Below are 55,076 nucleotides of genomic sequence, written 5' to 3'. Positions count from 1 at the left end.
TGCTCAATCTCGCCCCCGCACGGGCGACGGCTGGGCTCATTCTCGCCACCCATGCGCTCTGGTGGCAATGGGACGCGGTCGCACGCGAGGCGCGGCAACACCGCTCGCCCAATGCCGGCTGGCCCGAGGCGGCGATGGCGCGTGCCTTGGGCGTGGCGCTGTCCGGCCCACGATCCTATCACGGCACGCGGCAAGAGTTTCCCTATGTCAATGCAACCGGGCGCCGCGACATCGGCGCGACCGAGATCGAAGCCGCCTGCCGCGCGCTCTGGCGGACATGGGGGGCTGCCTTGGCCTTGGTGGCGGTGTTGACGCTGCTGGTCTGACAGCTCAGCCGATCAGCATCTTGAGCCCTTGGGTGACATCTGAGCGAACAGCCAGACGCAGGCTGGGCTCATCCCCCGCCTTGAGTGCCGCGATGATCAGCCGATGATAGTGCGGCGGGTCCTTGCGCCGCAGACGGCCATAGAGCGCGCGCATCGTGGGGCCAAGCTGGAGCCAGACAGTCTCGGCCATGGCCAGCATCGCGGGGGCCTGCGCGCGCAGATAGAGCGTGCGGTGGAATTCGAGGTTGCGTCGGATATAAGCCACCGCGTCCTGACGAGCGATATCCTCGGCCACACGGGCATTGATGCTCTGGAGCCGGTCAATCAAGGCAATATGCGCACGTGGCAAGGCGCGGCTGGCCAGTTCCACCTCGATGAGTGCACGCAAAGCAGCCAGTTCCTCGATCCGCTCGCTGTTGAGTTCGGGCGTGGACACCCGGCCAGAGCTGGACATGGTCAGCGCGCCCTCGGCTGACAGGCGACGCACAGCCTCGCGCGCAGGCGTCATCGACACGCCAAACTCCGCGCCGATACCGCGCAGGGTCAACGCCTGACCTGGGGCAATCTCACCATGCATGATGCGCGACCGCAAACCGCGATAGACGCGGTCATGCGCAGAGGGGGACGGATCGGGGCGCGGCGGCAACAACATGGCCCCATGTGATCACAAATCCCGCGCCGGTCAATCACCGAAACGATAGCGGTGCAACGCGCTGCCTTCGCGACGCAGCCAGGCGCGGGGGCTCTCATAGTCCGGCATGAGGCGCGCCACCTCGGCCCAGAAGACGGGCGAATGATTCATCTGCGCCAGGTGCGCCACCTCATGCGCCGCCACATAGTTCAGCACATCGGGCGGCGCGAGGATCAGCCGCCATGAGTAGCCGAGCGCGCCCTTGGCCGAACAGGATCCCCACCGCGACCGTGTGTCGCGCAAGGTCAGCCGGGTGTGCCGCCGCCCCAAGAGGGCCGCGTAATGATCTGAGGCCGCCGCCAGCCGATCCCGCGCCCGCGCCTTGAGCCATCCTTCGAGACGCGCACCAACACTCTCTTGCGGTCCCGGCACGCAGAGTTGCGCCGCATCGCGCACGATCCGTCGACCGGTTCCGGGCACGATTCGCAAGATCTCTCCCTCAACAGGCAGATCACAGCCAAGTCCCACGACCATTTGCTCCGGCTGCCCCGCGAGATGTCCCCGTAGCCAATCGGCCCGCGACCGGGCAAAAGCCAGGGCCTCAGCCTCGCTTACGCCACGCGGAATCGTAAGTGTCACGCGCCCATCCAGCCCTGACACACGCAGCGAAATCCGCCGCGCGCGAGCACTATGGCGTAAACTCAACGCAACCGGGGGGTTGCCCGCCAGCATGTGATGGCCCATATGCGCTCCTGCTCGGGGTCTGCGTGTCACCGTCAAAGGCTTTGACAGCCATTCAATGTTATGGCAGGGGACGCGGATCGTCGACAAGACCAGAGATTCAAAGGGGATCACCCATGCCCAAGGAAGAATGGGGCGTCAAGCGTATCTGCCCGACCACCGGCAAACGCTTTTACGACCTGAACAAGAACCCGATCGTCAGCCCCTACACGGGCGAGGTGGTGGAACTGTCGTCGCACAAAACGCGCTCGATGGCTCCGGACGCCGAAGATGCGGAAACGAAGAAACTGAAAGCAGGGAGCATTCTCGATGAGGATGCCGATCTGCTGGATGATGACGACGTCGATGTCGAGCTGGATGATGACCTGCTCGAGGACGACGAGGACGAGGACGTGTCGCTTGACGACATCGCCGACGTGGCCTCGGACGACAACGATCTTTAAAAATCGGAGGGCGGGATTTTCCACTTGATCCCGCCCGCAGCTTTGCTTAGAGAGCGGCGCACGGCCCAAAGCGGCCACGGAATTGGGGCCTTAGCTCAGCTGGGAGAGCGCTTGCATGGCATGCAAGAGGTCAGGGGTTCGATCCCCCTAGGCTCCACCAATTCCCCCCTCAGATTAGCGCAATTTAGCGCCCGCAGAGATCGGCGGAGACCTTCTGCCATGCTACCACCCTGCCCGCTTCTTCTAGGCAAGAATACTCTCGCCAACGGCGGTCATGATCTCCACGCTGGCAAGTAGTACGAAGGTGCCGGATTGCGGCAAATTCAGCCGAGAATCCCTTGACGCGCCTGTGCTTTGGGCCTAAAGACGCCAAACGGAATTCGGGGCACTGCCTGTGGTGGTGCCCGTTTGTGTTAAGAAGGGCCAGCACGCGCCCTCAGCAAGAACGAGGATGATCTCATGTCGCGCCGCTGTGAACTGACCGGTAAAGGCCCGATGGTTGGCAACAACTCCAGCCACGCCAACAACAAGACACGTCGTCGGTATCTGCCGAACCTCAACGACGTGACCCTGCAATCTGAAACCCTGAATCGCGGCATCAAGCTGCGGATTTCGGCGCATGCTCTGCGCAGTGTCGATCATCGCGGGGGTCTCGATGCATTTCTGGCCAAGGCAAAGGACGACGAACTGTCGGCCTCCGCGCTGAAGGTCAAGAAAGAGATCGCCAAGGCGCAGGCCGCAACCGCCTGATCCTGAGCGTCCAATCGCTTTGCACCCAGCCCTGCCTAACCGGCGGGGCTGTTTGCTTTTGCCGCTTGCCCAAGCCGGTCGCGCAGGCCTATATGTCAGGCCGATGAGACCACTGCACCCGATATTGGCCTTGGCCCTCTGCCTGGTTCTGGCCCTCACCAGCCAGAGCCTTGCGGTGGCGCGCGGCGGCGCGCAGCCGGTGGGGCAAATCGTGCTCTGCACTGGCACAGGCCCGGTCACTATCGCCGTCGATGCCGACGGACAGCCTGTGGCCGCACAGCACCTCTGCCCCGATTGCCTGCCCGGTTTTGCCGTTGTTCTGGTCTCACCCCCGACCCTCGGCCTCTGGAAGGGGCCGGAGCGACGGATGGGGACTGTGGCAATGGACCGCCACGCCGTGACGCGCGGCCAGCCCCCGAGCGTGGCACGCGCGCCGCCTGTGACGGTCTGACACCCCATTTCAGACCGTGATACAGACATTCAAGGAGCGACCCATGTCCTTCAAATCCCCCCTTCTGGCGGCCCTTGCCGCGACTGTTCTTGCCGTGCCCGCACTGGCGCAGGAAATCCACGTGCTCGACACCTACGCCCGCAGCGCCAGCCCCACCGCCAAAACCGGCGCAGCCTTCATGCTCATCGAGAATATCGGCGACGCCGATGACCGCCTGCTCGGCGCGGCCTCTCCCGCCGCGCAGAAAGTCGAATTGCACACCCATCTCGAAGAGGGTGGCGTCATGAAAATGACGCATGTCGAAGAGGGCTTTGCTATCGCCGCGGGCGAGACGTTGGTGTTACAGCGCGGCGGCGCCCACGTAATGTTGATGGGGCTGACCGAGAGCTTTGAGCAGGGCAAGATCATTCCGTTGACGCTGGTTTTCGAAAAATCCGGAGAGATCGTCGTCGATGTTCCGGTCGATTTGGCGCGCAAACCCGAAGATGCTGGTGCAAAAGGTCACGGAACCGGTAACTGACCCACTTGGGTCCGGCTGGGCGGTCTGCTACGCCGGTCTCTCTTGCACATCAAAGAAAGGCGGCCCCAATCGCGCGACACCGATTGGGGCCCCGTTTTTGCGCGCAATTCAAACAATTACAGTTCGTGGGAACGAAAAGTTTCCGCCCCGGCGCGTCCTGTGCCTGCTGCCGAAATCAGCCGACCGCGCGGCCAGCCACCTTTTCCAGGTGCGCGCGCAGTTGTTCAGCCTCGTAGCGCGCTTCGCGAAGACCATCCATGGTCGCGGCCAATTCTGCCTCGGTCTGACTGATCTGGTTGGTCAGCTCGGCCTCGCGCTGTTGCAAATAGGTGATAGCCTGATCGCGGGTTTCCTCAGCCTCGTGCAGTTCCTGCGCCAGCCGTTCCAACTCCCCGACATCGGATCCCGGTACGCGGATGAAGCGATGTACCAGCCAATTGGCGAACCAGCCCATGCAGAACGCCACGAAAAGGACGATGGCGGTTGCGATGATGAATTCGGTTCTGTTCATTCGGTTGGCTTGTCCTGCGTGGTCTCTTCGGCCTCAGCCCCTTCTTCCCCCGGTTCTTCGAGGCTTTCAAGCGCTGTTTGCTCATCTGCCACCGGCTCGGGGCGGATCAGGCGAAATTCGATGCGGCGATTGGTCTCGCGGCCCTCTTCGGTCCCGTTGTCGGCAATGGGCACGCTTTCGCCATATCCCTTTGCGTCGATACTCGAGGTCAGCACACGGCGCATGCGCAATTCGTCCAGCACCGCACGCGCCCGTGCGAGGCTGAGTTGCACGTTCATATCCTCGCTGCCCTGACTGTCGGTGTGGCCGCCAATCTCCATGCGGATTTCGCCGCATTTTTTCAGCACATCGGCAATATCGTCCATGATCGCGGCCCCTTGCGCGTCGATCTTGGCTGATCCCGGCTCAAAGTTGATCTTGCGCCCTGCCTGAATCGCAGCGATCTGCGCCTCGCATTCATCTGGCGTTGGAAGCCCGGCGACGGGATCAAGGGCCTCTTTGTAGGTCACGTCGATGGTATATTTCTCGGCCTCACCCAGCTTTTCCGCAAGGAACTGCGCGATCTCCGCGCTGGCACTCTTGCGGCCCGTGTTTCCCTGAACGCCGATATTATCGGGCGTCACGGTCACGACGCCGTTCGACAGATACGACAGAGCCTCGAGCCCGGTCAGAACCCGGATCGACCAATCGCGCGGCAACCCCTCAGCCACCCGCGCCGTCAGATGTACCGAATCCGAAGAAAACCGTGCCTTTGCAAAGCTGCGCACAGTCTCGCGGCTGGTCTCGCTGCCCACCCTTCCACGAATCAGAACCTGACCTTCGGGCGAGAGGGTGGCCACGAATTCGGGCGCTGCGGGCTGTGCGGCATCGGGGGGCGGCGGCAAGGTGGCGGTGAGGGCAAAGACCTCGGGCAATTCGGCCTCAAGCTTGCCAGCCACGTCGTCGAACAGGCTTTGTGCCGTGCCCTCTGGGGCCAGGAGCGCCACATCGGCATCGGAAAACGTGACCGTGCCGCCGCCCATCTCCGCGACCGCAGCTATGGCCAGTTCCGCCGCCCGCGCCCATTGTGGCGAGGGCACGCCCATCCCCACTACGCAATGGGCCTTGGACTGTACGCCCGCCTTGCCCGCAGCGCGCAAAATGCGCTCGCGCGCCTCTTCGGTATCGGCGGAGCAGGAGTCGAACCGCGCGCCGGTTCCGTCGATCACGAACCGCAGGGTAAAGGGTGTGATAACCGGGCGCGGGGCCGAGATGGCAAGCGCCAGCCGCACGTTGTCCGGTGCCGCGCGTGCCAGATCCGTCTCGATCCGGCGCTGCGCCTCGGTGCTGTCGACCATGGCCTTGATCTCGACCCGATCCGCACTGACCGAGATCTTGGCCCGCGGCAATTTCCCAAGCGACCGGACCGCATAACGCAGCGCGGCGGGCCATGTCTCTGGATAGGGATAATCCGCGGAATCAAGCAGATCGGCCACCGTCACATCATCGGTTTCAGACGCGATATCCGCCAAAAGCTTGTCACGATCCGTGGCGGCGGGCACCAGCCCGATCAGGGAAATGCCGCTGTCATTTCGCAGGATTTCGATGGCAAAGCGCGGAGGCGCAATATCCGCCGCATCCTCGACCAGCATCTGATCAATCACCCGTGCCGCATCGACCACCGTGCCCGCCAGCGACAGCGCCTTGAACCGCAGCGCCTCAGAGGGCGCGGTGCCTGCGAGAAAGAGTTGCAGACCATCCGTATCGACATCGGCCCAGACCAGACCGACGCGGTCCAGCGTATCACGCACCGCGCGGCGCGAACTGTCCTCGATGGCGCTCACGGCAAAGCCCGCGGCAACAACCGCAAGCACCGCTGCCCCGGCAAAGGTTCCTGCGATCGTGAAAGCGGATGATAAACGCATCGGGCAATGGCCAATTTATGAGTGCTGCCCACGTCTTTAGGCGCGCAGCGGCCTGAGTTCAATCACAGCAAACAGGCGACGGCGAAAAACGGCACAGGCAAAAGGCCCGCATCGCGGTTGGAGCGAAAGAGTTGAAGCAACCGCGCAGTATCGTCCAACCGCAAACGGCGCATCTGTCCCTGCATGTGCCAGCCCATTACCCAAGGGCCGCACAGCGCCACGAGGAGTGCTGTCAGCCGCGCATCGGGCACCGCGAGGATGACGGCCACCGCCATCAGCGACACGGTCGCCACCAGAAACCACCGCAGCCAGCGGGGCGAGTTGTCGCCAAAGAGCCGCGCCGTGGATTTGACCCCGATGAGGGCATCATCCTCTGCATCCTGATGGGCATAGATCGTGTCATAAAAGAGCGTCCAGGCAATGCCCGCGAGATAGAGGATCACCGCTGGTGCCTCTAATCGACCGCTATGCGCCGTCCAGGCCAGAAGGGCACCCCAGTTGAAGGCGAGGCCGAGAAACACCTGCGGCCACCAAGTAAAGCGCTTGGCAAAGGGATAGACCGCCACGGGCAAGAGCGACAGCACCCCAAGGGCAATCGCGGCGATATTGAAAGTCAAAAGAATCCCGAACGCAATCAGCGCCTGCGCCGCCATCCAGATGAGCGCGCCGCGTACCGTGACCTGACCTGCGGGAATCGGGCGCGACGCCGTGCGCGCCACAGAGCCGTCGATATGCCGGTCGGTGATGTCATTCCAGGTGCAGCCCGCCCCGCGCATCAGAAACGCCCCGAGGGCGCAGCCAGTGAATATCCACAGATCATGCCATCCCGCCTGCCCGTCCGAAAGTATCGCAAGCGTCAGCCCCCACCAGCAGGGCAAGAGCAAGAGCCATGTGCCAATCGGCCGGTCCGCCCGGCTGAGCCGCAAATAAGGGCGCGTGGCGGCAGGCGCCAATCGGTCCACCCAATTGCCAGCATAGGCATCGGCCACCTGCCCCGTGGCCTCTGGCATCTGGTTCTTTGCGGTCATATGTTGGCCCCATGAAAGCAGCGAAGATCAGGCTTTATGTAGAGCACCCATTGGGGGAAGGGCAAACCATTCCTCTGAGCCAGCCGCAGGCGCATTACCTCTTTGGGGTGATGCGGCAAGGCGTGGGGGACGCCGTGCTTTTGTTCAATGGTGAGGCCGGGGAATGGCGCGCCGACGTGATCGAGGCAGGCAAGCAGCGCGGCGGCGCCCTGCAGGTGGCCGAGCAGACAGCCCCGCAGCGCAATCCGCCCGACCTCTGGCTCATGTTCGCTCCGATCAAGAAGGCCCGCACGGATTTCATTGTCGAGAAAGCCGCCGAAATGGGCGCGGCGCAGATCATCCCGGTGCAGACCGAATTCACCAATGCCGAGCGTATTCGGCAGGACCGGCTTCAGGCGCATGCGGTTGAGGCCGCCGAACAATGCGGCGGCACATTCGTGCCAGAGGTCAGCGACCTGCACCGCCTCGACCGGATGCTGGCCAACTGGCCCGAGGAGCGTCATTTGATGTTTTGCGACGAGGCGCTGGCGGGTCACGCGGCAACCCTTGGTCGTGATCTGCCGCGCGGCGCGCCCTGGGCCATCCTGATCGGCCCCGAAGGCGGTTTCTCGGAGGCAGAGCGCGCACGCCTCGCGGCGCTGCCGCAGGCCTACGCCATCAGCCTCGGGCCACGCATCCTGCGCGCGGATACGGCGGCGGTGGCGGCGATGACACTCTGGCAGACCACTTTGGGGGACTGGACATGAGCTTTATCCGTCCGCAGGCGCGCGCCGCCCTTTGGCGCTGGCGCGAGGTTTTGAGCGGGCTGGGGCTGGCGACGCTTGGTCTCTGGTGGGGGGTTGGCAGCTACGGCCTTCTGCAATGGCTGGGTTACGTGCTTTTGATCCTCGCCGGGGCGGTCCTGTTGATGGGGCTGCAACGGACGCGATTTCGCGCAGGCGCGGGTGGTCCCGGCGTGGTGCAGGTCGACGAGGGACAGGTTGCCTATTTCGGGCCTCTCACGGGGGGCGTGGTGGCGATCCGCGATCTTGACGCGCTGACACTCGATCCCACCGGCAAGCCGCCGCATTGGGCGCTGAGCACGCAAGGCGCGCCCGCGCTGCATATCCCGCTCAATGCCGAGGGCGCAGAGGCACTCTTTGACGCCTTCGCCGCCCTGCCCGGCCTGCGCACCGAACATATGCTGTTCCAGATGCGCCGCCTGCCCGATCACCCGACTGTGATCTGGCAGAAATCGCAAAGCACCACCTCGCACCTTAGGCTGCATTGACAGTCCTGACGTTTGCCGCCAACTGTGTCGCCCGAGACACTGCCCTGATCAGGAGGCCCGAAAATGTCCATCCCACAATCCGGCGGCGGGCCGATCGAACGCCATGAGCAACTGGCCGAATATCTGGCAAGTGGTTGCAAACCCAAGGAAGATTGGCGCATTGGCACCGAGCACGAGAAGTTCGGCTATTGCAAGGACACACAGCGCCCCATCCCGTACGAGGGGCCGCGCAGCATTCTGGCGGTGCTCGAAGGGCTGCGCGATGTGCATGGCTGGGCTCCTGTGGAGGAGGCCGGCAAGCTCATCGGGCTGGAAAAGGACGGTGCGAATGTGAGCCTCGAACCGGGCGGGCAACTGGAACTCTCAGGTGCGCCGCTCGAGACCATTCATCAGACTTGCGACGAGGTGAACGACCACCTGCGCGAGGTCAAGGATATCGCGGACAAGGTGGGTGTCGGCTTTATCGGTCTGGGCGCGGCTCCCATCTGGACGCATGAGGACATGCCGCTCATGCCCAAGGGCCGTTACAAGCTGATGGACAGCTATATGCAAAAAGTCGGCACCATGGGCCGGACCATGATGCGCCGCACCTGCACCGTTCAGGTCAATCTCGATTTTTCCTCAGAAACCGACATGGTGCAGAAACTCCGCGTGGCACTGGCCCTGCAACCAGTGGCGACGGCGCTCTTTGCCAATTCGCCCTTTTTCGAGGGCAAACCCAATGGGCACAAAAGCTGGCGCTCCCGCGTCTGGCGCGATCTTGATCCCGCTCGCACCGGAATGTTGCCGTTTGTGTTCGAAGAGGGGTTTGGATTCGAGGCCTATGCAGACTATGCGCTCGATGTGCCGATGTATTTCGTCTATCGCGATGGCAAATATATCGACGCTCTGGGGCAGTCGTTCCGCGACTTCCTGCGCGGTGAACTGCCTGCGCTGCCCGGCGAGAAGCCGACGCTGAGCGATTGGGCGGATCACCTGACCACGACCTTTCCCGAGGCGCGGATCAAGAAATTCATGGAAATGCGTGGCGCCGATGGCGGCCCTTGGCGCAGGCTCTGCGCGCTGCCTGCCTTCTGGGTGGGGCTGATGTACGACCAATCCGCCTTGGACGCGGCATGGGACATCTGCAAGGGCTGGGATGCCGCGACGCGTGATGCGCTGCGCGTGGCGGCCAGCGTCGATGGGCTTCAGGCGCGCGTGGGCGACGTCCACATGCATGAACTGGCCCGCGCGGTGCTGGATATATCAGAGGCCGGTCTCAAGGCGCGCGCGCGTTCGGGCGGCGGCGGCATGATCCCGGACGAGACGCATTTCCTCAATGCGCTGCGCGAGAGTGTCGAGACGGGCAAGACCCCGGCGGATGAACTGCTCGATCGCTACAATGGCGATTGGAACGGCGATCTGAGCCGAATTTACACCGATTACAGCTATTAAAAGCCGGATCACGCCGGCAGTGCGCTGCCGGTGCGGGTCCGTGTGCGCAGCAGGATCAAAACCATGATCCCGATGTTCAGGAAATTCCACGCGATGCCGTTGAGAAACGCCATGTGATAGCTGCCGGTCAGGTCATAGATCCAGCCCGACATCCAGCCGCCGATCGCCATCCCGGCAATCGTCGCCATCATCACGAATCCCACGCGCCGTCCGGCCTCGGCACTGGGCATGTATTCCCGCACGATCACGGCATAGCTGGGCACTATCCCCCCCTGCGCCAAGCCAAAGACAAGGCTGACGATATAGAGCGAGGTCAGCCCGCCCGAGGGCAGATAGAGAAAAAGCGCCAGACATTGCAACGCAGAGCCGATCAAGAGCGTGCGCACGCCGCCCAAACGGTCGGCCAAGAGACCTGACACGATGCGCGACGCGACCCCGCCCAAGAGCATGAGCGACAGCATCTGTGAGCCCACAGCCGGGCCATAGCCCAGATCGACGCAATAGCTCACGATATGGACTTGCGGCATCGACATCGCCACGCAGCAGCCCACTCCCGCCAGACCGAGCAGAAGAGCCAGAGTGCGCGGTGAGAGGCCTGTGGCGCCGGCCCGCGCGGACGAAAGGCTATCGGCATGCGCCCGTGCCGCCATTGGCACCCGGCGGCGCAAGAGCAGGGCCAAGGGGATCACCCCCGCCACGGTCACCACCGCCAGCACCATATAGACGGCGCGCCATCCCTGCTCTGCCAGAATCCCAGCAAGGATCACAGGCCAGATCGCCCCCGAGAGGTAATTGCCGCTCGCGGTGATCGCCACGGCAATCCCGCGCCGTTTGAGAAACCAGAGCGAGACGTCGGCAATCAGCGGCCCGAAACTGGCGGCGGTTCCAAATCCGATCAGGAATTGCAAGGCAGATAGCAGAAGCACCGTCGGGCTGATGGCGGCCAGAGCCGTTGCGCAGGAAATCAACAGCGCTGACCCGATCAGTGCCGTCGTAACACCGAACCGGTCCACCACCCGGCCAATTCCAAGATTGCCAAGCGCAAAGCCCACCATGGTCAAGGTATAGGGCATCGAGGCCGCTGCACGGTCGACGCCAAACTCGGCCTGCATGGCGGGCATCACCACGATGATCGACCACATGCCAACATTGCCGATCATGGCAATGGCCAGCGACACGGCAAGCCGCGTCCAGGCATATCGGCTGTCAAGAAGGGCGGCATCGGCATTCATGGCGCGACGATAGGACGGCGCGTGGCGACTGACCAGATGGAAAAAGCCGGCCGTGTAAAGAGGATCGACGCGGCGGCATTTTGTTGCAATCGCTATCCCGCGCTTGGCCCCGGGCGCGCGACAGGCTAACAGTTGCCGCAAAAGGAGGGCACCGCCCATGTCAACCGCCAAGACCCACACCGAGGCCCAGATCGAAACCCCGACCGAGATTGCCCGCGGCGTGATCCGGATCGAGGCCGAGGCCCTCAGCGCCCTCCACTCCGCAATGCCCGCCGATTTCGACGCGGTTGTGGCCAGTCTGCTTGAGGTCAAGGGACGGGTCATCGTCTCGGGCATGGGCAAATCGGGCCATATCGCCGCAAAAATCGCGGCCACCATGGCCAGCACCGGCACGCCCGCGCAATATGTCCACCCCGGTGAGGCAAGCCATGGCGATCTGGGCATGATCACACCGCAAGATGCGCTGATCCTGATCTCCAACTCCGGCGAGACCCGCGAATTGGCCGATATCATCGCCCATAGTCGCCGCTTTGCGATTTCGCTCATTGCCATCACCAAAAAGCCTGACAGCACCCTCGGCCAACAGGCCGATTTCCTGCTGACCCTGCCCAATGCGCCCGAGGCCTGCGCCATCGGCATGGCGCCAACCACCAGCACCACGTGCACACTGGCCTTGGGCGATGCCCTCGCCGTGGCCCTGATGCGCCTGCGCGGATTTGAGCGTGAGAACTTCCTCGCCTTTCACCCCGGTGGCACGCTTGGCGCACAGCTTTTGCGGGTGTCCTCGGTGATGCACACCGGCGCCGCCCTGCCTATCGTGAGCGCTGATACCCCAATGGGGGAAACCCTGATCGAGATGACCGCCAAGGGCTTTGGCGTGGCGGCGGTTGTCGAGGAGGGTCGGCTCTTGGCGGTGATCACCGATGGTGATTTGCGCCGAAACCTGTCGGACCTCATGGCGCGCACCGCCGGAGAGGTGGCAACGCGAAATCCCCGCAGCATCCTGCCCGAGGCACTCTTGTCCGAGGCATTGGGGGTCATGAACACCCACAAGATCAGCGCGCTCTTTGCCGTGGACGAGACCGGGCAATTGCGCGGCCTCGTTCATATCCATGACATCCTGCGCGCCGGGGTCGCGTGACCCCGGTTCAGGCGCTCAGAAAGCTCGCATAGGGAATGTAGCGGACCGGATCACCCGGTTGAATGGTCACAGCTCCGTCCGGCAGCTCGACCAAGCCTTCAGCCCAGCTCAGGCCACTGATCCGCCCTGATCCTTCCGATGCGAAAACCTCGACCCGCCCCTCACGGATACGCGCACGCAGATATTCTCGGCGGCCCGGTTTCTTGCGTTTCTCAAACGCGGCCGGCACGTCAAGTCCCTGAGGCATAGACCACCCCGCCCCGGACAAGAGTCGCAGCGCAGGCCGCGCAAAGATCAGCGCGCAGACGAGCGCCGCCACCGGATTGCCCGGCAAGCCAAAGACCGGCACGCCCCGCCAGAGACCAAGCGCCAGCGGGCGCCCCGGCTTGAGCGCGATGCGCCACTGGGCCATCGCCCCCGCCTCGTTCAGCAAGGCCGATACATGATCCTCATCCCCAGCAGACGCCCCACCCGAGGTGAGGATCGCATCGGCATTCTCAGAGGCATGATCAAAGGCCGCACGCAGGGCCGCGCGATCATCGCCAATCCGCCCCAGATCGAGCGGCGCATAGCCCATCTGTTGCATCAGCCCCAAGAGCATCGGACGATTGGCATCATAGATTTGCCCGTCGCTGGCGGACACGCCCGGTTCGACCAACTCATCCCCCGTGGACATCACCGCAACACGCAACTGGTCATGGATGGGCAAGTCCGAGAGTCCCACCGCGGCGCAGAGTGCCAGATCGGCGGGGGTAATGACCCGGCCCGGTTCCAGCACCGGCGCGCCTGCCGCCACATCCTCGCCCGCGCGGCGGGTATTGGCACCGGGCTTGAGACCAGAACGAAACGCGATGCGCCCCTCGTCCAAGGTCACATCCTCTTGCAGGATCACGGTATCGACACCCGTCGGCAGGGCCGCCCCCGTCAGCACGCGGATGGCATAACCCGGCGGCACCGTACCGGAATAGGGCACGCCCGCAGCCGCGCGGCCCTGAACGAGCGGCAGCACCTGATCGCCGGTGGTCAGGCTGGCATGGGCAAAGCCATAGCCGTCCACGGCCGTATTCGCCTCGGGAGGGTTCGCGCGCGGGGCGGTAATCGGGGTTGCCAACACGCGGCCCAACGCCTGCGCCAGAGGCGCGCGGCTCTGGCCCACAACAGGGCGCAGCCGGTCGCGCAACAGGGCGAGCGCGTCATCCACCGGCGTCCAATCCACGCCTGCAGGCAGCGCAAAGCAATCGTTGCGCAGGGGCGGCGGTTTGAGGGTGTCCTCGCAGGCAGCGATCAGTTCTGCCTCATGTCCCAGCCCCAGTATCCAGCCCTCCTCGGGCGCGTCCACCGCCAGCATCTCGGTCAGCCGGTCCGGGGACATGCGGGCCAACGCACGCGCCATCAAGCGCACCTGATGCGCGTCGCGGATGCCGCCCTGCGCCTCGGCCCGTTTGACAGCGGGATTGATGAGGCCGGGCCAAACCTCGACCAGTGCCACAGGCTTGTCCAACACCTCAAATGGCCAGACAGACACCTGCCCATAGAACCTACGCCGCAATCGGTTGAGCACCGGTAAACCGGTCAGCACCTGCCCGCCCACGGCGCCTGCGCCCCCCATCTGCCAGCAGGTAAAGGCCCCCTTCGCCTGGGCCTCGGCTGCGCGCCGCTCAACCATGCCATGACCTGCGCGCGTATCCTTGCGCGGCAGGTCGGCAATCTCGCGCTTCACCCCGTTGAACCAGAAGGGGCCCACACCGGGAAAGCGGCGGTTGATCTCGCCTGCCACGTCAAAGCGGTTATTGGCCTGCGGCCCATCCTCGATCACCGTTTCCAGCCAGTCCCAGACCGCAAAAGGATTGTCGCACCCGGTCAGCCCCCGCGCGAATCCCGCTGGGAACCCAAACGGAAAATCCACCCCGATCAACAGCCTTCGGCCCGCCGCAACCTCTGCCTCAATCAAAGACACCAGCGCCGCCTCGGCCTCGGCCCGGTTACGCAGGTAACTCGGGGCCTCGTCCACCCCGTTGCGCGTGATCCCCAGCCAGATCGCATCCTTGCACGGTTGCGGCCCGGTGTCGCCACCGCCCGACCAATCCAGCATTGCGATGGTGTCAAACGGGGTCACAAGCCCACCTCTGCGAGAATGAAATCTGCAATCGCCTTGGTATCGTCAAGGTCGAACAGGGGACGGTCAATGGTCAGGGCCGTATCGCTCGCCACCGCACGGATGGTGGGGTCATCGCGTGCAATCAGCGGATTGCCGGTCTCGGCGCGGAACGCTTCGACCTTGGGGTGGCGGTCGCGCTTGTAGCCCTCGACCAGCACCAGATCGACGGGGGCAAGTTTCTGCAGCAGGCTTTCCAGGCTTGGCTCTTCATCCTCCCGCAGTTCATGCATCAAGGCAAAACGATTGCGCGACGCCAAGAGCACCTCGGTCGCACCGGCGATGCGGTGGCGGTGGCTGTCCTTGCCGGGTTGGTCCACGTCAAAGGTGTGATGGGCATGTTTCACGGTAGAGACAGTATAGCCGCGTCCGGTGATTTCCGCCACCAGTCGCTCCATCAGCCCGGTTTTGCCCGCGTTCTTCCAGCCGGTAACGCCGTAAATCCTCATGCTGATATTCTCCTGCGCGCCGCTTCCAGATCTTCGGGCGTGTTGACGTTGAAAAAGGGATCGGATGTGTCTTCGAACACCGCTTCGCGCCCGCCATGCCTGTCGGTCCAGAGCACCACCTTGCGCAGCCCGTCCAACAGCGCCGCGCGCAGGTCGTGGCGCAACGCCGTGGGCCATAGGCCAAAGGTGGGATGGCGAACCAGACCGCTGCCGCTCATGGATTTGGTATCCGTATCACCGCGCGGTGTGGCAGCAAGAGCGAGCGGATGTGCCATGCCCTCTGCCGTCTGTGTGAGCTGCGCGACAAGATCGGTCGGAAAAAACGGCGTGTCGGCGGCGACGGTGACGATCGCCTCGGCCCCCTGGCCCGCTGCCCAGTCGAGACCGGCCAGAACCCCCACCAAAGGCCCGGCGAAGCCGGGGATCGGATCGGGCAGCACTGGCAGGCCAAAGGCGTCGAACCGCGCCGCATCACCGTTGGCATTTAGCGCCATCGCCCCCACCTGCGGCGCCAGACGGTCCATCACATGCGCAAGGATCGGGCGCTCATCAAGGGCCAACAGCCCCTTGTCGCCGCCACCCATGCGCGTGGCCTGCCCCCCTGCGAGGATGACCCCGAGGGGCCGGCTCATGCGTCGGCCCCTTTGCGGCGGTGTTTCCTGTCCTCGTCGCCCACGCTCTCGGGATCCGCGTCCCGCAAAAGACGCTCCTCACCCGACAGACACACAAACCGCTTGCCGCGCATCCGGCCAATCAGCGTCAGCCCCACCTGGCGCGCGATTTCCACGCCCCATGCCGTAAAGCCCGAGCGCGAGGCGAGCACCGGAATCCCCATCATCGCGGTCTTGATCACCATTTCCGAGGTCAGACGCCCCGTGGTGTAGAGCAGCTTGTCGCTGGCCGCGACGCCCTCGCTCAGCATCCAGCCCGCGATCTTGTCCACGGCGTTGTGGCGGCCCACATCCTCCATATAGACCAGCGGGCGGTTGCCTTGGCAGAGCACGGTGCCGTGAATCGCGCCTGCCTCAAGATAGAGCGACGGCGTGCGGTTGATCACGCTGGCCAAGGCATAGAGATCAGAGGTTTTCACCGTCACGACCGGCAGCGTCACGCCCTCCAGCCCCTCCATCATGTCGCCAAAGACCGTGCCCACAGCGCAACCGCTGGTGCGGGTCTTTTTCTTGAGCTTTTCCTCGTAACTGGTCTGGCCATCGGTGCGCACCACGACGGTTTCCAACTCGTCATCATAGTCAACACCCAGAACCTTCTCTTGCGGTCCCAGCATCCCCTGATTGCGCAGGAAACCAAGCGCCAGATACTCAGGGTAATCGCCGATGGTCATGGCGGTCACGATTTCCTGCGCGTTGAGGAAAATCGTCAAGGGCCGTTCCTCGACCACAGAAATCTGCGTGCGCTTGCCCTCATGGTCGATCCCCTCAACCGCGCGCGTCAGACGCGGGGCGGCAGGATCGGGCGCGATGATATAAGACAGAAGGTCCTCGGTCGTGGCCAATTGCATCTCCTTCTGGCATTGGATAGGCGGTGTTAGGGCACAGGGTCAACTTAGGGGCAAGCGGTGCATAGGCAAACCACCAATTCGACCTATTGGCAAGGCGTGCGCGACGGCGCACCCTTCATCCTGGTGATAGTTCCTTTTTCGCTGCTCTTTGGCGTGGTGGCCACCGAGGCTGGGCTTAACGTGTTTGAAACGCTCAGCTTTTCGGTTCTGGTGATCGCAGGCGCGGCGCAGTTCACGGCGCTGCAACTGCTCAGCGACGGCGCGCCCACGGCGATTGCGCTCATTTCAGCTTTAGCAGTCAATCTGCGGATGGCGATGTATTCCGCCTCTCTCACCCCGTATATCGGCGGGGCGAGTTTGGGTCAGCGCGCCCTTGCGGCCTATTTCACGGTGGATCAGAGCTATACCTGCGCCATCGTCGCCTTTGAGAAGAACCCCGGTTGGTCGATCCCCCAGAGGCTTGCGTATTTCTTTGGCGTGGTCACGCCCATCTGCCCGCTCTGGTATATCTTCACTCTGGTCGGCGCGCTTGTGGGCACCTCGATCCCCGAGGGGCTGGCGCTTGATTTCGCGCTACCGATCACGTTTCTCGCGATGATCGCGCCGATGCTGCGTACGCCTGCGCATCTGGCGGCGGCTTTTGTGTCTGTGACCCTGGCGCTGGTCTTTGCGTTTCTCCCCTATAACCTCGGCCTGCTGGTCGCGGGCCTTGCGGGCATGATGACCGGCGCGCAGGTGGAGCTGATCCTCGAGCGGCGCAAGGAGGCGCGGCTGCCATGATCGACAAGACAAGCCTCTGGACCGTGATCGTGCTCTTGGGTCTGGGCAGTTTCGGGCTGCGCTTTGTCTTTACCGGGCTGATCGGCGACCGGCCCCTGCCCGCGTGGCTGTTGCGGCACCTGCGCTATACGGCAGTCGCGGTGCTGCCCGGATTGGTGGCCCCTCTGGTGGTCTGGCCGGCGGCGACGGGCGGCTCGCTCGATGCTCCGCGCATGGCGGCAGCACTGGTGACGCTGATTGCGGGCTATGTGCTGCGCAATGTGATTGTGGCAATCCTCTTGGGCGCGGTCACACTCTACGCAGGATTGGCGCTGTTGGGGCAGATATAAGAGCCCTCAGGCAAAAATCTGCGCTGCGTGCTCGGCCATGTAAATGCGCAACCACGGCGTATAGCGCGCAGGGTTCATGCGGATCGCGGCATTGAGCGCATTGAGCGAAATCCAGCGCGTGTCCATCACCTCTTCGGGATTGGGGCTCAGGGCGCAGCGCGCAGGCAGGCGGCACATGAACATATCCACTACCTCATGCTCAATCAGCCCTCCCCCCACATCGGCGCGATACTCGACCTGATCGCGGTGGGTGAGCGTGAGGCCGGTAATCCCCAACTCCTCAGACAGCCTGCGATGCGCGCAGGTCAGCGGGTCTTCGCCCCAATGCGGATGGGTGCAACAGGTGTTCGCCCACAGACCGGGGGTGTGATATTTTTCCAAGGCGCGGCGCTGGATCAAGAGATCCTCGCCCGCCATCACAAAGACCGACACCGCCTTGTGCCGCAGCCCGCGCTGATGCGCCTCGAGCTTGTCCACGGCCACCAGATCGCCGCCGATCCATGTGGGGATGAGCACCGTCATGTTCGGGTTGCGGACACCAGCCGCGTCAGATGGGCGAGGTTCTTCAACCCGATCTTGAGATGCGCCATGGGCCGCGCCTTGACCAGTTTCTTGTTCATATAGGCCTCGAATGTCAGCCGCTGCACGTCAATGTCATGGCAGAGTGAGACAAAACGCTCGCGCCGCTCGTCGGACCTATAATAGGCATTTTGCATCGACGCCAGAACCCGAAAAACAGTCTTGTGCTCGCGCATGAACAGTTGCCGGGCCAGTTTGAGATCGCGCACACGCCCCGAAGCGAGGCATGCGCTCGCTGCCGTCGCGGCCACCCGGCCGCCAACCATGGCGTAATAAATCCCCTCGCCCGAGGACGGCGCAACCACCCCGGCCGCATCGCCCGCCAAGACCACGTCGCGGCCATTGTCCCAGCAGTCCAGAGGCTTGAGCGGGATCGGCGCCCCTTCGCGCCGGATCGTCGGGCAATCGGTCAACCCAGAAGCGGCGCGCAAATCGGCGGTTGCCCGTTTCAGATCGACATCCTTGACCATGCTGCCCATGCCAACACTGGCCGATTTGCCATGCGGAAACACCCAACCGTAGAAATCCGGCGAGATCGCCCCGTCATAGATCACATCGCAGCGTTCGGGATCATAGACAGCGGTCGCGGCAGGGGCCTCGATGATCTCGTGATAGGCGATGACATAGGGAATGCGCTCAGCCCCCGGCACCTCGTCGCGCGCCACGTTCGAACGCGCCCCGTCCGCCCCGATGATCAGCCGCGTGGACAGGCTGCGCTCATTTCCCGTGACCTTGTCGCGGTAGATCACCGCCGGGGTTGGCCCGCTCCGGTCGATCCGCAGATAGGTGCCGGTAGCGCGCACGGCACCGGCCTGTGCCGCACGAACACGCAAGAATTCGTCGAAATGCTCGCGGTCCACCATCCCGACAAAGCCGTTTTCGATGGGAATATCGACATGCCGTCCCGTGGGCGAGATCATGCGCGCGGTGGTAATCCTGGCCACGATCTGATCATCGGGCAGATTGAAATCGGCAATGAGGCGCGGTGGGATCGCACCCCCGCAGGGCTTGATCCGCCCGGCGCGGTCCAATAGCGCCACCTTATGCCCCGAACGGGCCAAATCTTCGGCTGCTGTGGCCCCGGACGGACCGCCCCCGATAACGACGACATCAAACATGGTCATTCCCCCGGAACAAGTGCCGCGCCCCGGTCGCGACCGTGATCAATCACCCTGAGCGCCATCAGCGCCGAGAGCACGAATAGACCGGCCTCAAGGAAAAAGACCGTGCCAAATGCCGAGGCATCCGTATCGGACACAAGGCGCATGAGATCGACCGAGGCCGCGCCCATCAGGCCGCCAAAGCCTGCGGCCATCGCCTGCGCCGCCCCCCAAAGCCCCATGCGCGTGCCTTCGCGCGCCTCGCGCCCCTGCCCCGCAAGAGCCATCATCGCGCCAATCGCGCCCACCGCGAACATGCCGTTAAAGAACCCGAGCACGACGACGATCGGGACGAGTGCCGCCGCCGTGCCCGAGGCCCCGAGCAGCGCAATCGCTGCAAGCGCCGAAGCCGATCCCAGACAGCCCGCCACAACCCAGTGCCGGATCGAGCCAAGGCGCAGCCCAGTCGCCGCGACCCCGACCGTCAGCATCCCAAGGAACACCCCGCCATTCTGAGCGCCGCTCAGTTGGGTGGATTGGCCGGGGGTGAAATGAAACACCAGCCCGGCATAGGGCTCTAGGATGAGTTCCTGCATGAAATAGGCGGTCATCGACAGGAATACGAAGATGGTAAAAAGCCGCGCCTCGCGCTCGGCCCAGATCTCGGCCAGCCCTTCGCGAAAGCGCACCGGCGCATCGGCGCGGGCAGGCTGCGCCCCGACACGCGCCTCGATGCCGTGAATGGCAACCGCCGTCAGCACGACCGCACCAACCGCCACGACACCGACGATTTCCAACAACAAGGCCGGGCTGTAGGGATCGAGAAACCCGCCAACCACGGTCGCAGTCACGGCGATGCCGCCGATCATCATGAGCCAGGTGATCGTGGCGGCCGCCGCCCGGCGTCGTGGGGCCGTGGCCGTGGCCAAGAGCGCCAAGAGCGACGTGCCCGAGGCACCGACGCCCACACCAATCAGCGCGTAGGCGAGGATCGACAGCGCCAGACCGAGGCCGAATTGCGCGTCCATCAAAACGACAGCCAACGCCGCCAGATACCCGCCCGAGGCCAGCACCGCCATCCCGCCGATGATCCACCGCGTGCGATGCCCGCTTGTGTCCGACAGATAGCCCCAATTGGGCCGCGTGATCTGTATCCCGTAATGCAGCGCCACCAAGAGGCCCGGCAACACCGCAGGCAGCGCCAATTCCACCACCATTAAGCGATTGAGCGTCGATGTGGTCAGAACCACCACCGCGCCAAGGCACATCTGGACCAGACCCATACGGAAAATTTGTAGCCAACTCAGCGTCATGGCGCGCCTCCGATCATGCGCAGGGCAAAGGCCGCGATCATCATGCCGGTGACATAGGCCATCACGCCTGTTCCGTTATACCAAGGCGCACGGCCCTTGGGATCAGAGAGAAGAATACGCATCGCCCAGAACTGGCCAAGCACAAGCACGCCAATTGCGGCAGCATGCCACGGGCGGCCCCAGGCGAGCAAAAGGCCAATCACCGCCAGTTGCGGCAGGGCCATGACGATACAAGCCACGCGCGCCGCGCGTTCCGGGCCAAGGGTGACGGGCAAGGAACAGACGCCCATCTGACGATCGCCCTCCAATGCCTTGAAATCATTGAGTGTCATGATGCCATGCGCGCCGATAGCGTAGAGCGCCGCAATCGCGATGACCGGTCCGCTTGGTGCGCCCGCGGCCAGCACCGCCGCCCCAGTGAACCACGGCAACCCCTCATAACACAGCCCCACAAGGCCCGGCCCCCAGACGCCCGACCGCTTGAGGCGCACCGGCTCTGCCGAATAGGCCCAGGCCGCCAGCACGCCGAACACTGTCGCGCCAAACCCCCACGGTCCGAGAAACGCCCCCATCCCCAACGCCAGCACCGACATCGCAAGAGCCACCCACAACCCCCAACGCCCCGGCACGCGGCCCGAGGGAATCGGGCGGTGCGGCTCGTTGATCGCGTCCACATGCCGGTCGCACCAGTCATTCGCAGCCTGACTCATGCCACAGACCACCGGTCCCGCCAGCACCATGCCAAGGATCACCAGACCCCAATTGTTCAAGGGAGAAACGCCCGACGAGATCACACCGCACAGATAGGCCCAAATCGGGGGGAACCATGTGATCGGCTTGATCAAGGTCAGCAGGGCCCGAGGCTCTGGCAGGCGGCGCACGATGTGTAAGGACTCTGTGACACTCATGGTGTCAATTAAACTATACATTCCATCGCGAGGGAAGGGAATTCTCTGAAACAGGCGTTCACAAACGCCTATTCGTCATCCTGTGCGTTGATCAGCCCGAACTTGCGCAGTTTGACATAGAGGCTCTGACGCGACAGGCCCAGCATCTCAGCCGCAGCAACCCGGTTGTTGTTGGTCAGGCGCACGGCGGTTTCGATGCACATCTTTTCGACCACGTCCGACGTCGCAGATACCAGTTCCTTGAGCGACGCGGTGCCGACAAGATCCATGACATTGCGCATGGCCTCTTCGCTGACCACTGCCGAGGCTTCTTCGACGCTGGGCAGATCGCGGGGGCTGGTGTCGCGGATGATCAGGCCAACGCCCAGATCGGCATTGCGTCCGCGCAGACGTGCAGCGGAAATATCCACCGACGTGCGCGTGCCCACAATGCTCTGGACCTGCGCGGCATAGCTGCGCATGCGCCCTGTTTTGCGGGTATTGTCGAGAATAAGCTTGAGGTCGACGCTGCCGCGCGACAGGAAATCCGCCATCGAGCGCCCCTGTACGTCGCGCAATTGCGCCGCATCGGACAACACCAAGAAGCCCTCGTTCGCATCCCGAACCAGACCATTGGAGTCGAGCAACACGATCGCATCGCTGGCCGCCTCAAACAGCGCCGTGAGCGATTGCGCCGACTCGGGGCGTGCCGCCTCTTCATCCTCGACCGGCGCCATCCGGCACAGCATCAACACCTCACCGGAGGCGCGAAAGAAATCCGGGCTCAATTGCACCAGACGCCCATTGCGCCGCGCAACAGCCTCGACCCCTGTGATCTCGTCCGAGGCCGCAGCAGCACGCAACTGGTCCATGAACCCGCCCCGGCGCTGCCCCTCGAAGGCCTGCGCGAATGCATTGCCCGCCAGCACGTCCCGCTTGGACCCAAGCAAGAGTGCGCCCGCGGAATTGATGTCACGAATGCGCCCCTGATCCGGCTCGACCAGCACAAGCGGCGTCTCCGATGCCTCAAGCACAACCCGGTAACAGGTCTCGATGCCGCGAAACTTCTCTAGCTCGCGCTCGCGTGCCATTTGCTCGCGCACCAGGCGCTGCTGAATCTCCGCCAGCGGCTGCATATCGCGCCCAAGCAAGAGGACGCCGCCACTGTCAGGCTCGCAGTGCAGCGTGTAGCGCACCGGGAATTCCCAGTTTGCATTGTCGCGATGGTTCATTTCGATAGGACGCGGCAGGGCATCGGGATCAGCGCGCATCTCGGCCAGTCGGGCATCAAACTTGGTGCGGCTTTCTGTGGTCAGGAAATTGCGGAAATCCCGCCCCACCCAATGCTCAAGACTACCAAGTTCTGGCAAATCCGGGCTCACTGAAATGGCCGTCACACGTGATTTGTCGTCGAGCATGACCGCGATGTCAGATGCCTGCTCGATCAAGCGATCGACACTTGATGACCCGGGCAATCCACCCGTTAGGGGCCGCTCAGACGTCCTGTTCTGCTTCGTCACGCTGCTATCCCAACTCTCGCGCGCAGGGCGCGCGGATTACGTGTTTGCGTCGATTGACAACGGATCAACTACGGATGCAAGACCACACAGCTCAATCGCTTCCCGTGCTGTCCGTACTGCAAAATCCGCGCCAGTCCGCTTTTCCACTTCCCTCGGCTTGTCCACCAACCGCCCCCCGATGACGATGGGCGGACAACTGTCCAAATTAGAACGTAGGTAATCTATCAATTCCGTCAATTGTTCAAGCGTTTTCAGACTGCCCGCCGTGATACCGGCCATGGCGAACCTGCCGGAGCCCAGCAGGTGTTTCAGCTCCTCATCCTCAAGCCCGATGGCCATGTGAACCCAAATACCATGTCGGCGGAACTGATCCGCCGCGACAAATGCGCCGATCGAGTGATCCTCGAATGTCGGCACGATCATCAGCACCGATTGACCAAGCGGGATACTGCGATCCATCCAGCCGCCCAGATCAGCCGCATCCCGCGAGCGGAACAGCGCCTGAAGCCGGGCCGCGCCGACGGTCACATCGACAAAGCTGGCCTTGTCCTGCACCCACATTTCGCCCAGAAAGCGCGCGGCATCGGGCACATAGGTCTGGTAAATCTCGCTCGACGAGATGCCGTTGGCCACCATCGAGGCGATGACGCGCTGATGCGCCGCCTCGGACTCGTCAGTCAAGGCCGCACAGAGCCGCGTGATCCATTCACCACGGCTCTTGGGGATATCCCCGCCCTGCTTGTCGAGCGCCACCTTTCGCAAGGCGGATTCGACAAGAAACCGTATCCCTGATGCTTGCGGACCAGACCCGCTGTCGTCGGGTTCCCTCATGCGTTGCCCTCCCAGGCGACCCTACTATCCCGCGATCCTCTGCGTATCGCTATACTGCGAATCGCACACGGGACAAAGGGGGGCGCGTTTCCTGCTCCGTATAACTAGTGTGCGGGCGCAGGGATCAAATGTCAAATTATCCTGACAGACTCGGGCAACAAATCAGACCTCCACTCCAATCCCTCGCGAATTTGGCTAAACTGCACGAATATTGACCGATCCAGCGCCCAAAAATGCCGCTCCCGCCGCACAGCACCGCGCTTGCCCGGACGCCGTCCAGATTGCATGACAAGTTATCCGGGATCAAAAGTGTAAATTATAATTGACACATTTGACCCTCAGGACGTAGCATCAAGACAGGCCAGAGACACGGGACCGGAGGGGATATGGCGCGGCAGGCGCATCATCAACAAGCGACCGGGACGCTCTACACCGCCGCAGAGCGTGAACGCCGCGATGCAACGGTCTGGACTCTGGTGCAGGGCATTCTCGCACCGGTGCAATTCCTGGTATTTCTGATCTCGCTCGGGCTTGTGCTACGCTACCTCGTCACCGGCGACGGATTTGCCGCTGCGACCTGGTCCATCTTGATCAAGACCGGCGTGCTCTACCTCATCATGGTGACAGGCGCGATCTGGGAAAAGGTCGTGTTCGGCCAGTATCTCTTTGCGCCTGCGTTCTTTTGGGAAGACGTGTTCAGTTTTGGCGTCATCGCGCTGCACACCGCCTACCTCTGGGCTCTCTGGACCCACGCACTGACCCCACAGGCCTTGATGGGTCTCGCGCTCGCGGCCTACGCGGCCTACGTCATCAACGCCGGACAATTCCTGTGGAAACTGCGCATGGCGCGCCTTCAGGCAGGAGAGGCGGCATGAGCTTTGACACGCCTCCCAGCACAGGTTGCCGCGACGCCCCCGTGTTGCGTGAACGCGGTCAGCACGAGGTATTTTGCGGCCTGACCGGCATCATCTGGCTGCATCGCAAGATGCAGGATGCGTTCTTTCTCGTGGTTGGCTCGCGCACCTGCGCGCATCTGCTGCAATCCGCGGCCGGCGTTATGATCTTTGCCGAGCCACGATTTGGCACAGCCATTCTGGAAGAGACTGACCTTGCCGGTCTCGCCGATGCTCAGGTCGAGTTGGAGCGTGAGGTTGGTCGCCTCATCGCGCGGCGTCCCGATATCCGGCAACTCTTCCTTGTAGGATCTTGCCCGTCCGAAGTGATCAAGCTCGATCTCGCCCGTGCCGCCGAACGGCTGAGCCTGCAGCACGCCCCGCATGTGCGGGTGCTGAACTATTCCGGCTCGGGCATCGAGACCACCTTTACCCAAGGCGAGGATGCCTGCCTTGCCTCCATGGTCCCTTCCCTGCCCGCAACCGATGCCCGGCAATTGATGCTGGTGGGCGCGCTGCCGGATGTGGTCGAGGATCAGGCCCGCGACCTCTTGGCCCAGATGGGCATCACCAGTGTTGCGATCCTTCCGGCGCGCCGGGCCGATGATCCGCTTAGCGTGGGTCCAAACACCGTCTTTGCCCTCTTGCAGCCCTTCCTTGGCGATACGCTTGCAGCACTCGAGCGGCGCGGCGCACGGCATATCCCGGCGCCCTTCCCCTTTGGCGCAGAGGGCACGACCGGCTGGTTGCGCGCCGTCGCAGATGAATTCGGCGTGGACGATGCGACGTTCGAGCGTGTCACCGCCGCCCCGCGCGCCCGTGCGACCCGCGCCGTGGCCCAGGCCGCCGAAAGCCTGCGTGGCAAGTCGATCTTTTTCTTTCCCGATAGCCAGTTGGAAATCCCGCTGGCTCGGTTCCTGACTCGCGAATGTGGCATGCGCGCCGTCGAGGTGGGCGCGCCTTTCCTGCACAAACACATCCTCGGTCCCGATCTCGATCTGCTCGAGGCGGGCCCGCAACTGACCGAAGGGCAGGATGTCGAGCGGCAACTCGACCGCTGCCGCGCGGCGCAGCCCGATCTAACCGTCTGCGGTCTGGGTCTCGCCAACCCACTCGAGGCCGAGGGATTGGCGACCAAATGGGCGATCGAGCTGGTCTTTACCCCGGTGCATTTCTACGAACAGGCAGGCGATCTTGCGGGGCTCTTCTCGCGCCCGATGCGCCGCCGCGCGGCTCTCAAACTGGGGGCAGCATCATGAAGCTCACACTTTGGACCTATGAAGGCCCGCCGCATGTCGGCGCGATGCGCGTCGCAACCGCAATGAAGGGGCTGCATTACGTCCTGCACGCACCGCAGGGCGATACCTATGCCGACCTGCTCTTTACCATGATCGAGCGGCGCAACCACCGCCCGCCCGTCACCTACACTACGTTTCAGGCGCGCGACCTTGGGGCCGACACCGCCAATCTCTTCAAGACCGCCTGTCAGGCTGCCTATGACCGTTTCCAGCCAGAAGCGATGATCGTCGGGGCCTCCTGCACCGCAGAACTTATTCAGGACGATCCCGGCGGCATGGCCGAAATGATGGGCCTTCCCGTCCCGGTTATCGCGCTGGAATTGCCCAGCTATCAGCGCAAGGAAAACTTCGGCGCGGATGAGACGTTTTTTCAGATCACCCGCGCCCTGGCCAAACCGGCAGAGAAAACCGCCCATGTCAGCTGTAATCTGATCGGGCCGACGGCCCTCGGCTTTCGCCACCGCGACGACATCACCGAACTGACCGGCATGCTGGCCGACATGGGCATCGCCGTGAATGTCTGCGCCCCCTATGGCGCGTCCCCCTCCGACATCACCCGTCTGGGGGCGGCCCATTTCAACGTGCTGATGTATCCCGAGACAGGCGAGAGTGCCTGCCGTTGGATGGAGCGGGAATTGGGCTTGCCCTTTACCAAGACTGTCCCTATCGGCGTCGGCGCTACCCGCGATTTCATTCGCGAAGTCAGCACGTTGGCGAATGTTCCTCAGGCAATGGATGAAGAGCGACTGCGCCTGCCTTGGTATTCGGCCAGCGTTGACAGCACCTATCTGACCGGCAAGCGCGTGTTCATCTTTGGCGATGGCACCCATGCCGCCGCCGCTGCCCGCATCGCCCGTAACGAGATGGGGTTCGAGGTGGTCGGCCTTGGTTGCTATAACCGCGAAATGGCGCGTCCCATTCGGTCGTTGGCCAAGGAATACGGTCTGACCGCGCTGATCACGGACGACTATCTAGAGGTTGAGGCCGCGATCGAGGCCGCCGCCCCCGAAATGATCCTCGGCACCCAGATGGAGCGGATGATCGGCAAACGGCTGGGTATCCCCTGCGCCGTGATCTCGGCCCCCGTCCATGTTCAGGATTTCCCGGCCCGCTATTCCCCGCAGATGGGGATCGAGGGGGCCAATGTAATCTTTGATACTTGGGTGCACCCGCTGGTGATGGGGCTGGAAGAGCACCTCTTGCATATGTTCCGCGACGATTTTGAATTCCACGACGCCGCTGGAGCCAGCCATCATGGCGGACAGCACACAGCCAAGGCCCCGGCAGAGTCGCCAGCCCCGACAGACACACCCGCCAAAACATCCGACGTGGTGGTCTGGCTGGCCGACGCCGAACGCGAACTCAAGAAGATCCCCTTCTTCGTGCGCGGCAAGGCCCGGCGCAACACCGAGATTTTCGCCTCGCAAAAGGGGCTGAACGAAATCGGCATCGACACGCTTTACGAGGCAAAGGCCCATTATGCGCGATGACGTGATCCCCCCGGCCACAACGGCCCCCTACCGCGTCGTGATCCTCACGCTGGATGCCCACGCGGCAGGGGCCTGCGCGCGGGTGGCCGAGAGGATGGCGGCGGAATTTCCCGGCCTAACGCTCAAGGTCCATGCCGCCGCCGAATGGGGCGAGAATCCAACGGCACTCGACGCCGCCCGCGCCGATATCGCGCGCGGCGACCTGATCCTCATCAGCCTGCTTTTTCTCGAAGATCACATCCGGGCGATCCTGCCGGACCTGCGCGCACGGCGCGATCACTGTGACGCGATGATTGGCATCATCGCCGATGCCCAAATCGTGAAACTGACCCGCATGGGCACGCTTGACATGGCCGCCCCCGAAACCGGTGCGCGCAAGCTGATCAAGCGGTTGCGCGGCACGGACAAGCCGTCGGCGGAATCGGGTGAGAAAAAGATGAAGATGCTGCGTCGCCTGCCGCGCATCCTGAAATATATCCCCGGCAAGGCGCAGGACCTGCGCGCATGGTTCCTCGTCATGCAATACTGGCTGGGCACCTCCGACGACAATATCGAGGCAATGCTGCGGTTCCTCATGTCGCGCTATGGTCACGAGGCCCGCTTTCGCGCGCTGCGCGCCCCCGCGCCGCAGGATTACCCCGAGGTGGGTCTCTATCATCCCGACCTGCCCGAGCGCATCACGACCGACCTCGCCCGCCTGCCCGCACCGCAAGAAACCACCGGCACTGTCGGCCTCTTGGTCATGCGCAGCTATGTGCTCTCGGGCGATCACGCGCATTACGACGCAGTGATCCGGGCATTCGAGGCGCGCGGCCTCAAGGTGATCCCGGCCTTTGCCTCGGGGCTTGATGGCCGCCCGGCGGTCGAGCGGTTTTTCGAGGGACGTGTCGATACGCTGGTATCGCTGACCGGCTTCAGCCTCGTGGGTGGCCCCGCCTATAATGACAGCGCAGCCGCAGTCGATGTGCTGAGCCGCCTTGACGTGCCTTATGTGGCCGCCCATCCGCTCGAATTTCAGACCCTTGCACAATGGGCTGGATCAGCGGGCGGATTGGGACCGATCGAGACAACGATGCTCGTGGCCCTGCCCGAGATCGACGGGGCCACCAACCCCACGGTCTTTGCCGGGCGCCATGGCGATACGGCCTGCGACGGCTGCGCGCGCCGCTGCGCCGGTGACGGGGCCAAGGCGATGGCCCCCTGCCCCGAACGGATCGAGATGTTGGCGGCGCGGGTCGCGCGGCTGGCCCATCTGCGGCGGCAAGAGGTGGCTACACGCCGCGTGGGTATCGTGCTCTTCGGCTTTCCGCCCAATGCCGGGGCGGCGGGTACGGCGGCCTATCTCGATGTCTTTCAATCGCTGCACAACATGCTGCATGCCATGGCCGCGCGCGGCTATGACCTGACCCCGCCCGCAACGGTCGAGGACTTGCGCAAGGCAGTGTTGGAGGGCAGCGCCCGCCAATACGGGCAAGAGGCCAATATCGCCGCGCATGTCAGCGCCGATGACATCGTGGCGGGCACGCCCTGGCTGCGCGAGATCGAGGCGCAATGGGGTGCTGCCCCCGGCAAGGTGCAGTCGGACGGACGCGGGGTGTTCATCCTCGGGGCCGAGTTCGGCAATGTCTTCGTCGGTTTGCAACCGGCCTTTGGTTATGAGGGCGACCCGATGCGCCTTCTGTTCGAGCGCGGCTTTGCCCCGACCCATGCTTTCGCGCAATTCTACCTCTGGCTCAAGACCCGCTTTCAGGCCGATGTGCTCTTGCATTTCGGGATGCACGGCGCGCTGGAGTTCATGCCGGGCAAACAGGCCGGACCGGGGCCAGCCTGCTGGCCGGACCGGCTGATTGGCGACATGCCCAATGTCTATCTCTACCCCTCCAACAACCCCTCCGAGGCGAGCCTCGCCAAACGCCGCACAGGGGCTGTGACGGTGACGCATCTGACGCCGCCCTTGGCCGCCTCGGGCCTCTACAAAGGGCTCGCGGAACTCAAGGACAGCCTCAAGCGCTGGCGTGAAATGGCGGGCGACGCGCCCGAGCGCGAGGAATTGCGCGCCCTGATCGCCGAGCAGGCCGTGACGGTCGACATGGGCGGGGCGCGACCCCGACACACTCTGGCTCAAACTGCTGGAAACCGAGGATGCGCTGATCCCCGAAGGCCTGCATGTGCTGGGTCGTCCCATGAGCGCCGAGGCGCGCGCCGGATATCTCGAGATCATGGACGGCAGCGATGCCGAAACACGGGCGCGGGTGGATGCCATGTTACAGCAAGAGACGGAGATTGCCGCGCTGCTGCGGGCGCTTGGCGGGCACTTTACCCCGCCCGTGCCCGGCGGCGACCTGATCCGTTCGGCCGATATCCTGCCCACGGGGCGCAATATCCATGCTTTCGATCCGTTCCGCATGCCCACCGAATTCGCCTGCCGCGATGGCGCGCGTCAGGCGGCACGCCTGCTGGAAACCCACAAAAGCCTGCCGCGTTCGGTGGCCCTCGTGCTCTGGGGGTCAGACAATATCAAATCCGACGGCGCGCCCATGGCGCAAGCTCTGGCACTGATGGGGGCCAAACCGCGGTTCGACTCCTTTGGCCGCCTCTCCGGCGCGGACCTCATCCCGCTCGAGGTGCTGGGCCGCCCGCGCATCGACGTGATGATGACGCTCTCAGGCATTTTCCGCGACCTGCTTCCCTTGCAGGTACGGATGTTGGCCGAGGCGGCGCTGGTGGCGGCCGGGGCCGATGAGCCCGACGAGATGAACTATATCCGCGCCCATGTCCGCGCACAGATGGCCAAAACAGGCTGCGATCTGGAAACGGCGGCGCTGCGCGTATTCTCGAATGCCGAAGGCGCCTATGGCTCGAACGTCAATCAGCTGGTCGACAGCTCTGCCTTCGATGACGAGGACGAGTTGGCCGATGCCTATCAGGCGCGCAAGGGCTTTGCCTACGGCGTCAACGGCAAGGCGACCGCCCAAGGCGCGTTGCTGCAGGCTGCCCTTGAGCGGGTCGAGGTGGCCTATCAGAACCTCGAGTCGGTCGAACTGGGGGTTACCACGGTGGACCATTATTTCGACACGCTGGGCGGGATTTCCCGCGCCGTGCGCCGGGCGCGTGGCGGGCAAGAGGCCGCGATCTACATCTCCGACACCACACGCGGCACAGGCACCGTGCGCACATTGGCCGATCAGGTGGCGCTGGAAACCCGCGCCCGCTCGCTCAACCCGAAATTCCACGAAGGCCTGTTGCGCCACGGGGCCGAAGGCGTGCGCCAGATCGAGGCGCATGTCACCAATACGATGGGCTGGTCGGCCACCACCGGACAGGTAGAGCCGTGGATCTATCAGCGCATTTCCGAAACCTTCGTGCTTGATGAGGTGATGCGCAAGCGCTTGAGCGATCTCAACCCGGTGGCCTCTTCGCGCATGGCGAACCGCCTGCTTGAGGCGCATGACCGCGCCTATTGGCAAACCGATGCCGCGACCCTCGCGGCGCTGCAATCTGCGGCGGCGGCGATGGAGGATCGGATGGAAGGGGTGGCGGCAGAATGACCAGGCTTTTCGAGTGTGACCTCTGTCGGAGTGGGGGCCAGCCCCCACACCCCCGAGGTATTTTTCGCCAGATGAAACACAAGATCACGGCACAAGCCGATTGGAGGACCATATGAGCCCGCGCGACGACATTCCCAACTTGAGGGGACAGGACGGCGAGGGATCGGTGCAAGTGCATCAGGACGCCGATATGAAAATCGAAGGCGCCAAGGTGTTCTCGGTCTATGGCAAGGGCGGAATCGGCAAATCGACCACCTCGTCCAATCTCTCGGCGGCCTTTGCCGCAATGGGCAAGCGGGTGTTGCAGATCGGCTGTGATCCCAAGCACGACAGCACCTTTACCCTCACCGGACAGTTGCAGCCAACGGTGATCGACATTCTCAAGAGCGTGGATTTCCACGCCGAAGAATTGCGCCCCGAGGATTTCGTGACCGTGGGTTGGGGCGGCGTGAAATGCGTCGAGGCCGGTGGCCCCCCTGCCGGCACCGGATGTGGCGGCTATGTCGTTGGCCAGACGGTCAAGCTTCTCAAGCAGCACCATATGCTCGATGATGCCGATGTGGTGATCTTCGACGTGCTGGGCGATGTGGTTTGCGGTGGTTTTGCAGCACCTTTGCAGCACGCTGACCGGGCGCTGATCGTCACCGCCAATGATTTCGACAGCATCTATGCGATGAACCGGATCATCGCCGCCGTGCAGGCCAAATCCGCCAATTACAAGGTGCGGCTAGCGGGCTGCGTGGCGAACCGGTCCCGCGATACCGATGAGGTGGACCGCTATTGCGATGTGGTGGGCTTTAACCGGATCGCCCATATGCCCGATATCGACGCCATCCGCCGCTCGCGCCTCAAGAAAAAGACGCTCTTCGAGATGGAGACGGATGACGAGGTGCAGATGGTGCGCGACATCTACACAGGCCTGGCGCAGCATCTCTGGAACGGCACCGATCCACTGGCCCCCTCGCCAATGGAAGACCGCGATATTTTTGAATTGTTGGGCTTCGATTGATGCGGGACTTCGGCGCACCTCCGGCCCTTGGGGCACCGCAAGATGACTGGACGCAGACGCGCGACCGGGTCGAGACCTATTTCGACCGCACCGCGACCCAGGTGTGGGAGCGGTTGACGAGCGATGCGCCGGTTTCAAAAATCCGCCAGACGGTGCGGCTTGGACGCGACCGGATGCGCGCGCAAATGCTGGCGCGGCTACCGCAGGACATGCGCGGGCTGCGGGTTCTCGATGCGGGCTGCGGCGCCGGGCAGATGACGGCGGAACTGGCGGCGCGCGGCGCCGAGGTGATGGCAGTGGATATCTCCCCCGCCCTCATCGAGGTGGCGCGGCGGCGGCTGCCCGATGCGCTTGCCCCGCAGGTCAGCTTTCACGCAGGTGACATGCTGGATGCTGCCCTTGGGCGGTTTGATCACGTCCTCGCGATGGACAGCCTGATCTATTACACCGAATCCGACCTCGCGCGCGCGCTCGATGCGTTGGCGGCTCGCACCACCGGCACGGTGATCTTTACCGTCGCCCCGCGCACCCCGCTTCTTATGGCGATGTGGCGCATGGGCAAGCTTTTCCCGCGCTCCGACCGCTCGCCCAGCATGGTGCCCCATTCGGCCAAACGGCTACAACGGGCGCTGCGCTATGCAGGCAGCACCGCCACCCTGCGTCCGCTGACCCGCGTGACCTCCGGCTTTTACATCTCTCAGGCGATGGAGGTTCACAGATGAGCACGCGCCGCCCCTCTCCGCTGATGGCACTGACCACGCGCTGGCTGCCCTTTGCCGATGCCGCGAGCGAGGGGCTGCCGCTCGGGCAACTCCTGCGCCTGTCGCTCTTTCAGGTGTCGGTGGGGATGGCCACGGTGCTCCTTCTGGGCACGCTCAACCGCGTGATGATCGTCGAGCTTTCGGTCCCGGCCCTCGTGGTCGCGGCGATGATCGCGCTGCCGGTGCTGATCGCGCCGTTCCGGGCGCTGCTGGGGTTCCGGTCAGACACACACCGCTCCGCCTTGGGGTGGAAGCGCATTCCCTATCTCTGGTTCGGCTCGCTCTGGCAGATGGGCGGCCTTGCGGTCATGCCCTTCGCGCTTTTGGTTTTGTCGGGCCAACAAGAGGTGGGGCCGACCTGGGCGGGCGAGGTGTTGGCGGCTCTGGCGTTCCTCATGACGGGCCTTGGCCTGCACATGACACAGACCGCCGGACTGGCCTTGGCTAGCGACCGCGCAACAGATGAAACGCGGCCCCGCGTCGTGGCGCTGCTTTACGTCATGTTCCTCCTGGGCATGGCGATTTCGGCCATCGTGATCGGCTGGCTCTTGCGGGATTTCGCCCCCTTCACGCTGGTACGCGTGGTACAGGGGGCAGCGTTGGCCGGCATCCTTTTGAACCTTGTGGCGCTCTGGAAGCAGGAAAAACTCAACCCCATGAGCCGCGAAGAGCGCGCGGCCCCGCGCCCCGAGTTTCGCGCCGCTTGGGCGGATTTGATGGCAGGGGGCACAGCGGGGCGGCTGCTGGCGGTTGTGTTCCTTGGCACCATGGCCTTCAACATGCAGGATGTGCTGCTTGAGCCCTATGGCGGCGAGGTGCTGGGGCTGTCCGTGTCCTCGACCACGATGCTGACCTCGATCTGGGCGATTGGCGCGCTGATCGGCTTTGGTCTTGCCGGCCGTGCGCTCTTGCGGGGAGCCAATGCCTACCGCATGGCGGGCACCGGCCTCTTGATCGGGATCGCGGCCTTTTCAACCGTGATCTTCTCCGCGCCGATGCAGGCCCCTGCACTCTTTTTCGCCGGGGCAGGCCTGATTGGCCTTGGCGGCGGGCTTTTCGCGGTCTCGACATTGACCGCTGCAATGGCCCTCGCCGCAAGCGGCATGACCGGACATGGACTGGCGCTTGGCGCCTGGGGCGCAGCACAGGCGACGGCGGCGGGTCTCTCGATCGCCATCGGCGGTGGCGTGCGCGACGTCGTCAATCATCTCGCCCTCTCGGGACAGATGGGCGAGGCGCTGAGCACCCCCGCCACCGGCTATTCCGTCGTTTACCACGGGGAAATTGCCCTTTTGTTCATTACCCTTGCCGTGCTCGGGCCGCTTGTGCGGTTCAAGCAATCCGGCAGCACAACCCAATCCGGGGGCGGCCGCATCGGGCTGGCCGATTTCCCCACATGACCTGCGATCGCTCGAAAGGAGTCTGACATGACCGAGCCGTTCTTTGGAAATTTTGATCTCGCAAGCCTCTCGCTCTGGCTGTTCTACGGGTTCTTTGCCCTGCTGATTTTCTACATTCAGCGCGAAAACATGCGCGAAGGCTATCCGCTCGAGGATGACGATGGCAGGCCGTCGGCCAATCAGGGGCTGTTCCCGCTGCCCGGCGACAAGACCTTCAAGCTGCCGCATGGTCGGGGCGAGTTGACCGTGCCGTCGGGGCAAAACCCCGAACGTAGCGATCTGGCGCTGGAAAAGACCGCCGCAGGCAATGGGTTCCCCTTTGCCCCCACCGGCGATCCGATGGCCGATGGGGTTGGTCCTGCGTCCTGGGCGCCGCGCCGCGATGTGCCGGAACTGGATGGCCATGGCCACCCCAAAATCGTGCCGATGGCCGCGACCGAGCATTTCGTGGTCGCCGCCGGGCGTGATCCGCGGGGCCTTCCGGTCGTTGCCGGAGACGGCGAAATCGTGGGCAAGATCAGCGACATGTGGATCGACGAACCCGAGCAGCTGGTGCGCTATCTGGAAATCGAACTGGCCGCCCCGCATGGCGAGGGCAAACGTCTGGTGCCGATCACATTTGCCCGGATCAAATCGGACCGCGTCAATGTCCGCTCGATCTTTGGCAAGCATTTCGGCGGCGTGCCACAGCATGCCTCGTCACGTCAGGTGACGCTGCTCGAAGAGGACAAGATCAGCGGCTATTACGGCGGTGGCACCCTCTATGCCAGCGACGCACGGCAAGAGCCGCTGCTGGGATAAGGAGCCAAGACCATGAGCCACGACGATTTTGCCGTTGAACCCGTAAGGGGCCTGCCCGAAACCCCGCCCGAGGGCGAGCGTATTCTCTGGCAGGGGGCGCCCGATTGGTGGCGGTTGAGCGTCGAGGCGCTCAGCCTGCCGTGGGTGGCGGGATATTTCGTCGTGCTCGCGGTCTGGCGGTTCATCACCATGATGGACCAGATGCCGCTCGTCACGGCCTTTGCCGCCGCCCTGCCGCTCGTGATCATGGGCGCGGTGGTCTGCCTCATGCTCATGCTGGTGGGCTATATCCAGGCGCGCGCCACGGTCTATACGATCACGAACCGCCGCGTGGCCATGCGCATCGGTGCGGCGCTGACCGTCACGCTCAACCTGCCCTATACGCAGGTCGGGCGCGCCGACCTCAAGCTGGGCAAGGGCGGCACCGGCACCATCGTGCTCGACCTGATGGGCGACACGCGGCTCAGCTACCTTGTGTGCTGGCCGCATGTGCGCCCTTGGGTCATGCGCCGCACCCAGCCGGCGCTGCGCTGCATCCCCGAGGCGGCCAAGGTGGCACACCTGCTGGCAGAGGCTGCGGAAACACGCGTCGCCACGCCCAAGATCACCCGCAGCGCGCCGCCGCGCGCCATCGCGGCTGAATGAACAGGAACGGATAAGATGACCGATACAAGCGCCCCCCGTTACAAGGCCCCGCCAGACCGCGATCTCGTGCCGCGCGTGATGATCCGCGCGATGCTGGGGCTGGTGCTGGCGGTGCTGGCGCTGGTCACTTATGCGCGCCTCACCGATGCCCCGCTGGTCGCCACCCCGCCCGCGAGCGAGATCGTGCTGGAACGCCATGTGTTCCTGAGCGGCACCATGGGCGGGGCTGCCACGATCCTTGATGCCAATGGCACCCTGATTGCCAATCTCTCACCCGAAGAGGGTGGCTTTATCGCCGGTGTATCCCGCGTTCTCGACCGCGAGCGCGCCAAGCATGGCGTGGCCCTCACCGGCCCCGTCACCATCATCGCCCGCAAGGATAGCCGCCTCTCGGTCTACGACCCCTCGACCGGATGGGGCGCGGACCTGATGGGCTTTGGCCAGACCAATTCGATGGCTTTCACCAAACTTTTGACCCGCTAGGAAAGGATCACCACCATGGGACTTCTGACACGCGAATTTGAACGCGCCCCCTGCACGGTCGAAATCAGCCACTGTTTCGAGAGCCTGCACGCCCATGTGCGCTTCAACAACGGCACCACCGTCTATCCCGGCGACAGCGTCAAGGTCCACGGCCCCGAGATCATGGCCCCCTACGGCATGGTCGTCAGCGAAGACCGCGAGGCCACGATCATCCGCGCGAGCGCGCTTGAGCGCCTCTGGACCCGCCTGACCGGCGATTTCGAAGTGATGGAACTCTGTGAATTCTCCTTCTCCGATGAGGTGACGCTATGAATATCGCCGTCAAACATTCCGCCGACGCCACCACCGTCGAAGAGGGTCTCGCCATCCAAGAGGCAAATGCCAAGTTCGACAGCAAGGCCGCAACCGACCTCGCGATGCAGAACACCCTGCTCACGCCGCGCTTTTACACCACCGATTTCGACGAGCTGGATGCCATCGATGTCTCTTCGGTGCGCGAGGATTGGGACAAGCTGATTGACCAGATGGAAGCAGACCCCAACAAGGGCCATTTCAAGAAAAACGAAGACTGGGATCACGTCGATTGGGAAGGCATGGAGCCGAAGCTCAAGAAAGAGTTCATCGACTTTCTCGTCTCCTCCTGCACCGCCGAATTCTCTGGCTGCGTCCTCTACAAAGAGATGAAACGGCGCGGCAACAACAAGGACATCACCCAGCTCTTTCAACTCATGGCGCGCGACGAGGCGCGGCATGCGGGCTTTATCAATGACGCGCTGCGCGAAGCGGGCGTGGCGGTGAACCTCGGGTTTCTGACCCAGCAAAAGAAATACACCTATTTCCGGCCCAAGTTCATCTACTACGCCACTTACCTCAGCGAAAAGATCGGCTATGCCCGCTATATCACGATCTTTCGCCACCTCGAGGCGCATCCCGAACACCGCTTCCACCCGATTTTCAAATGGTTTCAGGAATGGTGCAACGACGAGTTCAGCCATGGCGAGGCCTTTGCCCTGCTGATGAAGACCGATCCGAAACTGACCTCCGGCCGCAATGTGCTCTGGATCAAGTTCTTCCTGACGGCGGTTTACGCCACCATGTATGTGCGCGACCATCAACGACCCGCATTCCACAACGCGCTCGGCGTTGATCCGGATTGGTATGCACATGAGGTCTTTACCAAGACCAGCGCGCTCAGCCGCCAGATCTTCCCGATCACCCTCGATATCGACCATCCGCGGTGGCAAGCCGGGCTGGTGCGGCTGCAAAAGGCCAATGCCGATCTGGCAGAGGCTCGCGCAGAGGGCGGCCTCAGCGGGCGATTGCGGTCGCTGGGCGCACAGATGCGCGCGGCGGCGGCCTTTGTCGGGCTCTATACCATCCCGGCGAAAAAGCACGCCCTGCCCGTGTCGACCCGGATGGAACCGGCCTATTGAACCCCGTGGGGGGCCAGCCCCCCACACCCCCCGAGGTATTTGAGGCCAGATGAAAGGACCGTCGTGAGTAGCCCCTGGATCGCAGCGTTGATGGCGGTTTTTCTCTGGTGGTTCGCCACCGGGGCAATCCTGATCGTCGTGCAGCTCTGCGAACGGCGGGGGGCTGCGGCACGACGCCGGGCGGTGCTGATGGCGCTGCCGGTGCTGGCCCTTGGCATCTGGGGCTATGAGGCCAGCTTGGGACAGACCGGAACCGGCGCGGCCTGCGGCGCGTTCCTGGCGGCACTGGCGATCTGGGGCTGGATCGAGCTCAGCTTTCTCACGGGGGCCATCACAGGCCCCAATACCCGGCCCTGCCCCGCTCATGTGGTGGGATGGGAACGGTTCATCCGTGCCTGGGGCACGGTCGCCTACCATGAAATGCTGCTGACGGGTGTGCTGATCCTGCTCTGGCTCTATGCCTCCGAGGCGGTCAATACCGTGGGGCTCTGGACCTTCAGCGTGCTCTATTTCGCGCGCATCAGCGCCAAGCTGAACCTCTATTTCGGCGTGCCAAAGATCAACACCGAATTCCTGCCCGCGCAATTGGCGCATCTTGCCAGCCATTTCCGCATGGCCCCGGTGGGCTGGTTCTTTCCCGTCTCGGTCTCGGCGCTCAGCTTTGCCGTGGCGTGCTGGCTGGAGCGGCTCTGGTCCGCGCCGACGCCCGGCTCGGCGGTTGGCTTTGCCCTGCTGGCGGCGATCACGGCGCTGGCGCTTCTCGAACACTGGTTGATGGTGCTGCCATTGCCGGATGCAAAACTCTGGCGCTGGATGCTGCCTGCGCCCAAACCTACACCTGAAAAATCAAGACCGGAGGGACATCATGGATTTTGATGCCATGTTCACAGCGCAGTTGGACGCGCTGAAAAAGGAAGGCAACTATCGCATTTTCGCGGAACTGGAGCGGCAATGCGGCGCTTTCCCCAAGGCCAAGAGCCATGATGCCCAGACCCCCGAAGAGGTCACGGTCTGGTGTTCCAACGACTATCTCGGCATGGGACAGCACCCCGTGGTCCGCCAAGCCATGAAAGACGCGATCGACGCCTGTGGCACCGGCGCGGGGGGCACGCGCAACATTTCGGGCACGGCGCATCACCATCTGGTGCTGGAGCGCGAACTGGCCGATCTGCATGGCAAGGAGGCGGCGCTGCTCTTTACCTCGGGCTATGTCTCGAACTGGGCCGCCCTCTCGACCCTCGGCGCGCGCCTGCCCGATGCGGTGATCCTCTCGGACGAGTTGAACCACGCCAGCATGATCGAAGGCATCCGCCACAGCCGCGCGAAAAAGGTGATCTGGCGGCATAACGACCCCGAGGATCTGGACCGCAAGCTGACCGCCCTGCCCGCCAATGCCCCCAAGATCGTGGCCTTTGAATCCGTCTATTCGATGGATGGCGACATCAGCCCGATGGAAGAGATCATCGAAGTGGCCGAAAAGCACGGTGCCATGACCTATCTCGACGAGGTGCATGCCGTGGGCCTCTACGGACCACGGGGCGGCGGCGTGTCAGAAGAGCGCGGCCTTGCGCATCGCATCACCCTGATCGAGGGCACGCTGGGCAAGGCCTATGGCTGCATGGGCGGCTATGTCACCGGTTCTGCGGCGATGTGCGACTTCATCCGCTCGTTTGCGAGCGGCTTCATCTTTACCACCGCCCTGCCCCCGGCCGTGGCCGCAGCAGCAACGGCCAGCATCCGGCACCTCAAGACATCCCAGGATGAGCGGCGGGCACAGCGCGCGCAGGTGGCGCGGCTGCGGTCGCTCTTGGACCGTGCAGGCATCCCGCACATGGCGAACGACAGCCACATCATCCCGGTGATGATCAAGGACCCGGTCAAATGCCGGATGCTGGCCGATATCCTGATGCGCGACTATGGCATCTATGTGCAGCCCATCAACTATCCGACGGTGCCCAAGGGGACCGAGCGTCTGCGCTTCACCCCCGGCCCGCTGCATTCGGACGCCGATCTCGACCAGCTGGTGCGGGCGTTGACCGTGCTGTGGAAGCAATGTGCCCTGGCGCATGCTGTCGCGTAATCATACTGGCACACGGGCGGTGACAACCACGTGATCCGCCCGTCCCCCTGATTGACCCAACCTCAAGACCGCCCACCTAATACAAGGGAAGCGGAGGCGAGGAGGCGTCATGATGCTCAACCGATGCGCGATCCTGGTACTTGGGCTTGCGAGCCTTGGGGCATCGGCACAAGCGGCCGATGTCAAACGCGGCGAAATGATCTTCAAGGATTGCCGCGCCTGTCATTCGATCATTGATGAGACCGAAACACCGGTTGTCCGGGGCGGGCGCACCGGCCCCAATCTCTATGGCGTGATCGGGCGGCATGCGGGCAGCGTGCCGGGCTTCAACTATTCCACTTCGATGGTTGCGGCCGGAAAATCCGGCCTGCGCTGGAACGAAGAGGATTTCGTGGTCTATGTGCGCGATGCCACGACCTATCTGCGCAATTATCTCGATGATCCCACCGCGCGCGGCAAGATGGCCTATCAACTGCGCGATGTGCAAAAGGCACGCGATGTCTGGGCCTATCTCCAGACCGTGACCCGCCCTCCGGCGCAGTAGGTTCAGCGGATCTGGCGCAGCGGCACCACTTCGGCCCGCCCGGCCAGGGCGGCACGTATCGCAAAGGCAATATCCGTGGCTGAGAGACCGGCATCGGCATACATATCCGCCGGGTCGGCCTGATCTATGAAGCGATCCGGCAGGCAGAGCGTGCGCAGGATCAGCCCCTTGTCAAAGGCACCGCGCCGCGCCAATTCGTGCAGAACGATACTGCCAAAGCCCCCCATCGCCCCCTGCTCTACGGTGATGAGCGCGCGGTGATGGCTGACAAGCTGCATCAAGAGATCGGTATCGAGCGGCTTGGCAAAGCGGGCATCGGCCACGGTCACTGTGATCCCGTCATCCGCCACCATATCAGCCGCGACCTGACATTCAAAGAGATGCGCGCCAAAGCTGAGGATCGCCACATCGCTGCCCTCCTCGATCACCCGCCCCTTGCCGATGGCCAACGGCTTGCCCCGTTCCGGCAGGGCCACACCGGTTCCAGACCCGCGCGGATAGCGGAACGCGATTGGGCCTGCATCATGGGCGGCGGCGGTGGCAACCATATGGACAAGCTCCGATTCATCGGCGGCGGCCATCACGGTCATGCCAGGCAGATTTCCCAGATAGCCGATATCGAAGGCCCCCGCATGGGTGGCCCCATCGGCCCCCACCAGCCCCGCGCGGTCGATGGCAAAGCGTACCGGCAGCCCTTGCAAGGCCACATCATGCACCACCTGGTCATAGGCACGTTGCAGGAAGGTGGAATAGATCGCGCAAAACGGTTTGAGGCCACTCGCCGCCATCCCGGCGGCAAAGGTCACGGCATGTTGCTCGGCAATGCCCACATCGAACACCCGCGCCGGAAAGCGCTCGGCCATCTTGGTCAGCCCGGTGCCATCGGGCATCGCAGCGGTCACCGCAACAATCCGGTCATCGCGCGCCGCTTCATCGACCAGCGCTTGCCCGAAGACGCCCGTGTAGGATGGCGCGCCGGGCTTGGATTTGGCCTGAGCGCCGGTGGCGGGGTCGAATTTCGACACACCATGCCCCTTGTCCGCCGCCCCTTCGGCCGGGGCATAGCCCTTGCCCTTGACCGTGCAGACATGGATCAGAACCGGCCCCGTGGCCCGCGTGCGCGCGGCCCGCAGCACCGAGAGAAGCTGCCCCATGTCATGGCCATCAATCGGCCCGACATACTGAAATCCCAGTTCCTCAAAGAGCGTGCCAGAGCCTGTCAGCCCCGTTACCAGTTGCCGCGCGCGCTTGGCACTCTCGCGCAGCGGCGTGGGGAGCGCGGCCTCGAACCCTTCGGCAAGGGAGGCCATGCGCGCCAGAGGCTCGCTGGCATACATCCGGCTGAGATAGGAGGACATCGCCCCAACAGGGGGCGCGATGCTCATTTCATTGTCGTTGAGAATGACGAAAAGCCGCCGCCCCTCGGCCCCGGCATTGTTCAGCGCCTCATAGGCCATGCCCGCACTGATCGAACCATCCCCGATGACGGCAATCGCATCGCCGGTCGCCTGCCCCATGTCCCGCCCCACGGCAAAGCCAAGCGCGGCACTGATCGAGGTCGAGGAATGCGCGGCCCCAAAGGGGTCGTAGATCGACTCGCTGCGCTTGGTAAAGCCTGAGAGCCCATCCTTTTGCCGCAGGGTACGGATACGGTCCCGGCGACCCGTCAAAATCTTGTGAGGATAGCATTGGTGGCCCACGTCCCAGATCAGCTTGTCCATCGGCGTGCTGAACACCGCGTGAATGGCCACCGTCAATTCGACCACGCCCAGGGATGAGCCCAGATGCCCGCCGGTTTCCGACACGGCGGAAATCACCTCAGCGCGCAGTTCATCGGCGAGGGTCGCCAATTGCCGATCCGGCATCTGGCGCAGGTCAGACGGGCCGGCAATGCGGTCCAGAAGCGGTGTGTTGGGTCTGGTGTGGGTCATGGCGGCCTCCTCCCCGGTGGCGCTGATGCCACCCGCACGAGGGGCGGCATGGGGGCAACGGGGGCGCCTCAAGACGCCCCCATGCTTGGTCAGTTGCTGTAATCCGGCGTGCCGCTGGTAGTGGCCAGTTCCGGCCAGTCGCCGATCACATTGGTGCCTTGCAGGGGCTGCTGATAGCCCTTGTGGCAAGTCTTGCAGGCGGCCTTGGGCGCGTCGGCATAGACCGGGCCAAGGCGGTTCTCGGGCAAGAGACCTTCGAGCGGTACGAGATAGGTGTTGTTCAACTCCAGCACCATCTCGATACCCAGGATCTCCGTGCCCCACTGCGGTGTGACCTGCGCCCCGTCATAAAAGGCGCGGGAATTGTGGCAGAACACACAGTTCACCCCGAGCGAATTCGCCACATAGTTCATCAGCGAATACGTCCGTTCGGCCTGCTGGATACCCGGATACCCATCTGTGCCCGGTACCCCCGCCACGCGGGACTCGAGATCATGCACCTTGATGCTTTCGCCATCGAGCAGGTACTTCTCCAGCGCGTCCGACGGCAACGAGGTATATTGCGACTGCACCGTCACCCGGTTCTGATTGGCCGACCAGCCTTCGACGGTCTCATTGACCGGGCTGATCTTGAACCAGACATCCGACGGCACCGGCTGACCACGGTGACAGGTGTAACAGGTTACACCCACCTCCTTGTTGGCATTGACGTGGCCCGACCATTCCTCGTTGAGGTTCTGGGTCATACCGATCATGACATGGCCAACGGCAGTCTGGTAGCTGTCCACGCTCTCGAAGAGATCGGGAATCCCGGTCCAGACGCGCATCGCTGCCAGCAGGCGGTCATAGTTCTCGACCGTCAGCCCCTCCAACCCCGGCGGCACGTTCTCACGCGCCTCACCGGCGGTCTGCTCGCCCCCCTGCGGCACCACCGGTGCCGAAGTGGACGCAAGGAAGCTCTCGATCGACGGATCGGGCTTGGCCAGATCCAGCTTGAACTCGGGCACCGACATGCCCGTGCCGCGCGGGCCGGTCTGGAGGCTCTCGGTGGCATAGGGCTGGCCCCATGTCACCAGAAGGGCTGCTACAAAGACCGCGCCACCCACTGTGCCGATGGCCACCGCCGGACCAAAGATGTTGGTCGGATTGTCACGGTTCCATTTGTCAAACCATTTGGGAAACATGGCTTACTCTCCTTTTCCGATAAAGGCCTCGTAAGAGCCATAAGCCTCGTAGCCATAAGACCCGTCGTACATCGGCGCAAAGTTGTGCTCTTGTGCCCAGATGAACCAGTTGTCCACGACCGTGCCGGTCAGCAGGATGCCGATACCACCCGTGATCGGGGTGAGAACCGCAAACCACCAGGCCCAGCGGTGAATCCCCTCCATCGTCGCGTTGAACCCCATGGTCCAGCGCCAGAAGAGGGCGGCGCGCTCGGACGCCGTGCCGCGATCCACGATCTGTTCCAACTCGCGGTCGCCGCCAAAGCGGGTCACAGCCAGAATGGTCGCCCCGTGCATCGCAAAGAGCAGCACCGAGCCATAGAGGAACACGATCGAAAGACAGTGGAACGGGTTGTAATAGAGGTTGCCGTAACGGATCGAGAACGCTGTGGTCCAGTCAAGATGCGGGAAGATACCGTAGGGCACCGCCTCGGACCAGGACCCCATCAGGATCGGCCGAAAGAGGCCCAGCACCAGAAAGAGCCAGATGGCAGAGGCAAAGGCCCAGGCGACATGCTTGCCCATCTTGTGGCTTGCCGCCAGTTGATAGGTCCGCAGCCACCAGGCACAGACTGCAACCAGCAGAAAGAACGAGGCGATGATATACCAGCCGCCATCATTGAGCGGCGGCATCGACAGCCCATGCTCCGGTCCCGGCGGCTCCAGCGACAGCCAGAAGAGTTGCCGCAGGAACTCTGGCAAGGACCAGCCCACCTGCGCCAGCATGTTGAGACCGACGATAAAGAACCACATGAAGCCGCTGATCAGGCTGACCACGCCCAGCATGCCGAGGTTGATCGGTCCGATCTGCGCATTGCCCAGCCAGCCGACGAGGGTCGAGAAGAAGGGCTTGCCGGCGCGTTCGGCCGTCAGCCGCCCGCCGGTGTCGTCCATGCCCATCTCGGGCTTGCCCTGCACCTGCACTTGGGTGAAAATGTTCTGATATTCAATCATGGTTCACATCCCTACCTGAGAGGGCCAGATCGGCAGGTCGAGCCACCAGTTCCACCACTCGGGCCAGCCCTTGGTCCAGACCGGGCCGGAAATGATGATACAGACTGCCGAAAAGAAGACCGCATTGATCGCCAGAAGAAATCCGACGCGGTGGATGCCCAGCGTGCCGACCGAATAGCCAATGAAGTCGCGAAAGAAGGTATCCTCGTGATCGGGCGTCTTCATTTCTTCGCCCTTCTCGGGGTTGGCCGCCGACAGGATCAGGCCGCCATGCAGCGCCAGCGCGAAGGTGGTGGTAAAGAACAGCGTCACCGCCAGCATATGCGCCGGGTTGTAATGGAAGTGCAGATAGGCATATCCGGTGTTCGAGACCCAATCCAGATGACTGAAGATCCCGTAGGGAAACCCGTGCCCCCAGGCCCCCATAAGAAGCGGGCGAAAGATCACCAGAGTCATGTAGGCCAGGATCGCGAAACTGAAGGCAAAGGGCACATGATAGCCCATTCCCAGTTTGCGACAGATTTCCACCTCGCGCAGCGCCCAGCTGATAAAGGCCCCGGTGGCGCAGAAGGTGATGATTTGCCACAATCCCCCCTCCATCAGCGGTGCCAGGCCCAGACCGTAACTCAGGTCAGGCGGCGCGATGTTGATGAGCCATGGGTTGAACGTCCCTTGCTGCGACGCTCCCCAGAAAATCAGGATCGTGCCAAGGGCTGCGAAAAATGCGGTCGTGACCCCGAAGAAGCCGACATAGAAGGGCCCGACCCAAAAATCGAACAGATCGCCGCCAATCAGCGTTCCTCCGCGGACACGGTACTTTCTTTCAAAACTGAGCAAAGCCATCTCGTGGTCCCCGCGTTGTCCGGCTGTTCAGTTTGCCCGCTCAGCCGTTTCGTTTCGTTAGGTAGCCGCGGGCGGCGTTGTCCCCGCCCGCAGCGATCATTGGGACAGTGAAATCACTGACCATACTTGGCAGCGGCGATTTCAAACCAGTTGAAACCGTCGGTGCTGAGCAGCACGAGATGGATCATCGCGGCCAGAAGAAACAGGAACGCGCCCTGCGCCACGAAAACGCGGCGGGGGTCGAAGATGAGCCAGATCTTGTAGAACTTTGCCATGTCTTACCCCTTTCCTCAGAACCACGGGAACCAGATGAAGGTTGCAATATGTGCAACCACTGCAATCGCCGTGAACAGCCAAAGGCCGCTCATGTAGACGGAATGCAGCTCTTGAGCCTGCTCGTCTGTGAGACCTGTGAACGACAGATCAGATTTATCAGCCATGAACTTTCCTCCGGAACGTTATGCTGACGTCGCGTACCCCGCGACCGGGTCCTTCGAGGCCTGCATGGCCCCGCAGGGTTCTGTCCGCCCCAGAATGGGACAGGCAGTTCGTGATCCCGGCCCTTGTCAGGCCGAGAAAATCAGTGGCGTTGTGCGATCCGCCTCGGCCCAGGCACGCGCCAAGGGTCCGCGCAGATCGAGCGTGCGATACTGCACCACGTCGCGCATCCAGCGCAGAGTGGCGACGGGCAAAGCCAACGCAAAAATCAGAGCAAAATAGAGCTGAAATTCCAGACCACGGCGCCGCGCCTGTCGGCTGCGCGCACGGGGCGGGTTTGATGTCATGTCAGTCATCGTCTCAGTCCTCCTCTCGAACTGGAACCCCGGTCATACGGGGGGAAATCGCTTGAACGGTTTGCAGCACGACCCGTTCGTCGCCCTGCCGCAGCGCCGCATCCTCGGCGGCATCGCGCAATGTCTTGGCCGCAGAAATCCGCGTCAGCACCGGATGTTCCGCAACGATCCGCTCCAGCTCGCGGGCGGCGTCGGCATCCCACGGAAAATCCCGGCGCAAGGGCGTGGGCGTCGCATGGGTCGCGTCCATCTCGGTCGACAAGGGCAGGATGTGAAAGAGCGCGTCAAAGAGCCCGTTGCACACCTCCTGCAAGAGCCATGTCGCCCCCGCGTAGCCCATCACCGGCGTCCCCGTGGCGCGCCGGATGGCCGCCCCCGGAAAGCTCATGGGCAAAAACACCGGCTGTGGACCAAATCCCGCGCGCGTCTCGGCGAGATAGATCTTCTCGTTGATCGACCCCATCAGGATGAGCGGACGCTTGGTGTGCACAAGGCTGCGCACCTCTTCGTTATTGGTCTTCTTGCCCGCACAGCGCGCCACCGCAAAGGCGCAGGGCAGACCGAGATCGCTCTCGAGGTAATGCCGGATACCGCGCGCATAGGTCTCGTTCGCGACGATCCCGAAATTCGCGGTGGCAAAGAAATCCTGCGTCACCGACCGCCACAGATCCCACACCGGTTTGAGCGTCGAATGTTTCTCACGTTCGATGAACGGTTCCGGGTCCAGCCCCAGCATCTCGCCCAGCTTGCGCAGGAACAGCGTCGTGCTCTCCACACCAATGGGCGCTTGCAAATAGGGCTTGCCCAGAACCTCGGCCAAACCGCGACCGAATTCGCGATACATCACGATATTGGCGTCGGCATTGACCAGATTGCGCATCTCGGCCAGATGCGCCCCGAGCGGCATCACCATATTGACCTCGGCCCCGATCCCCTCGACCAGACGCCGGATCTCGTGCAGGTCCGACGGCATGTTGAACGTGCCATACATCGGCCCAAGGATATTGACGCGGGGGGCGGCCCCCTCTTCCCGCGGCTTTTCGGGGGGCATCCGCCCCTTGGTCATGCCGAATTCCGTGAAGATCCACGTCATCGCCCGATCCGCCGACTGCCATTGATCCTCGTCAATGGTGCGCGGCAGAAAGCGTTGAATATTCGTGCCTTGCGGTGTCACGCCGCCGCCAATCATCTCGGCAATAGAGCCGGTGACAACCACCGCGGGCAGGGCGGGGTCCAGCGTGCCCCAGGCGCGTTTCATCGCCTCTTCGGTGCCCGATCCCATTTCGCTCTCGCCCAGCCCGGTCACCACGATGGGCAACTCATGGGGCGGCAGCGCGTCGGTGTAATGCAGCACGGATGTCACCGGCAGGTTCTCACAGCCCACCGGCCCGTCGATCACCACCTGCAATCCCTTGACCGCACAAAAGGCATAAACCGCCCCCCAGTATCCGCCCGCGCGATCATGATCCTGAATAAGCATCAGATCATCTCCTGCGCTTTGGCGGCTCGCGCCTGCTTGTCGAGCTTCTTCTGATGCTGCGCGCGGAAATCGGGGCGCAGATTTGGGCTACCTTCCCAGATACCCGCAGTATCGCCCTCGCCCACCCCGGCAAAGAAGTCGCGCATGCTGTCCATCCGGGCCTTGTTGCCCATGGCGGCATTGACCACCTCGGCAAGGCTCCCTGCCCCTGCAGGCCCCATCAAGGGCCGCGCTGAAATGAGGTTGGTGAAGTAGAGCGACGGGATGCCCTTGGCCTTGGCCTTTTGCACCACCGGCGTGGTGCCTATGGCGAGATCGGGATTGACCGCTTCCATCGCGGCGCAGTCGTCTTCGAGCGAGGCGCGGAACTTGACCTTGACGCCCTTGGACGACAGCCAGTCTGCATCCGCCGCCGACCACGGGGTTTTCGGGCACGCGGTGCCGACATAGGGCACATTGGCCCCGCTCTCGATCAAGAGACGCGCCACCAAAAGCTCGCTGCCCTCATAACCCGAGAGCGTGATCGTGCCCTTGATGGGCGCATTGGCCAGCGCGCCCTTGATGGCGGGCAAGAATGCGTTCTGCGCAGCGGCCACCCGGTCTGCGGAGAGACCAAAGGCATCGCCGATCCCGGCAAGCCAGGCGGCGGTGCCATCATGGCCCACCGGGGCCGAACCCACGATGGGGCGGCCTGCGGCCTCGAATTCGCGGATTGCAGCGGTATAGAAGGGATGGATCGCCGCCACCGCCCCGCAATCGAGCGCGGCATATAGCTCTCGCCACTCGCGGCAGGGCACAACCGGACCAGCAGCGAGGCCCAAGGGTGCCAGCATCGCGCCGATCATCATCGGGTCTGCCGGAAACATCTCACCCAGCAAGGTCACGGTGGGGCGGTCAGACTTGCCGCCTGCAGGGGCTGCAACCGGCCCCGCCATCGCTTCCTTGCGGGCGTAACTCAGCATCGCCCCGGCCAAGACATCCTTGGCCTCAGCATGGGTGGGAATACCAAACCCCGGCACGTCAATGCCCACGATCCGCACTCCGTTGATTTCAGAGGGCAGCAGGCGCAGCGGCACGCCGCTCGCGGTCGGCACGCAGAGATTGGTCACGACAATGGCATCAAACCGATCCGGATCGGCCATCTCATGCACGCTCTCGCGGATATCCTCAAAGAGCTTGCCGGTCACAAGCGTTTCGGAATTGAACGGCACATAGCCCACAGAGCGGCGCGCCCCGTAGAAATGGCTCACAAAGGTCAGACCATAGACACAACAGGCCGACCCGCTCAGCACCGTCGCCACCCGCTTCATCCGCAGGCCCACGCGCAGGGACCCAAAGGCCGGGCACATGCTCTGCGGCTGGTCATGCGGCCCCTTGGGATAATCACGGGCATATTGATCGAGCAATTCGGACTGCCCCGCCATGCGCGCAGCCTTTTCCATCTCAGCCCCGGAATGGCAGCCACCCGCCAGATCGGGCGCGGTCTCAACGGCGGTGCCGGTGATCACATGGGCCTCGGCGGCCCCGTCATATGTAACTTCATCGCTCATGACGCCCGCCTTTGAGGAGAGGCCTGCGCCTCCCGGTCGGTGGTCTGCTCTGCGGCCTGAATATCGGCCAGAAGGCGGCGCAATTGCTCAGGCCGCGCGCGCGCAAGCAGGCGCTGCACCTCAGCCAGAGTTTCGCGACGGGGCTCGTTAGACATCGTCATAAACCACCTCCAGCGATGCTTTGGGTGCCGCGTATTTGCCGCGCATGTCCGCGTCCGTGGCGGGCTCCAAAACGTAATCGCCCCCCGTATCCTTGCTATCGAAGAGCGCCAGCAGCCCATCCTGATCGAGCGGATTGGGTCGCACCGGTGGGGCCACGGACACCGCGTCGGCCAATTGCGCAAAGAGATCGCCCCACTGGCTCGCCGCTGTGCCAACGATTTGATAGTTTGCAGATTTCTTGCGCAGATCGTCATCCTGCGGGATCGCGGCCAGCACCGGGATATTGACCGCTTTGGCAAAGGCTTGTGCCTCGCCGGAATGGTCATCCTTGTTGATCACAAGGCCCGCGACACCCACGTTGCCGCCCAGCTTGCGGAAATACTCGACCGCAGAACACACGTTGTTGGCCACATAGAGCGATTGCAGATCGTTCGAGGCCACCAGAATGACCTTTTGCGCCATGTCCCGCGCGATCGGCAGACCAAAGCCGCCACAAACTACATCGCCCAGGAAATCGAGCAGGACGTAATCGAAATCCCAATCGTGAAAGCCCAGCTTTTCCAACAGCTCGAACCCGTGGATGATCCCGCGCCCGCCACAGCCCCGGCCCACTTCCGGCCCGCCCAGCTCCATCGCAAAGACGCCACCGCGCTTGAAACAGACATCCCCGATCTTGACCGGCTCACCAGCGAGGTTCTTCTTGGTCGAGGTCTCGATGATCGTCGGGCACGCCTTGCCGCCAAAGAGCAGGCTCGTCGTGTCGGATTTCGGATCACAACCAATGAGCAGCACGCGCTTGCCCATCTCGGCCATCATGTGGCTCAGATTGGCCAAGGTGAAGGATTTGCCGATGCCGCCCTTGCCATAGATCGCGATGATCTGCGTCTTGGACTTGGGTTCGCCCTGCGGAATTTCGAGCGTCGGCTCTTCATGCGCCTCGTCGCGCAGCCGGCGGTCGAACTCTTTGAGATTCGGCACGTCGTCCTTCATGCTGCGTCCTTCCAGTTGAGTATCATTTTCAGGCAGTCGGGATCGCTGAACGCGGTCCGATAGGCCTGCGGTGCGGTCTTGGACGATGCCTGATGCGTGATCAGGCCGCCCAGGCTGAGCGCGCCCGATTCGACCAAGGCGCGGGTCGCGGTCAGGTCATCATGGACCCATTCCGCCGCCACGCGCAGCCGCGCTTCCTTCATGAACGCCATGGGAAAGGCAAAGCTGAGCGCCTGCGGATAAAACCCCGCCAGCACCACCTCGCCGCCCTTGGCCAGGCGGCCAATCAGCGTGTTCAGGATCGCGGGATCGCCCGAGGCATCGTAGATCGCGCGATAATCGCGGCGCGTGTCATTGTCAGGATGGATCACCGGATAGCCCTGTGCGCCCGCGCTGCGCCCGGCCTGCGTTTCCCAGACGGTGGGCGCAGGGGCCCCCGCCGCAATCGTCAATCGCGCCAGCAACCGGCCCAAGACGCCATGCCCCACGATGAGATCGGGCACGGCCTTGTCCAGCCCCGCCATCGCATGCCGCGCCGTCGCCGCCAGCGCCAGGAGCGCGCCTTCGGCCCCGAATCCTGCATCGATTCGGCAGACGCGCGACGCCTTGGTCACAAGCCGCGCCGAAGCAGCCCCCAAAGAGACCAAAGGCCCCCTCGTAGCAATCGGCACCGGGGACGAACACATGATCACCGGGCTTGTAGCCCGTGCCGGGTGCGGCCTCGACCACCTCGCCAGCGGCCTCGTAACCGGGCACCAACGGATAGCCCATACCGGGGAACGGCGGCATCTGCCCGGACCAAAACAGCTTTTCCGTGCCGGTGGAAATACCCGAATGGGTCACATCGACCACCAGATCCCCGGCCCCCGGCGCCTTGAGCGTCAGACTGTCAACCGAGAGGTCTTCTGGTCCCCTGAGATGAACGGCGCGGGTTTCGATGGCGGCCTCCTGTCCGTTGTCTGACAGTGTCAGATTCTGGATTCCCCTTGCTTGTAAGTGTAACGGGACAGGCTAAAGTGTCAATCTTTCTTTACACTGTCAGAATTATTTTCGTCATGCTGTCTTTACACAGCTGAGCGCGCTGGTGACGAAGGGGCGTGGGCTGTGCGGGATACGGATATCCGTGAACCCCGCCCTGCGGCACATCGCGGCAATGCGCGCGGCAGAGCGGGCGCGCCCCGTGCCCATCGCCATGGTATAAAAGGCAAAATAGACGTCACCCGCGCGTTCTGGCCGCGCGCCACCTGCCATCGGCTCTGCAACAATCAATCGCCCTCCGGCAGGCAAGGCCGCATGGACCTTGGCCAAAAGCGCCGTCACTGTAGCGTCGTCATGGTCATAAAGCACCCGGATGAGCGAAATCGTATCGGCCCCCTCCGGCAGCGGATCACTTCGAAAAGAGCCCGGAACAAGTGTCAACCGCGCAGTCAGCCCGGCCTGCGTCAACCGCGCCCGCGCCGAAGGAATGACCTCTGGCAAATCAAAGAGGCTCAACCGCAAATCAGGGGATCGCGCGGCGACCGCCGCCAGAAACGCACCGCTGCCCCCGCCGATATCCAGTAAATGCCGTGCCTCCTTGAACGACACCATCCGAAGCACATCCTGCGCCACCAGACCCTGAGATTGCGCCATAAGGTCCGAGTAGCGGCGCGCCACCTCTGGCTCCACTTCCGCCGCCGCGCCAAAGACATAGGGCCAGAACCGCGCCAGTTCGGTTTCACCCTCCCCGCGCAACAGCGCCACGGGATCGGCCATGTCGGCGTAAAAGGCGCGGTGATGGCGAATCATCGCCTCCAACCCCGGCACGCCCAGAATCGCCGCCCCCTTGCGCGCCAGCGCAAAGCTCCCGTCGCGCCGCCGCCGCAGCAACCCAAGCGCCGCCCCCGCCTGAAGCAATATTGCCATACGGTCTTCGGCCATTCCCGCGCGCCGCGCCAGATCAGCCGGGCTTTGCGGTCCTTCCGCCAAACGGTTCAGCAGGTCCAACTCGACCAGCGCCGATAGCACCTGCGACTGCACAAATCCTTGGACAATATCGAAAATCTCGGCCCCGTCGCGCCGGGCGATGCCGCGCGTCAAGGGAAAACCGCTGGCCCAATGCTGAAACCGTGGATTGGCAATGAGCCGCGTCAGCCAGCCGCCGCGCGACCGCAATGGGCGCTCGGGCAGATCGCCCGCCACAGCCATATCAGGCCCGCATGCGCGCAGGCAGCACCGAAATGATGCGCTCGGCCTGCATCTGCACCATCTTGGCCAGCCGCGCCTCGCCGGGGCAGGACGGGATCGACGAAATCGCCCCCGCCAGAATATCCTTGAGCCGCGTCACGGCACCCGCCACCCCCAATTGCGACACCGCATTGGGCCGCCCGTGCAGATCGTCCTGCCCCACCGGCTTGCCCAAGGTCTCGGCATCCAAGAGCGCATCACGCAGATCATCCGCCACCTGAAACGCGGCCCCGATACGCGCCCCCAACTCATACCACGGCTCAGGCTCGTGCCCCGCCGCGATGGCCCCCATCTCCGTGGCGGCGATAAACAGCGCGCCGGTCTTGGAGCGGTGATAGGCCTCAAGATCGACCGTCGGCTCGCTTTCCCAGCCTTGGCCCGCGCAAATCCCGTTCGGCATGCCGCTCCGCCGCGCCAGCGCGAGGATCAGCGCATTGGCACGCGCCGCATCACGGTCCGCCACACGAGCCAGAATCTCAAAGGACATGATGATGAGCGCATCCCCGGTCAGCACCGCCAGCGGCGTCGGAATAGGCGCGATGCACCGAAGCCTTGCCCCGTCGCAAATCCGCATCGTCGAAACAGGGCAGATCGTCATGCACGAGGCTCGCGCAATGCATGATCTCCAGCGCGGCGGCAGCGGCATCGCTCAACTCGGGCCGGTCATCGCCACAGGCCAGCGCCACGGACATCAGAATCGTTGGGCGAATACGCGCGCCGCCCGGGCTGGTGGCATAATCGAGGGCGTCTGCCAATCGCGCCGGGGTCTGCCCGGCCTGCCCCCGCGCAATCGCCTGCGCAATGGCCGCCTCAATGCGGGTCTCGATGGGCATGGCCGCTCCTTTTTCGAGGGATGTATCAACATTCTGACACACCATGTGTAAATCATACTGGACACATTGCGCGCGCGAGTCAACAATCGCGTTATGAAATCAGACACGCCCCCTCTGGAACCGCGCGACAGGGTTGTGATCGTCGGCGCCGGGATCGCGGGGCTGGCCACAGCACTGCGCCTTGCCCATGCAGGGCTAGCCGTCACGGTGCTGGAACGGCACGCGGGCCCCGGCGGCAAGATGCGTGCCCTGCCCTCGGAGGCCGGGCCGGTCGACGCCGGCCCCACGGTCCTTACGATGCGCGGCGTGTTTGACGCACTTTTTGCAAGCGTCGGGGCCCGGCTTGAGGATCACATCGACCTCGTGCCACAGGACATCCTCGCCCGCCATTTCTGGCCCGATGGCAGCCACCTTGACCTCTTTGCCGACGAAGCCCAGAGCCGTGCCGCAATCCATGGCTTTGCGGGCGACCGCGCCGCCCGGCAATTCACCCGCTTTTGCGCCCGCGCGCGCCGCCTCTTCACGGCCTTTGATTCCCCGATGATGCAGGCCGCCGCCCCCTCCTCTCTGGCCCTCGCCGCGACGGTCGCCCGGCAACCCACATTGATCCGCGCCATGGCGCCACTCTCGACCTTGGCACAAAGCCTTTCGCGCCAGTTCGACGATCCGCGCCTCAGACAGCTCTTTGGCCGTTATGCCACCTATGTCGGTGGCTCGCCCTATCAGTCCCCGGCGCTCCTGTCGCTGATCTGGCAGGCCGAGGCGGCGGGCGTCTGGGTGGTGCGGGGCGGCATGCACCGCTTGGCACAGAGCCTCGCAACCCTCGCCAGCGCCCATGGGGCGCAGTTTCACTATGGAACCCATGTCGCTCGGATCGAGACCGAAGGGCCGCAGGTGCGCGGCGTCACGCTTGGCGATGGCACCCGGCTTGCGGCGGATTTCATCGTTTTCAACGGTGATCCCCGCGCCCTTGCCTCGGGCTTGCTCGGACCTGCCGCAACCGCGGTCGCCCCACCAGACAACGAAACTGCCGCGCAGCCTCTCGGCGCAGGTCTGGGCCTTTGCCGCCACGCCCTCAGGTCCCGACCTGGCACATCACAACGTATTTTTCGCCGCCGATGCCCGCAGCGAATTCGACGATCTGCTCGCCGGGCGCTGCCCACGCGACCCCACAGTTTATGTCTGCGCTCAGGATCGCGGCCTACCCGAACAGCCGCCCCACCGCGAGCGGTTCGAGATCATTCTCAACGCGCCACCGCTTGATGGCCTCACCCAAACAGCCGAGGATTTTGCCTCATGTCACACCCGGACCTTTCAAACCCTCGCAGCTTTTGGCCTGCGCTTCAATCCCTTGCCGGGCGAGGGGGCTCTGACGACACCGGCGCGGTTCGACCGGATGTTCCCGGCCTCTCTCGGATCGCTCTACGGGCAGAGCCCGCACGGCATGACAGCGGGGCTCAAACGACCCACGGCGCGCACACCCATCCGGGGCCTCTACCTCGCGGGGGGCGGGGCGCATCCGGGGGCGGGGGTGCCGATGGCCACGCTCTCCGCCCGGCACGCGGCAGAGGCGATCTTGAACGACCGAATTTCGATCTCGACGTGCCCTCCAATGGCTACGCCTGGTGGTATGTCGACGGGTTGAGCGATGATGGCGGGCGCGCGGTCAGCGTGATCGGGTTCATCGGCTCGGTGTTCTCGCCGTGGTATGCGTGGTCGGGCCGCCGCAACCCGGCCAACCATGTCTGCATCAACGTTGCCACTTATGGCCCCGGCGGACGCTTTACCATGACGGATCGGGGCACATCGGCCCTGCGCCAGACCCGCGACTGCCTGACCGTCGGCCCCTCGTCCATGCGGT

At 63.6% G+C, this 55,076-nt stretch carries 56 protein-coding genes, 1 tRNA gene and 3 pseudogenes (2 of these 60 only partly in view); 30 read left to right on the top strand and 30 right to left on the bottom strand.

The window, feature by feature from the left end; genetic code table 11:
* Positions 1-326 carry the 3' portion of an adenosylcobinamide-phosphate synthase CbiB gene (cbiB, locus tag ROSMUC_RS02255; RefSeq protein ID WP_037269074.1) on the top strand. The gene continues 556 nt to the left of window position 1, outside the view, so the window shows 326 of its 882 coding nt (coding positions 557-882); the start codon falls outside the window, past its left edge; its stop codon occupies positions 324-326.
* A 4-nt stretch (positions 327-330) separates the two neighbouring features.
* On the opposite strand, the gene ROSMUC_RS02250 is transcribed toward cbiB, so the two are convergent.
* Positions 331-978 (bottom strand): GntR family transcriptional regulator, encoded by a 648-nt coding sequence (locus ROSMUC_RS02250; protein WP_037269071.1) that lies wholly within the window; start codon positions 976-978, stop codon positions 331-333.
* Positions 979-1,008: 30 nt separating this feature from the next.
* Positions 1,009-1,701, bottom strand: coding sequence for a M48 family metallopeptidase (locus tag ROSMUC_RS02245; protein ID WP_037269068.1), 693 nt, complete (start codon positions 1,699-1,701; stop codon positions 1,009-1,011).
* 113 nt (positions 1,702-1,814) lie between these two features.
* Here ROSMUC_RS02245 and ROSMUC_RS02240 point away from each other — a divergent pair, with 113 nt between their 5' ends.
* From ROSMUC_RS02240 to ROSMUC_RS02220, 5 genes are all read left to right on the top strand, one after another.
* Positions 1,815-2,141 carry a TIGR02300 family protein gene (locus ROSMUC_RS02240; RefSeq protein WP_037269065.1) on the top strand — a complete coding sequence of 109 codons (327 nt, stop codon included), beginning with the start codon at positions 1,815-1,817 and terminating at the stop codon, positions 2,139-2,141.
* A gap of 84 nt (positions 2,142-2,225) precedes the next feature.
* Positions 2,226-2,301, top strand: a tRNA-Ala gene (locus tag ROSMUC_RS02235).
* Positions 2,302-2,600: 299 nt separating this feature from the next.
* Entirely contained in the window at positions 2,601-2,891 is a 291-nt protein-coding gene (gene rpmB / locus ROSMUC_RS02230; RefSeq protein WP_008280343.1) for a 50S ribosomal protein L28, read from the top strand.
* A 103-nt stretch (positions 2,892-2,994) separates the two neighbouring features.
* Entirely contained in the window at positions 2,995-3,342 is a 348-nt protein-coding gene (locus ROSMUC_RS02225; protein ID WP_037269062.1) for a hypothetical protein, read from the top strand.
* Positions 3,343-3,385: 43 nt separating this feature from the next.
* Positions 3,386-3,862 carry a copper chaperone PCu(A)C gene (locus tag ROSMUC_RS02220; protein ID WP_037269061.1) on the top strand — a complete coding sequence of 159 codons (477 nt, stop codon included), beginning with the start codon at positions 3,386-3,388 and terminating at the stop codon, positions 3,860-3,862.
* A gap of 175 nt (positions 3,863-4,037) precedes the next feature.
* Here the strand turns inward: ROSMUC_RS02220 and ROSMUC_RS02215 are convergent, their stop codons facing one another.
* The 3 genes from ROSMUC_RS02215 to ubiA all read right to left on the bottom strand — a co-directional run bounded on the left by ROSMUC_RS02215 (position 4,038) and on the right by ubiA (position 7,305).
* Positions 4,038-4,373, bottom strand: a complete 336-nt coding sequence (locus ROSMUC_RS02215; RefSeq protein WP_037269059.1) for an ATP synthase subunit B family protein — start codon at positions 4,371-4,373, stop codon at positions 4,038-4,040.
* Complete coding sequence (locus tag ROSMUC_RS02210) at positions 4,370-6,277, bottom strand: OmpA family protein (RefSeq protein ID WP_037269057.1); 1,908 nt, start codon at positions 6,275-6,277, stop codon at positions 4,370-4,372. The genes ROSMUC_RS02215 and ROSMUC_RS02210 overlap by 4 nt, the downstream gene beginning before the upstream one ends.
* A 62-nt stretch (positions 6,278-6,339) precedes the next feature.
* Complete coding sequence (gene ubiA / locus ROSMUC_RS02205; RefSeq protein WP_037269054.1) at positions 6,340-7,305, bottom strand: 4-hydroxybenzoate octaprenyltransferase; 966 nt, start codon at positions 7,303-7,305, stop codon at positions 6,340-6,342.
* 11 nt (positions 7,306-7,316) lie between these two features.
* Between ubiA and ROSMUC_RS02200 the strand changes: the two genes are divergently transcribed.
* From ROSMUC_RS02200 to ROSMUC_RS02190, 3 genes are all read left to right on the top strand, one after another.
* On the top strand, positions 7,317-8,051 hold the full coding sequence (locus tag ROSMUC_RS02200) for a 16S rRNA (uracil(1498)-N(3))-methyltransferase (RefSeq protein WP_037269052.1): 735 nt from the start codon (positions 7,317-7,319) through the stop codon (positions 8,049-8,051).
* Positions 8,048-8,575 carry a hypothetical protein gene (locus tag ROSMUC_RS02195; protein WP_037269050.1) on the top strand — a complete coding sequence of 176 codons (528 nt, stop codon included), beginning with the start codon at positions 8,048-8,050 and terminating at the stop codon, positions 8,573-8,575. The genes ROSMUC_RS02200 and ROSMUC_RS02195 overlap by 4 nt, the downstream gene beginning before the upstream one ends.
* A 63-nt stretch (positions 8,576-8,638) precedes the next feature.
* Positions 8,639-10,009, top strand: a complete 1,371-nt coding sequence (locus ROSMUC_RS02190) for a glutamate--cysteine ligase (RefSeq protein ID WP_037269048.1) — start codon at positions 8,639-8,641, stop codon at positions 10,007-10,009.
* Between the two features lie 8 nt (positions 10,010-10,017).
* Here ROSMUC_RS02190 and ROSMUC_RS02185 read toward each other — a convergent pair whose 3' ends face one another.
* Positions 10,018-11,241, bottom strand: coding sequence for an MFS transporter (locus tag ROSMUC_RS02185; protein ID WP_037269844.1), 1,224 nt, complete (start codon positions 11,239-11,241; stop codon positions 10,018-10,020).
* A gap of 157 nt (positions 11,242-11,398) precedes the next feature.
* Here ROSMUC_RS02185 and ROSMUC_RS02180 point away from each other — a divergent pair, with 157 nt between their 5' ends.
* Positions 11,399-12,382, top strand: a complete 984-nt coding sequence (locus ROSMUC_RS02180; protein WP_037269045.1) for a KpsF/GutQ family sugar-phosphate isomerase — start codon at positions 11,399-11,401, stop codon at positions 12,380-12,382.
* A 7-nt stretch (positions 12,383-12,389) separates the two neighbouring features.
* Here ROSMUC_RS02180 and ROSMUC_RS02175 read toward each other — a convergent pair whose 3' ends face one another.
* Genes ROSMUC_RS02175 through fdhD form a run of 4 tightly spaced genes read right to left on the bottom strand, consistent with a single transcriptional unit; the run spans position 12,390 to position 16,505 of the window.
* Positions 12,390-14,498, bottom strand: coding sequence for a molybdopterin-binding protein (locus ROSMUC_RS02175; protein ID WP_206018415.1), 2,109 nt, complete (start codon positions 14,496-14,498; stop codon positions 12,390-12,392).
* Complete coding sequence (gene mobB / locus ROSMUC_RS02170; protein WP_037269042.1) at positions 14,495-14,986, bottom strand: molybdopterin-guanine dinucleotide biosynthesis protein B; 492 nt, start codon at positions 14,984-14,986, stop codon at positions 14,495-14,497. The genes ROSMUC_RS02175 and mobB overlap by 4 nt, the downstream gene beginning before the upstream one ends.
* A complete protein-coding gene (gene mobA, locus ROSMUC_RS02165) occupies positions 14,983-15,618 on the bottom strand; it encodes a molybdenum cofactor guanylyltransferase MobA (RefSeq protein WP_037269039.1) in 636 nt (211 codons plus the stop codon). The genes mobB and mobA overlap by 4 nt, the downstream gene beginning before the upstream one ends.
* Positions 15,615-16,505: a formate dehydrogenase accessory sulfurtransferase FdhD gene (gene fdhD / locus ROSMUC_RS02160; protein WP_037269037.1), complete on the bottom strand. Its 891-nt coding sequence runs from the start codon at positions 16,503-16,505 to the stop codon at positions 15,615-15,617. The genes mobA and fdhD overlap by 4 nt, the downstream gene beginning before the upstream one ends.
* Before the next feature lie 57 nt (positions 16,506-16,562).
* On the opposite strand from fdhD, the gene ROSMUC_RS02155 reads away from it, so the two are divergent.
* Complete coding sequence (locus ROSMUC_RS02155; protein ID WP_037269034.1) at positions 16,563-17,285, top strand: AzlC family ABC transporter permease; 723 nt, start codon at positions 16,563-16,565, stop codon at positions 17,283-17,285.
* Positions 17,282-17,614, top strand: coding sequence for an AzlD domain-containing protein (locus tag ROSMUC_RS02150; RefSeq protein WP_037269032.1), 333 nt, complete (start codon positions 17,282-17,284; stop codon positions 17,612-17,614). Before ROSMUC_RS02155 ends, ROSMUC_RS02150 begins: the two co-directional genes overlap by 4 nt.
* A gap of 6 nt (positions 17,615-17,620) precedes the next feature.
* Here ROSMUC_RS02150 and idi read toward each other — a convergent pair whose 3' ends face one another.
* The 6 genes from idi to ROSMUC_RS02120 all read right to left on the bottom strand — a co-directional run bounded on the left by idi (position 17,621) and on the right by ROSMUC_RS02120 (position 23,844).
* Complete coding sequence (gene idi, locus ROSMUC_RS02145; RefSeq protein ID WP_037269029.1) at positions 17,621-18,136, bottom strand: isopentenyl-diphosphate Delta-isomerase; 516 nt, start codon at positions 18,134-18,136, stop codon at positions 17,621-17,623.
* A complete protein-coding gene (locus ROSMUC_RS02140) occupies positions 18,133-19,311 on the bottom strand; it encodes a geranylgeranyl diphosphate reductase (protein ID WP_037269027.1) in 1,179 nt (392 codons plus the stop codon). Before ROSMUC_RS02140 ends, idi begins: the two co-directional genes overlap by 4 nt.
* Before the next feature lie 2 nt (positions 19,312-19,313).
* Positions 19,314-20,606: a BCD family MFS transporter gene (locus tag ROSMUC_RS02135; protein ID WP_037269024.1), complete on the bottom strand. Its 1,293-nt coding sequence runs from the start codon at positions 20,604-20,606 to the stop codon at positions 19,314-19,316.
* A complete protein-coding gene (gene chlG, locus ROSMUC_RS02130) occupies positions 20,603-21,514 on the bottom strand; it encodes a chlorophyll synthase ChlG (protein ID WP_037269021.1) in 912 nt (303 codons plus the stop codon). The genes ROSMUC_RS02135 and chlG overlap by 4 nt, the downstream gene beginning before the upstream one ends.
* A gap of 68 nt (positions 21,515-21,582) precedes the next feature.
* Positions 21,583-22,941, bottom strand: a complete 1,359-nt coding sequence (gene ppsR, locus ROSMUC_RS02125) for a transcriptional regulator PpsR (protein WP_102105852.1) — start codon at positions 22,939-22,941, stop codon at positions 21,583-21,585.
* 108 nt (positions 22,942-23,049) lie between these two features.
* Positions 23,050-23,844 (bottom strand): cobalamin B12-binding domain-containing protein, encoded by a 795-nt coding sequence (locus ROSMUC_RS02120; RefSeq protein ID WP_245875094.1) that lies wholly within the window; start codon positions 23,842-23,844, stop codon positions 23,050-23,052.
* 386 nt (positions 23,845-24,230) lie between these two features.
* On the opposite strand from ROSMUC_RS02120, the gene bchF reads away from it, so the two are divergent.
* From bchF to ROSMUC_RS02045, 15 genes and pseudogenes are all read left to right on the top strand, one after another.
* On the top strand, positions 24,231-24,719 hold the full coding sequence (gene bchF, locus ROSMUC_RS02115) for a 2-vinyl bacteriochlorophyllide hydratase (protein WP_037269016.1): 489 nt from the start codon (positions 24,231-24,233) through the stop codon (positions 24,717-24,719).
* A complete protein-coding gene (locus ROSMUC_RS02110) occupies positions 24,716-25,996 on the top strand; it encodes a ferredoxin:protochlorophyllide reductase (ATP-dependent) subunit N (protein ID WP_037269015.1) in 1,281 nt (426 codons plus the stop codon). The genes bchF and ROSMUC_RS02110 overlap by 4 nt, the downstream gene beginning before the upstream one ends.
* A complete protein-coding gene (gene bchB, locus ROSMUC_RS02105; protein WP_037269013.1) occupies positions 25,993-27,525 on the top strand; it encodes a ferredoxin:protochlorophyllide reductase (ATP-dependent) subunit B in 1,533 nt (510 codons plus the stop codon). The genes ROSMUC_RS02110 and bchB overlap by 4 nt, the downstream gene beginning before the upstream one ends.
* Positions 27,515-31,073, top strand: a pseudogene (locus tag ROSMUC_RS02100) (magnesium chelatase subunit H). Before bchB ends, ROSMUC_RS02100 begins: the two are co-directional and overlap by 11 nt.
* Before the next feature lie 112 nt (positions 31,074-31,185).
* A complete protein-coding gene (bchL, locus tag ROSMUC_RS02095) occupies positions 31,186-32,082 on the top strand; it encodes a ferredoxin:protochlorophyllide reductase (ATP-dependent) iron-sulfur ATP-binding protein (RefSeq protein WP_037269012.1) in 897 nt (298 codons plus the stop codon).
* Complete coding sequence (gene bchM / locus ROSMUC_RS02090) at positions 32,082-32,804, top strand: magnesium protoporphyrin IX methyltransferase (RefSeq protein ID WP_037269010.1); 723 nt, start codon at positions 32,082-32,084, stop codon at positions 32,802-32,804. The genes bchL and bchM overlap by 1 nt, the downstream gene beginning before the upstream one ends.
* Positions 32,801-34,243 (top strand): PucC family protein, encoded by a 1,443-nt coding sequence (locus tag ROSMUC_RS02085; protein WP_037269009.1) that lies wholly within the window; start codon positions 32,801-32,803, stop codon positions 34,241-34,243. Before bchM ends, ROSMUC_RS02085 begins: the two co-directional genes overlap by 4 nt.
* A 27-nt stretch (positions 34,244-34,270) precedes the next feature.
* Positions 34,271-35,044, top strand: a complete 774-nt coding sequence (gene puhA / locus ROSMUC_RS02080) for a photosynthetic reaction center subunit H (protein ID WP_037269006.1) — start codon at positions 34,271-34,273, stop codon at positions 35,042-35,044.
* A 12-nt stretch (positions 35,045-35,056) separates the two neighbouring features.
* The gene (gene puhB, locus ROSMUC_RS02075; protein ID WP_037269003.1) at positions 35,057-35,689 is read left to right on the top strand and encodes a photosynthetic complex putative assembly protein PuhB; all 633 of its coding nucleotides are present in this window, start codon (positions 35,057-35,059) and stop codon (positions 35,687-35,689) included.
* 15 nt (positions 35,690-35,704) lie between these two features.
* Positions 35,705-36,172, top strand: coding sequence for a photosynthetic complex assembly protein PuhC (puhC, locus tag ROSMUC_RS02070; protein ID WP_037269001.1), 468 nt, complete (start codon positions 35,705-35,707; stop codon positions 36,170-36,172).
* A gap of 15 nt (positions 36,173-36,187) precedes the next feature.
* Positions 36,188-36,484, top strand: a complete 297-nt coding sequence (locus ROSMUC_RS02065) for a hypothetical protein (RefSeq protein ID WP_037268998.1) — start codon at positions 36,188-36,190, stop codon at positions 36,482-36,484.
* Positions 36,481-37,605, top strand: coding sequence for a magnesium-protoporphyrin IX monomethyl ester (oxidative) cyclase (acsF, locus tag ROSMUC_RS02060; RefSeq protein ID WP_037268995.1), 1,125 nt, complete (start codon positions 36,481-36,483; stop codon positions 37,603-37,605). Before ROSMUC_RS02065 ends, acsF begins: the two co-directional genes overlap by 4 nt.
* Positions 37,606-37,668: 63 nt before the next feature.
* Positions 37,669-38,481: a putative photosynthetic complex assembly protein PuhE gene (puhE, locus tag ROSMUC_RS02055; RefSeq protein ID WP_075571696.1), complete on the top strand. Its 813-nt coding sequence runs from the start codon at positions 37,669-37,671 to the stop codon at positions 38,479-38,481.
* Positions 38,471-39,685 carry a 5-aminolevulinate synthase gene (hemA, locus tag ROSMUC_RS02050; protein WP_037268989.1) on the top strand — a complete coding sequence of 405 codons (1,215 nt, stop codon included), beginning with the start codon at positions 38,471-38,473 and terminating at the stop codon, positions 39,683-39,685. Before puhE ends, hemA begins: the two co-directional genes overlap by 11 nt.
* 109 nt (positions 39,686-39,794) lie before the next feature.
* A complete protein-coding gene (locus tag ROSMUC_RS02045; RefSeq protein WP_245875093.1) occupies positions 39,795-40,229 on the top strand; it encodes a c-type cytochrome in 435 nt (144 codons plus the stop codon).
* A gap of 2 nt (positions 40,230-40,231) precedes the next feature.
* On the opposite strand, the gene dxs is transcribed toward ROSMUC_RS02045, so the two are convergent.
* The 14 genes and pseudogenes from dxs to ROSMUC_RS01980 form a co-directional block, all read right to left on the bottom strand.
* Positions 40,232-42,160, bottom strand: coding sequence for a 1-deoxy-D-xylulose-5-phosphate synthase (gene dxs / locus ROSMUC_RS02040; protein WP_037268986.1), 1,929 nt, complete (start codon positions 42,158-42,160; stop codon positions 40,232-40,234).
* An 89-nt stretch (positions 42,161-42,249) separates the two neighbouring features.
* The gene (gene pufC, locus ROSMUC_RS02035; RefSeq protein WP_037268985.1) at positions 42,250-43,344 is read right to left on the bottom strand and encodes a photosynthetic reaction center cytochrome PufC; all 1,095 of its coding nucleotides are present in this window, start codon (positions 43,342-43,344) and stop codon (positions 42,250-42,252) included.
* Positions 43,345-43,347: 3 nt separating this feature from the next.
* Positions 43,348-44,337 (bottom strand): photosynthetic reaction center subunit M, encoded by a 990-nt coding sequence (pufM, locus tag ROSMUC_RS02030; protein ID WP_037268982.1) that lies wholly within the window; start codon positions 44,335-44,337, stop codon positions 43,348-43,350.
* A 3-nt stretch (positions 44,338-44,340) separates the two neighbouring features.
* Entirely contained in the window at positions 44,341-45,180 is an 840-nt protein-coding gene (gene pufL, locus ROSMUC_RS02025; RefSeq protein ID WP_037268979.1) for a photosynthetic reaction center subunit L, read from the bottom strand.
* 113 nt (positions 45,181-45,293) lie between these two features.
* Positions 45,294-45,455, bottom strand: a complete 162-nt coding sequence (gene pufA / locus ROSMUC_RS02020) for a light-harvesting antenna LH1, alpha subunit (RefSeq protein ID WP_008280385.1) — start codon at positions 45,453-45,455, stop codon at positions 45,294-45,296.
* Between the two features lie 15 nt (positions 45,456-45,470).
* Positions 45,471-45,620 (bottom strand): light-harvesting antenna LH1, beta subunit, encoded by a 150-nt coding sequence (gene pufB, locus ROSMUC_RS02015; RefSeq protein ID WP_009819267.1) that lies wholly within the window; start codon positions 45,618-45,620, stop codon positions 45,471-45,473.
* A gap of 126 nt (positions 45,621-45,746) precedes the next feature.
* Complete coding sequence (pufQ, locus tag ROSMUC_RS02010) at positions 45,747-45,974, bottom strand: cytochrome PufQ (RefSeq protein WP_037268974.1); 228 nt, start codon at positions 45,972-45,974, stop codon at positions 45,747-45,749.
* Positions 45,975-45,978: 4 nt separating this feature from the next.
* Entirely contained in the window at positions 45,979-47,454 is a 1,476-nt protein-coding gene (bchZ, locus tag ROSMUC_RS02005) for a chlorophyllide a reductase subunit Z (protein ID WP_037268972.1), read from the bottom strand.
* Positions 47,454-49,004, bottom strand: coding sequence for a chlorophyllide a reductase subunit Y (gene bchY / locus ROSMUC_RS02000; protein ID WP_037268969.1), 1,551 nt, complete (start codon positions 49,002-49,004; stop codon positions 47,454-47,456). The genes bchZ and bchY overlap by 1 nt, the downstream gene beginning before the upstream one ends.
* Positions 49,001-49,159 carry a hypothetical protein gene (locus ROSMUC_RS20945; protein WP_206018414.1) on the bottom strand — a complete coding sequence of 53 codons (159 nt, stop codon included), beginning with the start codon at positions 49,157-49,159 and terminating at the stop codon, positions 49,001-49,003. The genes bchY and ROSMUC_RS20945 overlap by 4 nt, the downstream gene beginning before the upstream one ends.
* Positions 49,152-50,156, bottom strand: a complete 1,005-nt coding sequence (locus tag ROSMUC_RS01995; protein ID WP_037268966.1) for a chlorophyllide a reductase iron protein subunit X — start codon at positions 50,154-50,156, stop codon at positions 49,152-49,154. Before ROSMUC_RS01995 ends, ROSMUC_RS20945 begins: the two co-directional genes overlap by 8 nt.
* Positions 50,153-51,095, bottom strand: a pseudogene (gene bchC, locus ROSMUC_RS01990) (chlorophyll synthesis pathway protein BchC). The gene ROSMUC_RS01995 and the pseudogene bchC overlap by 4 nt, the downstream one beginning before the upstream one ends.
* Positions 51,096-51,209: 114 nt before the next feature.
* Positions 51,210-52,343 carry a methyltransferase gene (locus ROSMUC_RS01985; RefSeq protein WP_052115228.1) on the bottom strand — a complete coding sequence of 378 codons (1,134 nt, stop codon included), beginning with the start codon at positions 52,341-52,343 and terminating at the stop codon, positions 51,210-51,212.
* 1 nt (position 52,344) lies between these two features.
* A pseudogene (locus ROSMUC_RS01980) lies at positions 52,345-53,215 on the bottom strand (polyprenyl synthetase family protein).
* A gap of 93 nt (positions 53,216-53,308) precedes the next feature.
* Between ROSMUC_RS01980 and ROSMUC_RS01975 the strand changes: the two are divergent.
* The 3 genes from ROSMUC_RS01975 to crtC form a co-directional block, all read left to right on the top strand.
* Positions 53,309-54,478, top strand: a complete 1,170-nt coding sequence (locus tag ROSMUC_RS01975) for a phytoene desaturase family protein (RefSeq protein ID WP_342748332.1) — start codon at positions 53,309-53,311, stop codon at positions 54,476-54,478.
* 88 nt (positions 54,479-54,566) lie between these two features.
* On the top strand, positions 54,567-54,860 hold the full coding sequence (locus ROSMUC_RS21645) for an FAD-dependent oxidoreductase (RefSeq protein WP_342748331.1): 294 nt from the start codon (positions 54,567-54,569) through the stop codon (positions 54,858-54,860).
* Positions 54,857-55,076: the start of a carotenoid 1,2-hydratase gene (gene crtC / locus ROSMUC_RS01970; RefSeq protein WP_037269835.1), read on the top strand. The gene runs 662 nt beyond the window's last position; 220 of the gene's 882 nt are visible here — the first part of the coding sequence; the start codon lies at positions 54,857-54,859; its stop codon lies off the right edge, out of view. The genes ROSMUC_RS21645 and crtC overlap by 4 nt, the downstream gene beginning before the upstream one ends.

Source organism: Roseovarius mucosus DSM 17069 (genome assembly GCF_000768555.3).
GTDB classification, from domain to species: domain Bacteria; phylum Pseudomonadota; class Alphaproteobacteria; order Rhodobacterales; family Rhodobacteraceae; genus Roseovarius; species Roseovarius mucosus.
Note: the sequence above shows the minus strand (reverse complement) of the source record. Positions and strands in the feature narration are given on the sequence as shown.

What these genes read in the sequence shown, in the direction of transcription:
- ROSMUC_RS02250 (WP_037269071.1), bottom strand. Translation starts at nt 978, where the DNA reads ATGTTGTTGCCGCCGCGCCCCGATCCGTCCCCCTCTGCGCATGACCGC.
- ROSMUC_RS02245 (WP_037269068.1), bottom strand. Translation starts at nt 1,701, where the DNA reads ATGGGCCATCACATGCTGGCGGGCAACCCCCCGGTTGCGTTGAGTTTA.
- ROSMUC_RS02240 (WP_037269065.1), top strand. Translation starts at nt 1,815, where the DNA reads ATGCCCAAGGAAGAATGGGGCGTCAAGCGTATCTGCCCGACCACCGGC.
- rpmB (WP_008280343.1), top strand. Translation starts at nt 2,601, where the DNA reads ATGTCGCGCCGCTGTGAACTGACCGGTAAAGGCCCGATGGTTGGCAAC.
- ROSMUC_RS02225 (WP_037269062.1), top strand. Translation starts at nt 2,995, where the DNA reads ATGAGACCACTGCACCCGATATTGGCCTTGGCCCTCTGCCTGGTTCTG.
- ROSMUC_RS02220 (WP_037269061.1), top strand. Translation starts at nt 3,386, where the DNA reads ATGTCCTTCAAATCCCCCCTTCTGGCGGCCCTTGCCGCGACTGTTCTT.
- ROSMUC_RS02215 (WP_037269059.1), bottom strand. Translation starts at nt 4,373, where the DNA reads ATGAACAGAACCGAATTCATCATCGCAACCGCCATCGTCCTTTTCGTG.
- ROSMUC_RS02210 (WP_037269057.1), bottom strand. Translation starts at nt 6,277, where the DNA reads ATGCGTTTATCATCCGCTTTCACGATCGCAGGAACCTTTGCCGGGGCA.
- ubiA (WP_037269054.1), bottom strand. Translation starts at nt 7,305, where the DNA reads ATGACCGCAAAGAACCAGATGCCAGAGGCCACGGGGCAGGTGGCCGAT.
- ROSMUC_RS02200 (WP_037269052.1), top strand. Translation starts at nt 7,317, where the DNA reads ATGAAAGCAGCGAAGATCAGGCTTTATGTAGAGCACCCATTGGGGGAA.
- ROSMUC_RS02195 (WP_037269050.1), top strand. Translation starts at nt 8,048, where the DNA reads ATGAGCTTTATCCGTCCGCAGGCGCGCGCCGCCCTTTGGCGCTGGCGC.
- ROSMUC_RS02190 (WP_037269048.1), top strand. Translation starts at nt 8,639, where the DNA reads ATGTCCATCCCACAATCCGGCGGCGGGCCGATCGAACGCCATGAGCAA.
- ROSMUC_RS02185 (WP_037269844.1), bottom strand. Translation starts at nt 11,241, where the DNA reads ATGAATGCCGATGCCGCCCTTCTTGACAGCCGATATGCCTGGACGCGG.
- ROSMUC_RS02180 (WP_037269045.1), top strand. Translation starts at nt 11,399, where the DNA reads ATGTCAACCGCCAAGACCCACACCGAGGCCCAGATCGAAACCCCGACC.
- mobB (WP_037269042.1), bottom strand. Translation starts at nt 14,986, where the DNA reads ATGAGGATTTACGGCGTTACCGGCTGGAAGAACGCGGGCAAAACCGGG.
- mobA (WP_037269039.1), bottom strand. Translation starts at nt 15,618, where the DNA reads ATGAGCCGGCCCCTCGGGGTCATCCTCGCAGGGGGGCAGGCCACGCGC.
- fdhD (WP_037269037.1), bottom strand. Translation starts at nt 16,505, where the DNA reads ATGCAATTGGCCACGACCGAGGACCTTCTGTCTTATATCATCGCGCCC.
- ROSMUC_RS02150 (WP_037269032.1), top strand. Translation starts at nt 17,282, where the DNA reads ATGATCGACAAGACAAGCCTCTGGACCGTGATCGTGCTCTTGGGTCTG.
- idi (WP_037269029.1), bottom strand. Translation starts at nt 18,136, where the DNA reads ATGACGGTGCTCATCCCCACATGGATCGGCGGCGATCTGGTGGCCGTG.
- ROSMUC_RS02140 (WP_037269027.1), bottom strand. Translation starts at nt 19,311, where the DNA reads ATGTTTGATGTCGTCGTTATCGGGGGCGGTCCGTCCGGGGCCACAGCA.
- ROSMUC_RS02135 (WP_037269024.1), bottom strand. Translation starts at nt 20,606, where the DNA reads ATGACGCTGAGTTGGCTACAAATTTTCCGTATGGGTCTGGTCCAGATG.
- chlG (WP_037269021.1), bottom strand. Translation starts at nt 21,514, where the DNA reads ATGAGTGTCACAGAGTCCTTACACATCGTGCGCCGCCTGCCAGAGCCT.
- ROSMUC_RS02120 (WP_245875094.1), bottom strand. Translation starts at nt 23,844, where the DNA reads ATGAGGGAACCCGACGACAGCGGGTCTGGTCCGCAAGCATCAGGGATA.
- bchF (WP_037269016.1), top strand. Translation starts at nt 24,231, where the DNA reads ATGGCGCGGCAGGCGCATCATCAACAAGCGACCGGGACGCTCTACACC.
- ROSMUC_RS02110 (WP_037269015.1), top strand. Translation starts at nt 24,716, where the DNA reads ATGAGCTTTGACACGCCTCCCAGCACAGGTTGCCGCGACGCCCCCGTG.
- bchB (WP_037269013.1), top strand. Translation starts at nt 25,993, where the DNA reads ATGAAGCTCACACTTTGGACCTATGAAGGCCCGCCGCATGTCGGCGCG.
- bchL (WP_037269012.1), top strand. Translation starts at nt 31,186, where the DNA reads ATGAGCCCGCGCGACGACATTCCCAACTTGAGGGGACAGGACGGCGAG.
- bchM (WP_037269010.1), top strand. Translation starts at nt 32,082, where the DNA reads ATGCGGGACTTCGGCGCACCTCCGGCCCTTGGGGCACCGCAAGATGAC.
- ROSMUC_RS02085 (WP_037269009.1), top strand. Translation starts at nt 32,801, where the DNA reads ATGAGCACGCGCCGCCCCTCTCCGCTGATGGCACTGACCACGCGCTGG.
- puhA (WP_037269006.1), top strand. Translation starts at nt 34,271, where the DNA reads ATGACCGAGCCGTTCTTTGGAAATTTTGATCTCGCAAGCCTCTCGCTC.
- puhB (WP_037269003.1), top strand. Translation starts at nt 35,057, where the DNA reads ATGAGCCACGACGATTTTGCCGTTGAACCCGTAAGGGGCCTGCCCGAA.
- puhC (WP_037269001.1), top strand. Translation starts at nt 35,705, where the DNA reads ATGACCGATACAAGCGCCCCCCGTTACAAGGCCCCGCCAGACCGCGAT.
- ROSMUC_RS02065 (WP_037268998.1), top strand. Translation starts at nt 36,188, where the DNA reads ATGGGACTTCTGACACGCGAATTTGAACGCGCCCCCTGCACGGTCGAA.
- acsF (WP_037268995.1), top strand. Translation starts at nt 36,481, where the DNA reads ATGAATATCGCCGTCAAACATTCCGCCGACGCCACCACCGTCGAAGAG.
- hemA (WP_037268989.1), top strand. Translation starts at nt 38,471, where the DNA reads ATGGATTTTGATGCCATGTTCACAGCGCAGTTGGACGCGCTGAAAAAG.
- ROSMUC_RS02045 (WP_245875093.1), top strand. Translation starts at nt 39,795, where the DNA reads ATGATGCTCAACCGATGCGCGATCCTGGTACTTGGGCTTGCGAGCCTT.
- dxs (WP_037268986.1), bottom strand. Translation starts at nt 42,160, where the DNA reads ATGACCCACACCAGACCCAACACACCGCTTCTGGACCGCATTGCCGGC.
- pufC (WP_037268985.1), bottom strand. Translation starts at nt 43,344, where the DNA reads ATGTTTCCCAAATGGTTTGACAAATGGAACCGTGACAATCCGACCAAC.
- pufM (WP_037268982.1), bottom strand. Translation starts at nt 44,337, where the DNA reads ATGATTGAATATCAGAACATTTTCACCCAAGTGCAGGTGCAGGGCAAG.
- pufL (WP_037268979.1), bottom strand. Translation starts at nt 45,180, where the DNA reads ATGGCTTTGCTCAGTTTTGAAAGAAAGTACCGTGTCCGCGGAGGAACG.
- pufA (WP_008280385.1), bottom strand. Translation starts at nt 45,455, where the DNA reads ATGGCAAAGTTCTACAAGATCTGGCTCATCTTCGACCCCCGCCGCGTT.
- pufB (WP_009819267.1), bottom strand. Translation starts at nt 45,620, where the DNA reads ATGGCTGATAAATCTGATCTGTCGTTCACAGGTCTCACAGACGAGCAG.
- pufQ (WP_037268974.1), bottom strand. Translation starts at nt 45,974, where the DNA reads ATGACTGACATGACATCAAACCCGCCCCGTGCGCGCAGCCGACAGGCG.
- bchZ (WP_037268972.1), bottom strand. Translation starts at nt 47,454, where the DNA reads ATGCTTATTCAGGATCATGATCGCGCGGGCGGATACTGGGGGGCGGTT.
- bchY (WP_037268969.1), bottom strand. Translation starts at nt 49,004, where the DNA reads ATGAGCGATGAAGTTACATATGACGGGGCCGCCGAGGCCCATGTGATC.
- ROSMUC_RS20945 (WP_206018414.1), bottom strand. Translation starts at nt 49,159, where the DNA reads ATGTCTAACGAGCCCCGTCGCGAAACTCTGGCTGAGGTGCAGCGCCTG.
- ROSMUC_RS01995 (WP_037268966.1), bottom strand. Translation starts at nt 50,156, where the DNA reads ATGAAGGACGACGTGCCGAATCTCAAAGAGTTCGACCGCCGGCTGCGC.
- ROSMUC_RS01985 (WP_052115228.1), bottom strand. Translation starts at nt 52,343, where the DNA reads ATGGCTGTGGCGGGCGATCTGCCCGAGCGCCCATTGCGGTCGCGCGGC.
- ROSMUC_RS01975 (WP_342748332.1), top strand. Translation starts at nt 53,309, where the DNA reads ATGAAATCAGACACGCCCCCTCTGGAACCGCGCGACAGGGTTGTGATC.